35 protein-coding genes and 1 tRNA gene are annotated in these 44,496 nt (G+C 65.9%); 17 read left to right on the top strand and 19 right to left on the bottom strand.

Annotated elements, in window-relative coordinates; all coding sequences use genetic code 11:
- Positions 1-174: 174 nt before the first annotated feature.
- Positions 175-624 (bottom strand): MaoC family dehydratase, encoded by a 450-nt coding sequence (locus B447_RS17860; protein WP_002927682.1) that lies wholly within the window; start codon positions 622-624, stop codon positions 175-177.
- A gap of 257 nt (positions 625-881) precedes the next feature.
- Here B447_RS17860 and B447_RS17855 point away from each other — a divergent pair, with 257 nt between their 5' ends.
- The 6 genes from B447_RS17855 to B447_RS17830 all read left to right on the top strand — a co-directional run bounded on the left by B447_RS17855 (position 882) and on the right by B447_RS17830 (position 10,437).
- The gene (locus tag B447_RS17855) at positions 882-2,264 is read left to right on the top strand and encodes a TIGR03013 family XrtA/PEP-CTERM system glycosyltransferase (protein ID WP_002927680.1); all 1,383 of its coding nucleotides are present in this window, start codon (positions 882-884) and stop codon (positions 2,262-2,264) included.
- 46 nt (positions 2,265-2,310) lie between these two features.
- Positions 2,311-4,353: an XrtA/PEP-CTERM system histidine kinase PrsK gene (gene prsK / locus B447_RS17850; RefSeq protein ID WP_002943716.1), complete on the top strand. Its 2,043-nt coding sequence runs from the start codon at positions 2,311-2,313 to the stop codon at positions 4,351-4,353.
- 33 nt (positions 4,354-4,386) lie between these two features.
- Positions 4,387-5,751 carry a PEP-CTERM-box response regulator transcription factor gene (gene prsR, locus B447_RS17845; protein WP_002927670.1) on the top strand — a complete coding sequence of 455 codons (1,365 nt, stop codon included), beginning with the start codon at positions 4,387-4,389 and terminating at the stop codon, positions 5,749-5,751.
- Entirely contained in the window at positions 5,748-8,552 is a 2,805-nt protein-coding gene (gene prsT / locus B447_RS17840; protein ID WP_002943713.1) for an XrtA/PEP-CTERM system TPR-repeat protein PrsT, read from the top strand. Before prsR ends, prsT (B447_RS17840) begins: the two co-directional genes overlap by 4 nt.
- Before the next feature lie 176 nt (positions 8,553-8,728).
- Positions 8,729-9,631: a transglycosylase SLT domain-containing protein gene (locus tag B447_RS17835; RefSeq protein WP_002927668.1), complete on the top strand. Its 903-nt coding sequence runs from the start codon at positions 8,729-8,731 to the stop codon at positions 9,629-9,631.
- Positions 9,628-10,437, top strand: coding sequence for a S1 family peptidase (locus B447_RS17830; RefSeq protein ID WP_002943710.1), 810 nt, complete (start codon positions 9,628-9,630; stop codon positions 10,435-10,437). The genes B447_RS17835 and B447_RS17830 overlap by 4 nt, the downstream gene beginning before the upstream one ends.
- Before the next feature lie 15 nt (positions 10,438-10,452).
- Here the strand turns inward: B447_RS17830 and B447_RS17825 are convergent, their stop codons facing one another.
- The 3 genes from B447_RS17825 to B447_RS17815 form a co-directional block, all read right to left on the bottom strand.
- Positions 10,453-11,112, bottom strand: coding sequence for an HAD family hydrolase (locus B447_RS17825; protein ID WP_002943707.1), 660 nt, complete (start codon positions 11,110-11,112; stop codon positions 10,453-10,455).
- A gap of 72 nt (positions 11,113-11,184) precedes the next feature.
- A tRNA-Arg gene (locus tag B447_RS17820) sits at positions 11,185-11,259 on the bottom strand.
- Between the two features lie 17 nt (positions 11,260-11,276).
- Complete coding sequence (locus tag B447_RS17815) at positions 11,277-13,304, bottom strand: site-specific recombinase (protein WP_002943704.1); 2,028 nt, start codon at positions 13,302-13,304, stop codon at positions 11,277-11,279.
- Positions 13,305-13,491: 187 nt separating this feature from the next.
- On the opposite strand from B447_RS17815, the gene B447_RS17810 reads away from it, so the two are divergent.
- A complete protein-coding gene (locus tag B447_RS17810; RefSeq protein ID WP_002943702.1) occupies positions 13,492-15,417 on the top strand; it encodes an ATP-binding cassette domain-containing protein in 1,926 nt (641 codons plus the stop codon).
- A 42-nt stretch (positions 15,418-15,459) separates the two neighbouring features.
- Here the strand turns inward: B447_RS17810 and B447_RS17805 are convergent, their stop codons facing one another.
- The 3 genes from B447_RS17805 to B447_RS17795 all read right to left on the bottom strand — a co-directional run bounded on the left by B447_RS17805 (position 15,460) and on the right by B447_RS17795 (position 17,978).
- Positions 15,460-16,362, bottom strand: a complete 903-nt coding sequence (locus B447_RS17805; RefSeq protein WP_002943700.1) for a hypothetical protein — start codon at positions 16,360-16,362, stop codon at positions 15,460-15,462.
- 64 nt (positions 16,363-16,426) lie between these two features.
- Complete coding sequence (locus B447_RS17800) at positions 16,427-17,002, bottom strand: LemA family protein (protein WP_002927652.1); 576 nt, start codon at positions 17,000-17,002, stop codon at positions 16,427-16,429.
- Positions 17,003-17,108: 106 nt separating this feature from the next.
- Complete coding sequence (locus B447_RS17795) at positions 17,109-17,978, bottom strand: HDOD domain-containing protein (protein WP_002943697.1); 870 nt, start codon at positions 17,976-17,978, stop codon at positions 17,109-17,111.
- Positions 17,979-18,151: 173 nt separating this feature from the next.
- Here B447_RS17795 and B447_RS17790 point away from each other — a divergent pair, with 173 nt between their 5' ends.
- The 3 genes from B447_RS17790 to B447_RS17780 all read left to right on the top strand — a co-directional run bounded on the left by B447_RS17790 (position 18,152) and on the right by B447_RS17780 (position 22,363).
- On the top strand, positions 18,152-19,147 hold the full coding sequence (locus B447_RS17790; RefSeq protein ID WP_002943695.1) for an oxidoreductase: 996 nt from the start codon (positions 18,152-18,154) through the stop codon (positions 19,145-19,147).
- Positions 19,148-19,173: 26 nt separating this feature from the next.
- Positions 19,174-20,373: a GGDEF domain-containing response regulator gene (locus B447_RS17785; protein WP_002927646.1), complete on the top strand. Its 1,200-nt coding sequence runs from the start codon at positions 19,174-19,176 to the stop codon at positions 20,371-20,373.
- Between the two features lie 97 nt (positions 20,374-20,470).
- Positions 20,471-22,363, top strand: a complete 1,893-nt coding sequence (locus B447_RS17780) for a propionate--CoA ligase (RefSeq protein WP_002943693.1) — start codon at positions 20,471-20,473, stop codon at positions 22,361-22,363.
- Between the two features lie 62 nt (positions 22,364-22,425).
- On the opposite strand, the gene B447_RS17775 is transcribed toward B447_RS17780, so the two are convergent.
- Genes B447_RS17775 through B447_RS17765 form a run of 3 tightly spaced genes read right to left on the bottom strand, consistent with a single transcriptional unit; the run spans position 22,426 to position 25,664 of the window.
- The gene (locus B447_RS17775) at positions 22,426-23,199 is read right to left on the bottom strand and encodes a PEP-CTERM/exosortase system-associated acyltransferase (RefSeq protein WP_002943692.1); all 774 of its coding nucleotides are present in this window, start codon (positions 23,197-23,199) and stop codon (positions 22,426-22,428) included.
- A gap of 2 nt (positions 23,200-23,201) precedes the next feature.
- Complete coding sequence (locus B447_RS17770) at positions 23,202-24,416, bottom strand: ABC transporter permease (protein ID WP_002927630.1); 1,215 nt, start codon at positions 24,414-24,416, stop codon at positions 23,202-23,204.
- Positions 24,417-24,422: 6 nt separating this feature from the next.
- The gene (locus B447_RS17765) at positions 24,423-25,664 is read right to left on the bottom strand and encodes an ABC transporter permease (protein WP_002943690.1); all 1,242 of its coding nucleotides are present in this window, start codon (positions 25,662-25,664) and stop codon (positions 24,423-24,425) included.
- Positions 25,665-25,732: 68 nt separating this feature from the next.
- On the opposite strand from B447_RS17765, the gene B447_RS17760 reads away from it, so the two are divergent.
- From B447_RS17760 to B447_RS17750, 3 genes are all read left to right on the top strand, one after another.
- On the top strand, positions 25,733-26,626 hold the full coding sequence (locus B447_RS17760) for a ThiF family adenylyltransferase (protein ID WP_002943685.1): 894 nt from the start codon (positions 25,733-25,735) through the stop codon (positions 26,624-26,626).
- The gene (locus B447_RS17755; RefSeq protein WP_002943682.1) at positions 26,613-27,704 is read left to right on the top strand and encodes a nitroreductase family protein; all 1,092 of its coding nucleotides are present in this window, start codon (positions 26,613-26,615) and stop codon (positions 27,702-27,704) included. The genes B447_RS17760 and B447_RS17755 overlap by 14 nt, the downstream gene beginning before the upstream one ends.
- Before the next feature lie 231 nt (positions 27,705-27,935).
- A complete protein-coding gene (locus B447_RS17750) occupies positions 27,936-28,940 on the top strand; it encodes an EDSAP-1 family PEP-CTERM protein (protein WP_232431671.1) in 1,005 nt (334 codons plus the stop codon).
- Positions 28,941-29,096: 156 nt separating this feature from the next.
- Here B447_RS17750 and B447_RS17745 read toward each other — a convergent pair whose 3' ends face one another.
- The 9 genes from B447_RS17745 to B447_RS17705 all read right to left on the bottom strand — a co-directional run bounded on the left by B447_RS17745 (position 29,097) and on the right by B447_RS17705 (position 40,099).
- Positions 29,097-29,690, bottom strand: a complete 594-nt coding sequence (locus B447_RS17745) for a hypothetical protein (RefSeq protein WP_232431670.1) — start codon at positions 29,688-29,690, stop codon at positions 29,097-29,099.
- A gap of 11 nt (positions 29,691-29,701) precedes the next feature.
- Positions 29,702-30,952, bottom strand: a complete 1,251-nt coding sequence (locus B447_RS17740; protein WP_232431669.1) for a sulfotransferase family protein — start codon at positions 30,950-30,952, stop codon at positions 29,702-29,704.
- 62 nt (positions 30,953-31,014) lie between these two features.
- Positions 31,015-33,789, bottom strand: a complete 2,775-nt coding sequence (prsT, locus tag B447_RS17735; protein ID WP_002943674.1) for an XrtA/PEP-CTERM system TPR-repeat protein PrsT — start codon at positions 33,787-33,789, stop codon at positions 31,015-31,017.
- Positions 33,790-33,954: 165 nt separating this feature from the next.
- On the bottom strand, positions 33,955-35,181 hold the full coding sequence (locus tag B447_RS17730; RefSeq protein ID WP_002943672.1) for a glycosyltransferase: 1,227 nt from the start codon (positions 35,179-35,181) through the stop codon (positions 33,955-33,957).
- Between the two features lie 83 nt (positions 35,182-35,264).
- Positions 35,265-36,374, bottom strand: coding sequence for a glutamate 5-kinase (proB, locus tag B447_RS17725; protein WP_002943669.1), 1,110 nt, complete (start codon positions 36,372-36,374; stop codon positions 35,265-35,267).
- Positions 36,375-36,411: 37 nt separating this feature from the next.
- A complete protein-coding gene (cgtA, locus tag B447_RS17720) occupies positions 36,412-37,608 on the bottom strand; it encodes an Obg family GTPase CgtA (RefSeq protein ID WP_002943659.1) in 1,197 nt (398 codons plus the stop codon).
- Positions 37,609-37,716: 108 nt separating this feature from the next.
- Positions 37,717-37,980 carry a 50S ribosomal protein L27 gene (gene rpmA, locus B447_RS17715; protein WP_002927597.1) on the bottom strand — a complete coding sequence of 88 codons (264 nt, stop codon included), beginning with the start codon at positions 37,978-37,980 and terminating at the stop codon, positions 37,717-37,719.
- Between the two features lie 20 nt (positions 37,981-38,000).
- On the bottom strand, positions 38,001-38,312 hold the full coding sequence (rplU, locus tag B447_RS17710; protein WP_002927594.1) for a 50S ribosomal protein L21: 312 nt from the start codon (positions 38,310-38,312) through the stop codon (positions 38,001-38,003).
- Positions 38,313-38,407: 95 nt separating this feature from the next.
- Entirely contained in the window at positions 38,408-40,099 is a 1,692-nt protein-coding gene (locus B447_RS17705; RefSeq protein WP_002943645.1) for a SulP family inorganic anion transporter, read from the bottom strand.
- A gap of 173 nt (positions 40,100-40,272) precedes the next feature.
- Here B447_RS17705 and B447_RS17700 point away from each other — a divergent pair, with 173 nt between their 5' ends.
- From B447_RS17700 to B447_RS17685, 4 genes are all read left to right on the top strand, one after another.
- On the top strand, positions 40,273-41,154 hold the full coding sequence (locus B447_RS17700) for a LysR substrate-binding domain-containing protein (protein ID WP_002927590.1): 882 nt from the start codon (positions 40,273-40,275) through the stop codon (positions 41,152-41,154).
- A 160-nt stretch (positions 41,155-41,314) separates the two neighbouring features.
- Positions 41,315-42,826 carry an FAD-linked oxidase C-terminal domain-containing protein gene (locus B447_RS17695; RefSeq protein WP_002943643.1) on the top strand — a complete coding sequence of 504 codons (1,512 nt, stop codon included), beginning with the start codon at positions 41,315-41,317 and terminating at the stop codon, positions 42,824-42,826.
- A gap of 65 nt (positions 42,827-42,891) precedes the next feature.
- Entirely contained in the window at positions 42,892-43,962 is a 1,071-nt protein-coding gene (glcE, locus tag B447_RS17690; protein ID WP_002943641.1) for a glycolate oxidase subunit GlcE, read from the top strand.
- A gap of 3 nt (positions 43,963-43,965) precedes the next feature.
- A partial coding sequence (locus B447_RS17685) for a 4Fe-4S dicluster domain-containing protein (RefSeq protein ID WP_002943639.1) occupies positions 43,966-44,496 on the top strand: 531 nt, incomplete at its 3' end.

The raw sequence follows: 44,496 nt of genomic DNA, 5'->3' as shown, positions 1-44,496 counted from the left end.
TCCGCCCTCGTGAAAGTAGGTCATCGTCAGACTAACCCACAAAACAAAGCCCTGCTCTCAAAAGAAAGCAGGGCTTTGTTACGTCAACGCGTCGAAAAAACATGAACGCCGCCCACAACGCACTCGAAAACGCGGCAAGGCTGACGTTCGGTCGGGCGCGTAGTGGGGGATGAGTCAGTCGCGTGCTGGTACGAGCAGCTCGGCTTCGCCGTCGAGAACGACTGCCCCTCGCACAGTGCAAACCGTCGAGAAAACGGCGCGGCGTTTTTCGACTTTCAGCTCCTTCACCGTAACACGCGCAACGACCGTATCACCGACCTTGACCGGTGCCTTGAACTTGAGGTTCTGGGAAAGGTAGATGCAGCCGGGACCGGGCAGGCGGGTTCCGAAGACGGCGGAGATCAAGCCTGCGGAGAGCATGCCGTGCGCGATACGTCCGCCAAACATCGTGCTGGCAGCGAACTCTTCGTCCAGGTGTACTGGGTTGGTGTCACCCGAAACGCCAGCGAACAGCAGGATGTCCGCTTCGCTGACGGTGCGTGAGACTGCGGCGTTCATGCCAACGGTGAGGTCTTCGAATCGATATCCATAAACTTCAGCGAAATCGCGGGCCGTGCTGCTCATGCTTTTCTCCTGGGGTGGGTGAGGGGTCTAGCCTCGGAAAGCTACCGTCTCCACATGCTAAAATCAATGCTCGCGGGATGTGTCGATCTGCGGTTTTGCTCGAATCTGTTGTTTCGACTGATTTTTTAACTTCGACTCTTGGTCGATGAGCGTGATCGATTTAATAGGCGTGCATGGGTCGATCAGCTATCTTGGTGGCGACCTGGCAGACCGGAAGGTCTAGCCGACGAACACGACCACGGACGCAGAGGTTCTCCATGCTGAAGATCTTCAGCCATTACCTACCAACGCATACGCTGCATCAGGTCTTGTTCGATGCTGCGCTGTTGTTCATCGTGGTGCTGGGGGCTGTTGCCTTCCAGGCTGCGCCCGGCGCCCTTGACTGGGCGGCGTGGGTGCCTGCCGCGCTGGTGTTCGCGGCATCCATGATCGGTCTCAATGCCGCGATGGGCTTGTACCGGCCTGTGTATCAGCGTTGCCGCAGGCAGGCGTTTGCGCGCGTGGCACTCTCCCTCGTCGTCAGTGTGCCGGTGGCGTACGTGACGTTTGGCCTGATGCCCTGGCCGGAGATCGCGCCGCACCCGATGCAGGTGAGCATCCTTGTCTTGTTGTGCTCGCTGCTGATGCTCAGGGTGGTGGTCAATCAGCGCCAGGCTGCAGGTTTCTTCGTGCCCCGTGTCCTGATCGTGGGGACCGGACGGGATGCCCTAGCTGTGTACAGGGATCTGACGCGGCCTTTGCAGCGCAGCGTGGATGTCGTGGGGTTCCTTCCTGTGGGTGGGCAGGAGCGTGTCGAGGTCGAGCCACGTCAGGTTTTGCCTCCGGGTAGCCTGCTTGACGTTGCTGGCAAGCTCCGTGTAGACGAGGTGATCGTCGCTGTGCGCGAGCGGCGAGGTGGGGTTCTATCCCTGCGCGAACTGCTCGATTGCAAGCTTGGTGGTATCCGGATCCTGGATCTGTCCACTTTCTTCGAGCGCTCGCTCGGTCAGATTCGGCTGGATTCGCTGCGTGCGAGTTGGCTGATCTACGGTGATGGCTTTCGTCAGGGGTGGGCGCGGACCTTCATCAAGCGGGTGTTCGACCTTGTGGTTGGTTCGCTTCTCCTGATTCTGGCCCTGCCAGTGATGATCATCACTGCGATATTGATCCTGCTTGAGGATGGTGCGCCAGTGTTCTATGGCCAGGAGCGCGTGGGGCTGGGCGGAAAGCCATTCCGTGTGATCAAGTTCCGTAGCATGCGCCGCGATGCGGAGCGTGATGGCAAGCCTCGTTGGGCGAGTTCGAACGATGATCGCGTGACCCGCGTGGGTCGGGTGATCCGCAAGCTTCGCATCGACGAGTTGCCGCAGCTCTTCAATGTGCTTGTCGGTGACATGAGTCTGGTGGGGCCGCGCCCCGAGCGTCCCTACTTCGTTGATCAGCTTACTCAGCAGATTCCGTTCTACGCGGTTCGGCATTGCGTCAAGCCGGGCGTGACCGGTTGGGCGCAGGTGCGCTATCAGTATGGTGCGTCCGTTGATGACTCGGCCGAAAAGCTGCAGTACGACCTGTACTACGTGAAGAATCACACGCTCATCCTCGACACCTTGGTGTTGTTCGAGACCGTGCGCGTCGTGCTGACGGGCGAGGGTGCGCACTGAGTGCAGCCGTTCAGCGCCGGCCCGGGGCAGGTGAGGAGGCCTGATCTTGGGTGAGATCGCGACGTGGGGCTACGGAATTGCCGGTGCCGCCTATCTGCTTTTCGCGCTGTATATCTTCGTCGCTTGGCGGGGAGGGTTGCCTGGCGGTGTATTGCTCGCCGCGGTCGTGCTGTCCAGTGCTTGGGCGATCGCGTCGTCGTTCAATGTTGCCGGCGAGGGCGTGGCGGGCTTGCTCGCGGCTGCATTGCTCGACGTGCTGCGTGGTGGTGCCTGGTTTGCATTCCTGATCATTCTTTCCCTGCCATTGTGGGGGCGGCGTCTGCGCTGGCCGGCGCTGCTCGCGCTTGCCGTGCTGCTGGCCCAGTTCGCCGCGCTCGCGACCGAGGCTGTGGTCGATCGCGCAGCGTTGCCCGTACAGCCGGCCTTGGTGGCCTGGCTCGCGCACGCGGTTATTGGTCTAATGCTGGTCGAGCAGCTGTACCGGGGGCTTCCGGCCAACTCGCGGTGGGGTATCAAGCCGCTTTGTCTGGCATTGGCGGCAGGGTACATCTTTGACCTTTATCTTTTCGCCGACGCGTTCCTGTTCTCGCGAATCGATTTCGACGTCTGGGCGGTTCGCGGTCTCGTACATGCCTTGCTCATTCCGCTGATCGTGCTTGCGGGTATCCGCAGTCCGTCGTGGACGCTCAGGATGTCCGTTTCGCGCGAGGTGGTCTTCCACTCGACAGCGCTGGCTGGAGCCGGGGTCTATCTGCTGGTCATCGCGGGGGCAGCGTACTACGTGCGCTACTTCGGCGGTGATTGGGGCCGGGCGCTGCAGATGACCCTGCTGTTCGCCGGCATGGTCCTGCTTGGCGCTCTGTTGTTCTCGGGCAGCTTGCGAGCACGCTTGCGCGTCCTGATCAGCAAGCACCTGTTCTCGTACCGCTACGACTACCGCAATGAGTGGCTGCGTTTCACCCAGGCGCTGTCATCGAGCGACTCGGGGCTCGACCTTGGACAATCGGTGGTCAAGGCGCTGTGTGACCTCGTCGAGAGTCCGGGAGGGGGGCTTTGGTTGCGCGACGCGTTTGGCAACTTTGCAATGCATTCGCGCCTCAATCAGCCCGCGTCCGACTGGGTCGAGGCGCAGGATTCCGTTTTTGTCCGCTTCCTGGATGAGCGCGAATGGGTCATCAACCTGGCGGAGTTCCGTGCGCGGCCGGGGCACTACGAGGGCCTGGTGCTGCCCTCTGGCTTGTCCGATCTTGGTGACGCGTGGCTGGTGATTCCCCTCAAGGCTTCGGACAAGCTCATCGGCTTCGTCGTGCTTGGCTCGCCGCGCACGCCGTTCGAGATCGACTGGGAGGTGCTGGACCTGCTGAAGACCGCACAGCGACAAGCTGCGGGCTATCTCGAGCGGATGCTCGCCGCCGAGGCGCTACTGGAGGCGCGCAAGTTCGATTCCTTCAATCGCATGTCGGCCTTTGTCGTGCACGATCTGAAGAACCTCGTTGCGCAGCTCTCGCTGATGTTGCGCAACGCCGAGCGGCATCGAGACAACCCGGAGTTCCAGCAGGACATGCTCGAAACCGTTGCCCATGTTGAGGCGCGCATGCGCGGGCTGATGACACAACTCCAGGAGAAGCGCTCGATCGATCCCCCGCGGCCAGTCGAGCTTGTCACGCTCCTCGAGGCGGTCTGTCATTCGAGGCGGGCACTGCGGCCAGCGGTCGAACTGCGGCTCGAAGCGGCAGCGCCGCTCGAGGTCAACGCGCATCCGCAGCGGCTGGAGCGAATCATTGGGCATGTCGTGCAAAATGCACTGGATGCCACGGATGAGGATGGTAAGGTGGCCGTGACCGTAACCGAGGCCGGCGATGCGCTGCAGGTTGTGGTAGAGGACAGCGGTTGTGGCATGACCGCGGACTTTCTTCGCGAGCGATTGTCGCGACCCTTTCAGACGACCAAGACGAGCGGCATGGGGATCGGTGTGTTCGAGACACGCCAGTATCTCGGTGAGATTGGTGGTCAAGTCCGTTTCGATAGCGAAGTGGGCAAGGGGACGCGTGTGACGATAACCCTGCCGCGCAATCAGCGCGGCCAGTGATCCCGGTATCGGGGGCAGGAGTAACGGAATCCCATGTCAGACAAGCAGCGAACGCTTTTGATCGTCGAGGACGACCCGGCGCTGCAGAAACAGATGCGCTGGGCGCTCGACGCTTGTGACACGGTTGTGGCCGGTGATCGTGAGAGTGCGATTGCGCAACTGCGCAAGCATGAGCCTGCGGTCGTCACGATGGACCTTGGCCTGCCGCCCGCGCCCGATGATGTCACTGAAGGCTTCAGGCTGTTGCGAGAGATCCTCACGCTTGCGCCCGATACCAAAGTCATCGTGCTCACCGGCCAGCATGACCGTGAGAATGCGGTGAAGGCGGTAGGAATGGGGGCCTACGATTTCTTTGCGAAGCCCTTCGAGCCCGAACTGCTGATCCTCACCATCGATCGCGCTTTCCGCATGCACGACCTGCAGATGGAAAATGCGCGCCTGTCTGCGCTGCAGGCGGGGCCCCTGTCCGGTCTGCTTACGCGCGACCCGGCGATGCTCAAGATCTGCCGAACGATCGAGAAGCTGGCCTCGGCCTCGGTGACGGTGGCCCTGCTTGGAGAAAGCGGGACGGGCAAGGAGATCCTTGCGCGCGGCCTGCATGCACTGTCGCCGCGCGCCAACGAGCGTTTCGTGGCGATCAACTGTGCCGCCATCCCCGACGCTCTGCTCGAGAGCGAGCTTTTCGGTTACGAGAAGGGGGCCTTCACCGGTGCGGTCAAGCAGACCCAGGGCAAGATCGAGACCGCTCACCGTGGCACGCTCTTCCTCGACGAGATCGGCGATCTGCCGCTTCCTCTGCAGGCCAAGCTGCTGCGCTTCCTGCAGGAGCGCTGCATCGAGCGCATCGGTGGGCGCGAGGAGATACCGGTCGACGTGCGCATCGTATGTGCAACGCACCGTGACCTGAAGGCGCAGATCCACGCCGGTGTATTCCGCGAGGATCTCTACTACAGGTTGGCCGAGATCGTCGTGGAGATTCCCGCGTTGCGTGAGCGCGAGGGTGACGCGACCTTGCTTGCGCACGCATTCGCGCAACGTTTTGCGCGTGATAATGCACGGCGTTCGCTCGTACTTGCCGATGATGCGTTGTCGGCGATCGAGGCGCATCGCTGGCCCGGCAACGTGCGCGAGCTCGAGAACTGCATGAAGCGCGCCGTCATCATGGCCGAGGGCGACTGCATCACCGCAGCCGACCTCGGACTGCAGACGCCCGACGATAGTCTCGAGCACCTCAACCTGCGCCAGGTTCGCGATGAGGCCGAGCGCGGTGCCGTGCTCAAGGTGATGGCACGTACGAACGGCAATGTTGCCCGCGCAGCCGAGATACTCGGCGTGAGCCGGCCCTCGCTCTATGATCTGCTGGGCCGCTTCGGCCTCAAGAAGGAGAATGGTTCGTGAGTCAAGAAAACCACTCGATGCCTCGTAGCAGCTGGTCCCGTGCTGCGGGTGGGCTGGCGGTGACCGCGCTGGTGTCCGCCCTGTTGACGGGCTGCGGCGCTAGTACCGAGGAGATGCTCGGGTCGGCCAAGGACTACATCGCAAAGAACGACCTCACCGCGGCCAGCATCCAGCTCAAGAATGCGCTGCAGGAAGATGGCAGCCTGACCGAGGCGCGTTTCCTGCTGGGCAAGATCAATCTCCAGCAGGGCGAGATTCCAGGTGCCGTCAAGGAGTTGCGCCGTGCCAGCGAGCTGGGGCATGCGCGCGAGGAGGTCATTCCGCTATTGCTTCAGGCGATGGTCCGCGCCGGCGAGTTCGACGCGGTGCTCAAGGAGTTCGAAGGCACCCGCCTGCCCGACGCAAGAGCGCAGGCTGTAGTGTTTGGCGCGCTTGGCGACGCCCACTTTGGCAAGGGTGATGTCGACAAGGCGCTCAAGGCCTACCGCGATGCGATCGCGGCCGATCCGGCCCAGGCCGATGCCCGCGTCGGGCTGGCTCGTGCCCTGTTGGTAAAGGGCGAACTCGATGCTGCGGAGGCTCAGGCCAGGGATGCGATCGCCCGTGCCGAGGCGCATGCAGAGGCACATGCAGTGCTGAGCGACATTCTCGTCAGCAAGGGAGACCTTGATGCGGCGGTGCAGGCGCTGCAGGCTGCACTCAAGGCCTCGCCCGGGACCGTCCACTATCACTTCAATCACGTCTCTCTGCTGATGCGCAAGGGACAGTTCGAAGAAGCCGAGCGGGCACTGGCCGCCATGCAATCGGTTGCGGCTGCCCATCCGACCACGCGCTACCTGCGTGCCTTCATGGATTACCGCGCCGAGCGCCTGAGCGAAGCGCGCGATGGCCTGATGCAGGTCCTCAAGCAGGCGCCGAACTATCTTCCCGCTGAGCTCCTCGCCGGCACGGTGATGGTGCGCATGAACGAGCATGTGCTCGGGCGCACGCATCTCGGGCGAGTGCTGGAGCGCGCGCCCGGGCAGTTGATGGCGAGGCAGATGCTCATCGCGTCGCATCTCGCCACCGGCGACGCGACGCGCGCGCTCGAATTGCTCCAGCCCATGCTGCAGATGCCCGATCCGAGCCCCCGCGTACTGGCGCTGGCCGGGCAGGTGTTCATTGCCAACAACGACTACCAGCGTGCCGAGGAGTATTTCGCCAAGGCGGCCGAGGCTGCCCCGGAGGATGCCCGCGCGCGCTTGCGCCTGGGGGTGGCACGCATGGCCAGCGGCGATGCCGATGCCGCGTTTGCCGACCTGGAGTCCGCCGCACAGATGGATCAGGCCGCGATTCAGGCCGACCTTGCCCTTGTCGTGGCGCATCTGCGCAGGGGGGAGGCGGACAAGGCCCTCGAGGCGCAGCTGCAACTCGAGCAGAAGCAGCCCGACAACCCGCTGGTGCACAACCTGCGCGGTGGCCTGATGCTCGCGAAGCGCGACGTTCCCGCGGCACGTGCCGCGTTCGAAAAGGCGCTCGCGCTGCAGCCGGGTTATCTTGCCGCAGCGGTCAACCTTGCGCGTCTGGATCTCGCAGAGCGTCAGCCGGAGGGCGCTTTGGCACGGATCAGGGCGGTCATCCAGCGCGATCCGCGAAACGTGGAAGCACACCTTGCCTTGGCCGAACTGCAGCGCGCCACCGGCGCAGCTGCTGCGGAAGTACTTGCCACCCTGGAGCGCGCCGACGGTGCCGCACCGGGCGGTGTAGCGGCCAATCTCGCCCTGGTGTCACATCACCTGCAGCAGCGCGAATTCCCGCGTGCGCTGCAGGTTGCGCAGAAGCTGGCCGCCGCGCACCCTGACGAGGTGCGTGCGGTCGAAGCCCTTGCCCGGGCGCAGGTCGCTGCGGGTGACAGCCAGCAGGGTATCTCCTCGCTCAACCGGCTAGCGGGTCTGATGCCGCGTTCGCCGCAGCCGCACTTGTTCCTTGCCGAGGTCTACACCATGCTGGGCGACAAGACGGCGGCGGAGCAGTCGTTGCGCCGCGCACTCTCCATCGCGCCCGCCGCGGTTGACATCCAGCAGCGTCTGATCGCCGCTGTGATGGCGCGCGGCGACGCCGCTGAGGCGCTGCGTATTGCCCGTGACATCCAGGCTGGTCAGCCCGATGCACCCATCGGGTACTTCTTCGAAGCCGAAATCCATGGTGTCGGGCGCGACTGGAAGGCCGCGGAGGCCGCTTTCCGCAAGGCGCTGGAGCGCAACGGCGGCGCCCAGGTGGTCAGCAGGCTACATACCGTGTTGTTGCTTGCCGAGCGCAAGGCCGAGGCTGACCGCCTGGCGGCAGACTGGTTGCAGAAGAACCCCACCGACATCGCCGTGCGCGGATACCTTGCCGAGCGGGCGCTCGTCGATGGCAGGCATCGTGACGCCCACGACCTCTTCGCGCGCATGCACGAGATGGCGCCGCAGAACGCGCTCATCCTCAACAACCTCGCGTGGACTGCCAGCCAGGTCAAGGATCCGAAGGCGTTCGAGTACGCCGAGCAGGCTTTGCGCCTGGCGCCGGACAACCCTGCGATCATCGACACCGTGGGCATGATCCAGGTCGAGCGCGGAGACTTCGATGCCGGGGTGACCAATCTCGAGCGCGCGGTGAAGCTGGGGCCGGATCTGCTGCCGCTGCATCTCAACCTTGCCCGCGCCTACGTCAAGGCCGGGCGTGCGAATGATGCGCGCAGCCAGCTCGATGCCCTCCTGCCACGCCTCAAGGATGGGACGCCGATTCACGCTGAGGCCAGCGAGCTGCGGAAGTCGCTGTGAGCGCAGGTACGGGGTTGTGGGCGCGGCGAGCGTGCGCTTCGCCAGACGTGCGTATCCGGCTGGCGTCGATGACAGAGATCTGCCATACATGAATCATGGTCGATAGCGCATTCGGTCTCACACGCAGGTCCTCCACATGCCGCAGTGACGGTGAGTGGCGCGCACGCCTGCACCGTATGCTTGTGGGGGTTTGCCTCGCCGGTGTCGGTACGGCGCCTGTTGGCGCGGTGAGCAGCGATGTCGTCGCGGCGGCGTTCGCGCAGCAGGCGCGCTACCTCGCCGAGGAGGCGCTGGGTTACGAGCATGGCGAGGGCGTGCCCCGCGATCAGGTCTATGCAGCGCGGCTGTACTGCGAGTCGGCTCGACTCGGTGATGCCGAAGGTATGTACGCCCTTGGCTGGATGTACGCCAACGGGCGCGGCGTGGAGCGCAACGACGCCTATGCGAGCACCCTGTTCGCAATGGCTGCCAAGCTCGGACATGCGCACGCCGAGCGCATGTTGCGCTTCACCGGTGAGGCGGCGGGCGATGTGCCGAGCTGCCTGCATACGCCGGCCGAGATCATGCCGCCGCGCTGGCCGGTCGAGGCGCTCGTGGCGCGCCTGCCTGCGGAGCGGCAGGAGGTTGCCCGCCTGCTCATTACACTGGCGCCCAGCTACGGCATTCAGCCGCAACTGGCGCTTGCGATCGCGCTCACCGAGTCGGCACTGAACCCGCAAGCCCTGTCACCCAAGAACGCCATGGGGGTCATGCAACTCATCCCGGAGACGGCAGCGCGCTTCAAGGTCACCAAGCCCTATGATCCCGAGCAGAACATTCGCGGGGGACTTGCCTACCTGCGCTGGTTGCTCGCCTACTTCGAGGGCGATGTTGCACTGGCTGCGGCCGGCTACAACGCGGGCGAGGGAGCGGTGGACCGTTTTCGCGGCGTGCCGCCGTACCGGGAAACGCAGGCCTATGTCGAGCGTATCCTGCGCCATGTCGGGCAGGGGCGGCATCCGTACGACAGTCGCGTGGTTGCGCCCAGTCCGCGCCTCAAGACCCTGCGCCTGGCGAGCCAGGAGGATCACGACTCATGAGCGCGCGCCGCCCGTCACCGCGGTACGATCCGACCCGTCGCCGCCTGCTGGCGGCCGCGCTAGCCCTGCCTGGGGCGCTGTTCCTGCCGACGGGCGCACGTGCCGATCTCGTCGCCACGGTGCCGCGTATCAAGCCCTCGATCGTGGCGGTGGGCACCTACCAGCGTACCCGCAGCCCGGCTTTCCAGTTTCGCGGCACGGGTTTCGTCGTTGGCGATGGGCAGCTCGTCGCCACCAATGCGCACGTCCTGCCCGAGCGTCTCGATACGGCCAACATGGAGGCCCTCGTCATCGTGCTGCCGGGGGACGGGCAGACCGGCACCGTGCGCACGGCCAGCGTCGCCGCGACCGATCGCGGTCGTGACCTTGCCGTACTCAAGCTCGGCGCAGGGCCGGCCTTACCCGCTCTGCGCCTGGCTGCCAGTGGCGGCGTACGCGAAGGGCAGGAAATCGCCTTTACCGGCTTTCCGATCGGCAACGTGCTCGGCATGACGCCGGTCACGCACCGTGGCATCGTCTCCGCGATCACGCCGATCGGCATTCCGCAGGCCAATGCCCGCGACCTCAATCCCGCCCTGGTTCGCCGCCTGGCAAACGACGTCTTTCGTGTCTACCAGCTCGACGCCACCGCCTATCCAGGCAACAGCGGCAGCCCCCTGTACGATCCGGCAAGCGGCGCCGTGCTGGGCGTGCTCAACATGGTGTTCGTCAAGGGTACGAAGGAGAGCGTGTTGTCCGACCCCTCGGGCATCAGTTACGCGATTCCCGTCGAGCATCTGCACCGCCTGCTCGGCGAGGTGAGGTAGGCGGAAGCCTGGCGTTCAGGCCGGTGCGAGGATGTCCTCGGCCAGCGCCGCAGGGGTGGACACTGCACGCCAGTGCGGCGCCATCTCGCCGGCCTCCAGGCTGCCGTAGCCCCAGGTGGCGGCCAGGAAGGGCAGGCCATTGGCGTCTGCAGACTCGCCGTCCTCGCTGCGGTCGCCCACGTAGACCGCCTGGTCGCGGGGAATCGCACGGTCCTGCATCAGGCGCGCGATCATGGCGGCCTTGTTTGGCAGGCGTGGCTCGAATGCGTCCAGGGCATACACGGCAGCGAAATGACGGCTCCAGCCCAGGTGGTCGAGAATCAGCCGTGTCGGGTGCAGGCGCTTGTTGGTGGCGATCGACAGCGTACAGCCTGCCGCCGTCAGGCGCTCGAGCATTTCCGTCACCCCGCCGTAGGCCGCCGTCTGGCGGTATCCCGTGTTGTCGTAGCTGGCCTTGAAGTGCCCGGCGAGGGTGTCGAGCAGTGCGCTGTCCTTGCTGCCCGTCAGCATCTGCAGGGTCTCGAGCAGCGGCGGACCGACGATGCCGGCGTCGATCGGCATCACGGGCTCGCAAGCCGCAGCCACAAACGCTTCGCGGTAGCTGGCGAGGATGGCAGGGGCTGAATCGATCAGGGTGCCGTCGAGGTCGAACAGCACGTGCGGGTAACGGAGCATGCAGGCCGGGGACCAATGTGCCGCGCACGGCGTGCCGCAGCCGTGCAGCGCGGAGGGGTTGAATTGTCGAATTGGTCCCGTCACCAGGAATCGAACCTGGATCTGGCGCTTAGGAGGCGCCCGTTCTATCCATTGAACTATGACGAGGACTCAGGGCGCGCATTCTAGCCGTTTGGTGGCGCCTGACCAAGTGCGGCGTCGCCCGGGCGCGGGGGGAGCAGGAAGGCGCGCGGCGCACGCAGCAGGCGGCGAAGCAACAGGCCGCCGAGGCTGCGGCCTTGCTCGAAGGTGATGCGGCGCGCGCGCATCGCCACGCTCAGCGTCAGCGTGAAGCTGACCAGCAGATTCACCAGCCCGATCAGGAGTACGCCCGAGAATGCGATGGCCACCGTGGTCAGCGGCACGGCGAAATCGAGTGCGACCGATGCATAGCCCAGATAGGCCGATGAGAAGGCGATGTGGCGGATGTCGATGGGCAGGCCGAAAAGCACGCCGATGGCGGTCGCACCGCCGAGCAGAAAGCCGAAGAAGACGTTGCCGGCCAGCGCGCCAAGGTTGTTCTCGATATAGCTCACGAGTCGTTCGGCACGCGCTGCACCCAGCAGTCGCTTGGGCCAGCGCAACTGGCGCAGGCGTTGCGGTACTCGGTTGTAGGCCGACAGGTTGTCGTAGAAGGCGGCGATCAGCCCCGACATGAACAGGCATACCCCGGCAATGGCCGCAAAGAACAGCGCTCCGCCACGCGGATCGATCTCGTCGAGCAGGTGGTGGGCTTTCTCGGGCGACACGAAGTGGCTGCCAGTGGCGAAGTGGATGATCAGGCCCACCACCAGCGCGATCGGGATGGCCACGCCGATGTTGCCCGCGATCGCTGCGGCCTGGCTGCGGATGGTGCGTACGATGAGGTCGGCAAGCTCCTCGAGGTCGCGCCCCTTGCCCTTGGCCTCGCCGATGGAGGCGGCAATGGCGTTGGCCGTCATTGCCGGCTGCTTGGTCGCCACCGTGCCGCCCAGCATGTGGATGAGGGCGAAGCCCAGGCCATAGTTGAGGCAGAACGACAGCAACTCGTTGAGTGGTGCCCAGCCCTGGCTGCCGAGCACGATCTTGTTGGCCGCCATGAAGGCGATGATGAGGCCACCGAGTGCAGCCGAGGCGAGCATGCCGAAGTACTCGCCGCGTGAATTGGTGATGTACTTCTCGCCCGTCTTGCTGGCGCTCTCGGTCATGCGCAGCGACAGCAGCTCGACGTTCTTGCCCCAGTAGTCGGAGAGGATGTTCTTGCGGCACTCGGCGCGTACCAGGGTCTTGAACAGGCGCACGATGCGCGGCGCGGCGTCTTCGACCACGCGCCGGGTGCGCAGCTCACCGAGCAGGGCCACCAGCTCGTTGATGCGCTCCAGGTGCTGGCGCAGGCGTTCGAGCTTGAAGGTGAGGGTAAGGCTGGTGCCGATGCGGGTGGCACGCTTGCGCACCCGCTGTAGGATCTCGTCGCACTGATGCAGCATCACCATCAGGTGCTTGTCATCGGCAATCAGTGCGCCTGGCGTCGTCCACCAGTCGCTGTAATGCTGGATGTAGCTCAGCAGTTCGGCGTTCTGGGCAAGGAAGGGCGACTCATGCTCCTCCAGGTTGGGGTCGATGCGCACCAGTTCGCGGTCCAGGCCGATCGCCGAGACATGAAAGGACAGCACCCGCAACGCCTCGAGTACCTCGCGCACGGCCTGGGGCAGGGCGTTGGCATCTTCTTCGAACATCGGCGACTGGTGGCCGACGAGCAGACCCAGGAACGCCACCCAGTCGTCGTCCGGGATGGCATTGACCCACTGCTCGTCATCCACGCGGTGAAAGATCGCCGACAGGAAATCCTTCAGGTGCGTGGTGTCCACCACCTCCGGCAGCAGCCGGTTGCCGATGCGGTGAGAGGTCTCGGAGAAGAAGCCCGTCGAAGGCAGCAGGCCCGACGAGACGTACATCGTGACCTGCTTGCGCTCGTTGAAAAGGCGCAGGCATGCGGCGCGCAGGTTTGCGAGCAGGTCCGCCCGCCGTGACAGCAGACGTTGCAGCGCGCGCAGGTTCTCGATGGCTTCGTCGGCCTGGTCGGCCCTGGCCGGACGCAACTTCCCCACCAGGCTTGCCCACAACGCGACCTGATCCTCGTCGTGGTCGCCGAAGCGTTCGAGCAATCGTTCCATATGTCTTTTCCTGATGCTGTTCCGTGTTGCCGTCGGGCGTGCCACGATGAGCTTGCCACGCCCGCGAAATTGCCGCCTTGGGCGGATTTGTGCACTGCATTATGCGGTAATCCGCCCTGAGCGCCCGCAGCCGGCTAAAATCGACGCCCCTCTCCCGAACCCGCGGCCGATTGCCGCAACCGCGCAGATGCCTCTTCTTTCAGTCGATAACGCTTGTCTCGCCTTCGGTCATGTCGACCTGCTCGATCGCGTCGGTTTCCAGCTCGATGCAGGCGAGCGTGTCGCCTTGATCGGACGCAACGGCTCGGGCAAATCCAGCTTGCTGCGGGTGCTCGCCGGCCAGGCCGCGCTCGATGATGGCACAGTCTGGCGGCAGGCCGAGATGGTCACGGCCTATGTGCCTCAAGAGCCCGACTTCGGCCTCGAGCGCGACGTCTTCGAGACCATCGCCGACGGACTCGGTGGCGCCGCGAAGCTGCTGGTCGATTATCACGCGGCCATGCTTGCTGTCGCCGAGCATGCCACGCCCGAGGCGCTGGCACGGCTCGATGCCCTGCAGCATGCGGTCGAAGCCGCCGCCGCTTGGCGCCTGAACCAGCGCGTCGAGCAGGTCGTCGCCCGCCTCGGACTCGATCCCGCGGCAAAGGTTTCCAGTCTGTCGGGGGGCGGCGTCAAGCGCGTCGCGCTGGCGCGTGCGCTGGTGGCCGAGCCCGATCTGCTGCTGCTCGATGAGCCCACCAACCACCTCGACCTCGATGGCATCCTGTGGCTCGAAGAGCTGATCCGCGACTTTCGCGGTGCGGTCATCGTCATCACCCACGATCGCGTCTTTCTCGACCACGTCGCGACCCGCATCATCGAGCTCGACCGCGGCCGTCTGGCGAGCTACCCCGGGCGCTTTTCCGACTACCAGCGCCGCAAGGCGGAGGAACTCGACGCCGAGGACAAGGCCGCGGCACGCTTCGACAAGTTCCTCGCCCAGGAAGAGGTGTGGATTCGCAAGGGCGTGGAGGCCCGCCGTACCCGCAATGAGGGCCGTGTGCGCCGCCTCGAAGCCTTGCGCCGAGCGCGCGCGGCGCGCCGCGACCGCCTGGGCAGCGTCAGCCTGGCGGTCGATACGGGAGACAAGAGCGGGCAGATGGTTGCCGAACTCACCCACGTATCCAAGCGCTATGGCGACAAGCTGGTGGTACGCGACTTCTCGACCCGCATCATGCGTGGTGACCGTATCGGCCTCATCGGCCCCAACGGTGCGGGCAAGACCACCTTGCTGAAGCTCATCCTCGGCGACGTGGAGCCCGATCAGGGCTCGGTACGCCGCGGCACCCGCCAGAGCGTGGCTTACTTCGACCAGCTGCGCGAGCAACTCGATCCCGAGCTGCCGCTCACCGAGGTCATCAGCCCGGGGTCGGACTATGTCGACATCGGGGGCGACAGGAAGCACGTCATCGGTTACCTAGGCGACTTCCTGTTCGCCCCCCAGCGAGCGCGCTCGCCGGTCAAGTCGCTCTCGGGGGGCGAACGCAACCGCCTGCTGCTGGCACGTCTGTTCGCACGCCCGGCAAACGTGCTGGTGCTGGACGAGCCGACCAACGACCTCGATATCGAGACCCTCGACCTGCTCGAGGAGCTGCTTGCCGGTTACGACGGCACGCTGTTCCTGGTCAGCCATGACCGTGCTTTCCTGGACAACGTGGTGACCCAGGTGATTGCGGCCGAAGGCGATGGGCTCTGGGGGGAGTATGCCGGCGGCTACGGCGACTGGCAGCGCGTACAGGCCATGCGTGCCGAGGTGCAGTCCGCCGCCCAGCAACAAGCTCGCCGTGCCACGGCGCCAGTCGACAAGCCGCGCGCGGCCGAAGCGAAGCCGGCCGCCAATCGCCCGACCAAGCTCTCCTTCAACGAGAAGCGCGAGCTCGACGCCTTGCCCGACCGCATCGCCGCCCTGGAGGACGAGCAGACGCGCCTGCACGCGCGCATGGCAGACCCCGCGCTGTATCAGGACGCACCGCAGGAGGTTGCGCAGGTCAAGGCGCGGCTCGAGGCGATCGAAGGCGAGATCGAGGCGGCGATGCTGCGCTGGGAGGCGCTGGAGTCGCGCGCCGCAGGTTGAGCATGCCTGGCCTGCCGTCGGCGGCCAGCTCGCGATGCGAGCTCAGAACACCCCGATCTGGGCGAACCAGGCCGTGGCTGCCGCTGCAGCAATGACCACTGCGGCATGGAAGATCGCCAGCGCGCGATACCTGCGCGCGATCCGGGCGGGGTCGTGATCGGAGATGAGGTAAAGGCGCCGGCCTGTCGGCCGACGCATCACATGGACCTCGGGCGCTGCCATCACTTCCTCGTGTAGCCTGCGTACCTCGCGTCGAGCCTGGGAACGCGCGAGCTCCCATTCGCGTACATCGATCTCGCCATTGCCATCGAGGTCGAAGCGCGCCAGCAGGCCGGGGTGGTCGGCCTTCCAGCTGGCCAGCAGCTCGCGCACCTGGGCCGAGAAATCGAAGTCGGTATTGACGCTGCCCAAGGTGGCGAAATCGCCCAGCACATAGATGCGATCGTGGCGGATCAGCGACCACTGGGTATAGCGCATGTCGCCACGGCGTACGACGTCGCAGCGTTTGACCATCATGTCCGCGCCCTCGGGGTCGACCACGCACTGCCCGCTTGCATCCTCGAGCAGGAAGGAGGCATCGCTCTCGTCGGCGGTCTCCCGTTTCCACTTGCCGTCGCGTTGGCGTTGCTCGATCAGCACGCGGTACCAGAGCACGGGCAAGCCGTTGATCGGCGAGCGCAGCGGCGTACCGTCGAGCGGCTGGCCGCGTCCTCGCAGCTCGGTGTAGCCCTGGGCCGCCGAGGCGATGCGCGAGGTCGGTGTGTCGGCGATCAGGCGTGCGTGGCGCAGCGCGCGCTTCCAGCCGATCAGTCCGGTGGCCAGCAGCACACCCAATCCGGTCACCGCACCCGGCCCTTCGCCTGCGCTGAGGGCGAGCACGACGGCGCCAAACTGCACGAAGGGCAGGATGACGTCCGTCGGTCGATGACGAAGCTGGACCAGCATCAGGCGGTCGTGGTGTTGCGGGCGGGGGGCGAAAGCCTAGCGCGCGCTGCGCGTCGGCCGCGTCTCAGGCATTGAAGAGCGCCTTGAGGTCGACGTCGGCCTTTTCCGCCGTGCTGAACTGCAGCAACGGCTGGGCAACATAGTTGAACAGGCGCGCAATGATCAGGTCCGGAAACTGCTCGATGCGTACGTTGTGCACGTTGACCGATTCGTTGTACCACTCGCGGCGGTCTGCGATGCCGTTTTCCAGCGCGGTGATGCGTGTCTGCAGCTGCATGAAGTGCTCGTTGGCCTTGAGCTCCGGATAGGCTTCGGCAACCGCGAAGATCTGCCCCAGGCCCGCGCGCAGCAGATTCTCGGCAGCGCCCAGTGCGGGCACGTCGTGGGCTTCGCGCGCCCTGGCGACACGTGCGCGCGCCTCGGTGACGCGGGCCAGCGTTTCCTGCTCGAACTGCTTGTACTGGCGGCAGACCTCCACCAGCTTCGGCAGTTCGTCGTGGCGTTGCTTGAGGAGGACGTCGATGTTCGCCCAGGCCTTGGCGATGTTGTGCTTGAGTTGTACCAGGCCGTTGTAGACCACCACGCTCCAGACCAGCGCAAGGACGATCAGGGCGAGGAAGACCGCATTGCCAATGCTCATTGGACGACTCCTGTGTTATTCGTGCCATTGTAGATCGCTGGCATGAACAATCCTGTTACACATGACACGCCTGCCGCGCAACGGCGCGGGCACGGTGGCGTATGCGTCAGGCAGGCTCCGCGGGCTCTGGAGGTAGCAGGCGTGCGCGCGCCTCCTCAGGTGCACCGAGGCGCAGGAGCAGGGGTTCGCGGCCGAGGTGCAGCAGGGCTTCGATGGCGGCCAGGTCGTCGGGCAGGGCAGGGTCGTCCCAGCCACGGGCAAGGTGCCGGGCAAGATCGGCGGCGAGCTTGATCGTGCGTACCCTGGGGTTGTCCTGCTGGCTGTCGTCGAGCAGCTGGACAAGGAGTTGCGGCAGGCGCCAGGCACGGATCAAGCCGAGCTGGATCTGTGCGGCGGTGGCGCCCAGCACATCGCGCTGGGCTTCTGCGCTACGCAGACCGCGAGATGCCACCAGCTGTTCCTGAACCCTCAGGGCGAGAGCCGGAGCGTGGATCCAGCAAACGATCTCGGTCGCTTCGTGCAGCAGGGCGGCGACGGTGATCTCCTGTACGTCGAGATCGCGGCGCTGAATGGCGAAATCGCGTGCGTAGTCGGCGACCCGGCGCGCGCGCCCGATCACCTTGAGCACTCCAACCAGGGCCTTGGGCTGGCTTGCCAGTGTTGTCTCGACAGTCGGCAGGTCGCCGAAGGTGCTGAAGAAAGGCTCGATGCCGAGCATCATCACCGCGCGTTCGATGGTGGTGATGTCGTGGTTCTGCGATTCGCGCCGGTTGCGTTCGATGTGGGTGAGCAGTCGCATCGTCAGCAGCGGGTCGGAGAGCACCACGCTGGCGAGCTGCTTGGCACCGACAGACTCCCCGCTGTCACGCAGCGCGGCAAGGTCGAGCATCGTCCGCCGCAGCACCGGCAGGGGCTGGGCCGAGAAATGATCGACATAGGCCTGCACGGATGGCAGGGCCTGTGACAGCGAAGACATGCGGACCTCTGCAGAAGGCGTGTGTTGTGCTGCATTATCGGCCTCCGGCGGGCGGAACTGAAGGGCTGCCTGAGGGCATGCGGCAGGCCAATGGCCCGCCCGTCGCTTGGAGCTATAATTACGGCGTCGAAATGGCCTCACGGCCACGCTACGAACACACAGGAGACGTCCGCATGACCCCCTTCAAGGCCTTCGTGATCGACCAGGACGAGAACCGCAAGGTTGTCAGCCGCATGGGTGCGCTTGCGCCCGAGCAGCTCGACGCTGGTGAGGTGACCATCCGCGTCCATTACTCCAGCATCAACTACAAGGATGCGCTGGCGGCTACCGGGGCGGGCAAGATCATCCGGCGCTTTCCCTGCGTGGGCGGCATCGACCTGTGCGGCGAGGTTGTGGACAGCGCCGATGCGCGCTTCAAGGCCGGTGACAAGGTCATCGCCACCAGCTTCGACATCGGTGTCGCGCATCACGGCGGCTATGCGGAATATGCGCGCGTGCCCGCGGGCTGGGTCGTGCCCCTGCCGGCAGGGCTGGACCTGTTCGAAGCCATGGCCCTTGGCACGGCGGGCTTCACCGCCGCGCTCGGCGTGGTGCGCATGGAGGACAACGGCCTCGCGCCTGCCAACGGCCCGGTCATCGTCACCGGGGCCACCGGTGGCGTCGGCGGGTTGGCGATCGACATGCTGGCCAACCTCGGGTACCACGTGGTCGCACTCACCGGCAAGGAGGCCGAGGCCGACTACCTGAAGATGCTCGGTGCGGCGGAGATCAAGCTGCGATCGGAGATCGATCTCGACAAGGTGCGCCCGCTCGAAGCCGCGCAGTGGGCGGGGGCGGTGGACAACGTCGGCGGTCCGGTGCTGCACTGGGTGCTGGCGACCATGAAGCAGGCGGGCACGGTGGCGAGCATCGGCAATGCGGCCAGCTTCAAGCTCGACACCACGGTGTTCCCTTTCATCCTGCGCGGCGTCAGCCTGCTCGGCATCGATTCGGGCTACATGGGTTTTCCGACCCGCCAGCGCGTGTGGGACCGCCTCGCAACCGACCTCAAGCCGCGTCATCTCGCGGCAGTCACACGCACGATCGACTTCGATGCCTTGCCAGCGGCTTTCGACGATTTCATCCAGGGCCGCGTCAAGGGCCGCACTGTCGTCCGCATCGGCGCCTGAGCGGGCACAGGTAAAACGGGGGCGAGGTGGTGACGAGCGAAGACGACAAGCTGCCACGCATCCTCGTGGTTGACGACTCGCGCATGGTGCGGGCGACGATCGTCAAGCTCATTCGCGGCCGCTTCGAAGTGCGCGAGGAGCCCGACGGCGAAGCCGGATGGGAGACATTGCTGGTCGATCCGGGCATCGATCTCGTGCTCACCGACATCGGAATGCCGCGCCTGGATGGCTACGGCCTGCTCGAGCGCATCCGGGCATCGAAGGTGGCGCGGGTGCGCGAGCTGCCGGTGGTCATCATTTCCGGCGACGAGGACGAATCTGCCCGTGAGCGGGCGCTCACCCTGGGTGCCAACGGCTTCGTCACCAAAGGGGCGGGCAGTGTCGAGCTCCTCGCCACCCTGACCTCGCTGGTGCGCCTGTCGAAGGCCCAGCTCGAGCTCGAACGCAGCCGTGCCGCGCTCGCCCGCCAGAGTCCGGTTGACCCGGAAACCGGGCTCGCAAGCGAGGGCTACCTGCAGCATCGTGCCAGTCAGGTGGAGGCCGAGTCGCTGCGCCGCCAGACCGACATTGCCGCTCTGGTCATCGAGCTGGACCAGTTCGACGAGCTTGTCGATCGCTACGGCGCGCACGTCGTGCAACTCATCGTGCGCAAGTTGTCGAAGATGCTCACCGGGCGCATTCGCGCCGAGGATACGCTGTCGCAGCACTCGGCCTCGCAGTTCGCACTGCTGTCGCCCGGCATCGATCGCGTTTCGAGCTGTGCCTTTGCGCTGCGCCTGCGCAGCAGCGTCGAGAAGCTGGTGATGGGCTACCGCGAGGAGCGCATCCGCATCACGCTCAGCATAGGCGTTGCCAACGCCGTGGTGGACGGGCGCAGTGCGGTCAGCGAGTTATTGGGCCTGGCGCTCGAGCGTACCGCGGCCGCGCGCGCCGCGGGGGGCAATCGCGTGGTCGCCGATGCCGGCGAGGTGGATGCCGACTCCATCGAGCGTGCGCTCGGCCGCCTCGTCAGCATCGATGGCGCGCTCAGGCAGGTGCGCGCGGGTGCGCGCGACGAGGTCGAGCGCCAGTTGCCCGAGATCATCGCGGCGCTGATGCCGCTGCTCGAATTGATAGAATCAAAGACTCACTGCGGACTGCCGCTCAGGCATCTCGATGCCCTCAAGAACAGAAGCGCAGCCGATGGTGATGATGATGACGGGGAGTCCACCCGGACCTCCATCTGAAGCAAGAGTGGTCGCAGGTTTCGCTGCGCTGTCCCGGCGCTGCGGTGCAGGCAACACGTCATTTGCAATACAGGGAAAATAGAAGGGAGAGGAAGCAATGACCGATTACCAGCAATTCCACCGCCGTTCCATCGAAGACCGCGACGGGTTCTGGGCCGAGCAGGCCCAGCTCGTGCACTGGAACAAGCCCGCCGAGCAGATCTGCGACTTTTCGAAGCCGCCTTTCGTGAAGTGGTTCAAGGGCGGTGAGACCAACCTCTGCTTCAACGCAGTGGACCGCCACGCCGCCACGCGCCCCAACGACCGCGCGCTGGTGTACATCTCGACCGAGACCAACGAAGAGAAGGTGTATTCCTTCGCCGAGCTGCAGCGCGAGGTCGAGCGCATGGCGGCGATCTACCAGGACCTCGGGGTCAAGCGCGGCGACCGCGTGCTGATCTACATGCCGATGATCGCCGAGGCGGCGTTCGCGATGCTCGCCTGCGCGCGCATCGGCGCCATCCACTCGGTGGTGTTCGGCGGTTTCGCCGCCGGCTCGCTCGCCACTCGTATCGATGACGCCAAGCCGGTGCTGATGGTCAGCTCGGACGCCGGCATGCGCAACGGCAAGCCGGTGCCTTACAAGCACCTCGTGGACGAGGCCTGCAAGCTGGCCGAATTCCCGCCGGCCAAGGTGCTGATCGTCGACCGCGGCCTGGATAAGGGCTTCCCGCGCGTCGAGGGCCGTGACGTCGATTACGCCGAACTGCGCGCCCGGCACATGGATGCCCAGGTGCCGGTCGTGTGGCTGGAATCCTCCGAGCCGAGCTACATCCTGTACACCTCCGGCACCACCGGCAAGCCCAAGGGTGTGCAGCGCGACACCGGCGGTTACCTGGTCGCGCTCGCCTCGACCATGCCGCACATCTTCACCGGCGAAGCCGGCGAGACCATGTTCGCGACCTCCGACATCGGCTGGGTGGTCGGTCACAGCTACATCATCTATGGCCCGCTCATCGGCGGCATGGCCACGATCATGTACGAAGGCACGCCGCTGCGTCCGGACGCGGGCATCTGGTGGCAGATCGTCGAGAAGTACAAGGTCAGCGTCATGTTCTCGGCGCCCACCGCGGTGCGCGTGCTCAAGAAGCAGGACCCGGCCTTCCTCAAGAAGTACGACCTGTCCTCGCTCAAGCACCTGTTCCTGGCCGGCGAGCCGCTCGACGAGACCTCGCACGAGTGGATCATGCGTGAGCTCGGCATCCCGGTCATCGACAACTACTGGCAGACCGAGACCGGCTGGCCGATGCTCGCCATCTGCCGCGGTGTGGAAGACAGCCCGATCAAGCTCGGCTCGCCCGCCTTCCCGGTGTATGGCTACGATCTGCGCATCTTCCGCGAGGATGGCAGCGAGTGCGGCGCCAACGAGAAGGGCATCGTCGGCATCGTGCCGCCGCTGCCTCCGGGCTGCCTGTCCACCGTGTGGGGCCAGGACGAACGTTTTGTGTCGACCTACTTCTCCACCTTCCAGGACCCGATCGTCTACTCTTCTTCCGACTGGGGTATTCGCGACGACAAGGGCTACTACACCATCCTCGGCCGCATGGACGACGTCATCAACGTCGCCGGCCATCGCCTCGGCACCCGCGAGATCGAGGAGGCGGTGCAGACCCACCCGGCGATCGCCGAGGTTGCCGTGGTCGGTGTGCACGACGAGCTCAAGGGCCAGATGCCGATGGCTTTCGCGGTGGTGAAGGACGCCAGCACGGTCGACACCGCCGAGAAGCGCGCTGCGCTCGAGAAGGAGGTGATGAAGAAGGTGGACGAGAGCCTCGGTGCCATCGCCCGTCCAGCCCGAGTGCACTTCATCAACGGCCTGCCCAAGACGCGCTCGGGCAAGATGCTGCGCCGCTCCATTCAGGCGCTGGCCGAAGGTCGCGACGCGGGCGACCTGACCACCATCGACGACCCGAGCACGCTCGAGCAGATCAAGGTAGCGCTGAAGGGCTGAGTTCGTTTCAGTCAGCGTTGAATGGGGCGCTTCGGCGCCCCATTTGTCTTCGTGCGGGGGGTTCAGGCCCGGGCTTGGTGCTCGCCTGATCGGGCGCGCTCGAGACCGGCATCGACTTCCTGCTGCACGACACGCCAGATCGGGCGAAGGATGAAACGCATGTTCTTGATCACGCTATTGACGTCGAGTACCGAGGGGACGCGTGCACCACGATGTTCGACCGCGTCGCCAATGCGGCGGATGTCCACGCCCAGCTTGGCGAAGTGGCTGGCCAGGCGCGGTTCGGTGAGTACGAACAAGGTGTCGATGTCGTGACGGTGCGCCAGCGCGATGGCGCTCATGTACAGGCTGATCGGGATGTAGGGGAAGCGCGGCTGTTCGCGCGAACCGAAGTCGTCGTCGTTGATCGGCGCTGCCTCGCGGTCTTCGCCGCGCCGGCGGCGATACCGCGAGCGCACGGCGAGACGGGAAACCTCGGCAATGCGGCCGCGGGGCAGGGCGGCCGGGTCGATGATGCGGCGATCGAGCACCTCCGCGCAGGTGTGCTCGAATGGCAGGGGCTTGGCGGGATCGTCCGGGTCGGTGAGCACGATGCGTACGCAGCCCACGGGTTCGTGCGGTTCGTCCCTGGTGCGCAGCAGGCAGTGAAGGCTGTGCGCGTCGTAGGTGTCGATCTCCCGCTTGTCCGGGCGCTCGGGCTCGAAGTGCAGGTCGGAGCAGTAGACCTCGTGCCGGATGCCGAACACGAGATCGCGCGTCGCCTGGTCGGTCGCCGGGATCAGCTCGAAGTACTTCTTGAAGCCGTGACCCAGGTTGAAGCGGTCAAGGAGAGACATGTTCAGTTTCCTTGTCTGAGGAGGTCGACGATCGGCGTGGCGCCGACGCGTCGTGCCGGGAAGAGTGCGGCGAGAGTGGTGGCGACCAGGCCGACGAGGCATGCGCCCAGCACGACGGAGGGCACGACGCGGATCATGGCGGTGTAGCCGACATTGGCATTCGGCGGCGGCGGCATCGGGATGCCGATTGCCGAGATGGTCACCGCCAGGAAGATGCCGATCAGCGCGCCGAGCACGGCGCCGGCCAGCCCCAGAACCGTGTTCTCCACGACCAGCAGGCGGAAGATGTCGCGCCTGCGGTTGCCGAGCGCCTGCATGGTGCCGAATTCGGCCTGGCGCTCGAATGCGGCCATATTGACGCTGTTGGCGACCGACAGCAGCACCATCACCAGGATGATGCCCTGCAGGACACCGAACTGGCGCTCGTAGAGCCCGAGCGTCTTCTCGTAGAAGTCCGACAGCATCTTCCAGTCGAAGACCTCGAACTGGGCTGGGTCGACCAGCGCGGCTACTGCCGCGTAGGCGCGTGCGGTGTCCTCGGTGCGGTGCAGGGTCGTCACCAGCATGTTGGCGCCGTCGGTGTAGAGCAGCTCGCGCGCGGCGGCGAGCGGAACGCGCACGGCGCGCGAATCGAACTCCTTCGAGAAGCTCTGGAAGATGCCGACCACCTCGAAGTCGAGCGTGTTGACCGCGCCTTCGGCCGTGTTGAGCACGAGCACGATGGAGTCGCCCACCTCCAGGCTCATGGCGTGCGCCACCCCCTGGCCGATGACTGCGCCGAACAGGTCGTCATCCCGCAGCTGGCGGCCAGCGAGGATCTCCAGCGCGGTACCCAGGCGTGCTTCCTTGTCGGGTTCGATGCCTTCGCCAACGATGCCCAGGTCTCGCCGGCCATTGTTGAGCACACCGGCAAAACTCAGCCGCATCGAGACCTCCTTGACCTCGGGCAACGCAGTGATGCGTGCGGCCAGGGCCTCGGGGTCCGGGATGAGGTAGTTCTCCGGCTGGCGGGTACCCTTCTCGCGGAAGTCCTTGCGGAACACCTGTACGTGCCCGGTCTGCGAGTGGATGATCGATTCGCCCAGCTGCACGAAGATGTCCTGCACGAAGCCGCCGGACACGATCAGGCCGGATACGCCGAAGATGATCGCGGCCAGCGTCATCGCGGTACGGATCTTCTGGCGCAGCAGGTTGCGGATGGCGAGCCGGATCAGCATGCGGCCTTACCTCTGGTGGCGGAGTGCGTCGACGATGTTCATCCGCGATGCCTTCCAGGCTGGCAGGATGCTCGCGAGCAGGGTGGTCGCAAAGGCGAGCTGGAAGGCCTCCCATGCCAGCGTCGGGGGAACTGAGATACGACCGGTGAAACCGGTCTCCATGCCCGGCGGGGGGGGCATCGGGATGCCCACTGCCGAAATCGCGGTAGCGAGCAGAAAGCCGAGACCGACCCCGACTGCGCCGCCGATCACTCCGAGTAGCGCCCCCTCGGTCAGGAACATGCGCAGGATGCCCGCACGGCGCACGCCCAGCGCCATTGCCGTGCCGATTTCTCCCGTGCGCTCGACAACCGCCATCGACAAGGTGTTGGAAATGCTCAGCACCACGATCAGCGCGATCAGGATGCGCACTACACCGACCTGGCGGGTGAACAGCTCCGCGGTCTTGTTGTAGAAGTCAGCCAGGTCGTACCAGGGAATCGGTTCGAACTCGTTGGCGGGGAGCCGCGCCTTCAGTGATGCGAGTGCAGCGTCCGTGTCGGCCGTGCGTTCGAGCAGCACGACCCAGCTCGTCGCTCCCTCGACTCGCATGAGCTTGCGTGCAGTCTCGATCGGCACGCGCAGCGCTGCGTCGTCGTAGGCCTTGACGGTGGTGCCGAACAGGCCCGCCACCGTCAGTTCGACGGCGTTGAGTCCGCCCTCGGCTGTGGTCGCCAGCAGCACCACGGTGTCGCCGGGCTGGACGCCGACGTTGGCAGCCAGCCCGCGCCCCACGAGCACGGTGTTGTCATCCGTGCCGTCCAGGTTGCTGCCGGCGACGATGCGGATGGAGCGCCCCACCAATGCCTCGCGCTCGGGGTCGATGCCCTCGCCCATGAATGAAATGGTGTTGTCGCCGCTGCTGAGCAAACCGTTGAAGGACAAGCGTGGCGTGATCGTGACCATGCCCTGCGGCGGCTGCGCGCTCACCGCTTCCGTGCCCGACGGCAGCAGGTAGCTGTAGGGGTCGCCCAGCCCCTTCTTGAAATAGCCCGGACGGATGACCTGGATGTGGCCGAGCTGCGAATGGATGGTCGACTCGCGCATGTTGTCGAGCAGCCAGTGGATGAATCCGCCCGCCAGCACGAAGGTGACCACCCCACCGCAGATGATGAGCATTGCGAGCAATGCCCGCCGCCGCTGCCGGAACAGGTTGCGCGCTGCGACCAGCGTCGCACGCGCGGCGCGATTTGCGGCTTCGTTGAGCATGCTCGTTCGTGTGGTCGAAAAGTAAGTCTATGATAGCCTCTCGGCGGACTTGGAACGAGGGGGCCGAGATGCGGCCAGAATTCGACTACAGCGCGGCATTCTCGCGCAACATCGGCTGGGTGACCGAGGCCGAGCAGCAGACCTTGCGCTCGCGGCGCATCGCCATTGCTGGCATGGGGGGGGTTGGTGGCGTTCATCTGCTCACCCTCGCGCGCTTTGGCATCGGTGCATTCAGCATCGCCGACTTTGACCGTTTCGACATCGTCAACTTCAATCGCCAGGCCGGCGCAATGATGAGCACGCTGGGCGAGCCCAAGGTCGAGGCCCTGGCGCGCATGGCGCGCGACATCAATCCCCTTGTCGATCTGCGCTGCTTTCCCGAGGGAGTCGGCGAGGATAGCCTCGATGCCTTCCTGGAGGACGTCGACCTCTACGTCGATGGTCTGGATTTCTTTGCCTTTGCCGCTCGGCGAGCCGTTTTCGCCGCCTGTCATCGTCGCGGCATTCCAGCGGTGACGGCAGCCCCGCTCGGCATGGGGGCTGCCGTGCTCGTGTTTGCGCCCGACAGCATGTCGTTCGAGGACTATTTTGGTCTCGAGGGCTGCGATGAGGATGAGATGGCGCTGCGATTCCTGCTTGGCCTGTCGCCGGGCATGCTCCAGCGCGCCTACCTGGCCGATCCGTCGCGGGTTGACCTGGCCGCGCGCAAGGGGCCTTCGACCATCGCCGCATGCCAGCTGTGCGCCGGTATCACCGCAGTCGAGGCTTTGAAACTGTTGCTCGGCCGCGGCAAGGTCTTCAAGGCGCCCTGGGGGTATCAGTTCGATGCCTACCAGAACCGTCTCAAGCGCACCTGGCGCCCGGGTGGGCATCGCAATCCGCTGCAGCGCATCGGCCTCTGGCTTGGTCGCATGCAGCTACAACGCATGAAGCAGGAGGCGCTCAAGCATGGCAAGTCATGAACAGCTGCACCGCATCCTCGAGCGCGCGCGCTGGGCGCCCAGTGGCGACAACACCCAACCGTGGCGCTTCGAGATCCCGGCCGAGGGCCATGTGGTGGTGCGTGGGTTCGATACCCGCGACCACGTCCTCTATGATTTCGATGGTCGTGCCAGCCAGATTGCCCATGGCGCGCTGCTCGAGACCCTGCGCCTGGCGGCCAGCTGCGAAGGGTTGCGCACCGAATGGTCCGTCCGGCCCGGTTGCGCGGACGATGCCCCCGTTTACGATGTGCGCTTCTTCGCCGATGCCAGCGTGGAGCCCGATCCGCTCGCGCGCTACATCGAAACCCGAGTCGTTCAGCGCCGGCCGATGCGCACCACGCCGCTCACCGACGCTCAGCGTGCTGCCTTGGTCGATGCCGTTGGCCCGGCCTTCAGGCTGCGCCTGTTCGAGCGCTTCGCCGAGCGTCTGGCCGTCGGCAGGTTGCTGTGGGCCAACGCTCATATCAGGCTGACCACGCCCGAGGCCTTCGAGGTTCATCGCAGCATCATTGAATGGAACGCCCGGTACAGCGACGATCGCATCCCCGATCAGGCGGTCGGCGTTGATCCCGCCACCGCCAAGCTGATGCGCTGGGTGATGCAGAGCTGGCAACGGGTGGATTTCTTCAACCGCTATCTGTTTGGCACCGTGGCGCCGCGCATCCAGCTTGACCTGCTGCCTGCGCTCGGCTGCGCTGCCCATATCCTCTTGCTGCCGCCGCGCTCGCCCCAAGGTATCGAGGACTACCTCGCCGCCGGCGTGGCGATGCAGCGGCTGTGGCTGGCGGCGGAGGCGCAGGGGCTGCACCTGCAGCCTGAGATGACGCCGGTCATCTTTCGCTGGTACGCGCGTGCCGGACGTTCGTTTTCCGCCCACCCTGGCATCGATGCTGCGGCTGCACGACTCGCCGAGCGGTTCGAGCAACTGGTCCCGGCTGCGTCCGACGATGCCTTCATGTTCTTTTGCCGCGTGGGCCGCTCGGCAACGCCGCATGCGCGCTCGCTTCGCTTGCCCCTGGCACGCCTGCTTGGCGAGCGCCCGGAGGCTCCGGGCTAGGTCCACCATGCCTTCAGGCTGGTCGAGTGAGTGTCGGGAATTTTTACACTCATCATGCCTGGAGGGTTTGGTTGAGTAATGTCGCTTCCTCAAGTGGATGAAAGAAAAGGGGTTTGTAAATCTGGCATGCTGATTGCTTTATGTTGTCCGAGCGGTTCGGCAGTGCTGGCAAGGTAGCTTTGATCGCGAGCGCTCGATACCTGCGGTACTACTTGAATAACGGAGGACATTATGAAACTTAAGAAAACATCGCTCGCGACGGCGTTGGTGGCAGCCCTGGCAATGGGTGCGGCTGGCCAGGCCTCGGCGAGTGTCTACGCTGGTTCGTCGCTGGATGTCAGCAACCTGGTGATCGGTTTTGTGAACCAGAATACTGGCGCTGTCATCACCAACCTGAGCCCGAACTTCACCTTCAACGTGGAAGATTCCGCCACGCTGAACGGTTCGACCCAGGCCTTTGCCGCATCCTGCAGCAGCCTGCTGGGCAACTGCAGCGCGGTGCCGCCGGTGCTGGCAGTCAATGCCGCCAACGCGCCGGGCAGCAGCCTCACGCGCGCCAACAACGACTACACGCTGCTCGGTCAGGGTAACGGCACCTACGCCAACTCGAACGCCGAGATCACCACCGCCCAACTGGTGAATGGCTTCCCGTCGGAAAGCCAGCAGGTTGCCGAGGCCGAGCTTCTGGTTTCGGGTGCAGGTCAGGCATCGTCCAACATCCAGTCGAACACCACCTGGACGTTCGATTTCGTGATCGACACCAACACGGCGCTGATGAGCCTGAGCTTCGTCGCCAATCCGGAAATGAAGGCTGATGTCTCGCTCATCCCGCCTTACACCTCGGGTCTGGCCCAAGCCAACCTGACGACGAACTTCACGCTGTCGCGTGAAGGTGTCCCGCTCATCGTCTGGAGCCCGAATGGCGCCGGTACCGGCCTGCTGTGCGGCTTTGGCCTGACTTGCAACGCTGCTGAGGGCGAGTCGCTGAACATCACCCTTGGCGTTGGTCCTGAGAGCGAAAGCGCTCAGCACAGCCTGGGCACGGCTGGCACCAACTTCTCGCTGATCGCACAGGGGCTGACCGAAGGTCGCTACTCGCTCACGCTGGCGGCGCTGACCAGTGTCAACGTCACCCAGGTGCCGGAACCCGGTACGCTGGTGCTGCTCGGCGGCGCGCTCGCTGCGCTGGGTGTGGGTGGCCTGCGTCGTCGTCGCGAAGAGAAAGTGGCCGCCTGATCCTGTGATCGGTGCTGGCTTGGCAGCCTGAAGCAAGGCCGCCAGGTGGAAGAAGCCGCGAGTTCCTCAGGGAGCCGCGGCTTCTTTGCGTTCGCGGTGCGTGCGCAGTTGTTCGTACGTCCTTGTGCCCCGTTCGGCCCGGCCCACTTGTTTCGTTCATCGCCCCAGATCGCGATCGATACGGGCAACGGCCAGGCCGGTAAGGGCGAGGTGAATGATCAGGTAGATCGACAGGACACGCGCGACGAAGCTGCTGATCGCGTTGGCGTCGACGAGCTGCCCAACGACTGCGAGCGTGGTGGTGGTGATCAGCATGGCGCTGTTGCCGCGTCTAAAGATGACGTAGAGCGGGCGCTTGAACGCCTGTTCCAGTGCAAGCCAGGTGCGCCGCCCCGAGTAGAAGAACAGCGCGAATCCGACGATCCATGCTGGGTCCGGTGCCGGGGTTGTTCCCGTGCTCAAGTGCGCAAACGCGAATCCCACTGGGACGACGTGAGTGATGATGTGGGCTTTGACCCAGCGGACGTCTGATCCGGTGCGCTGGCAAGCCAGCTCCGGGGCGCGTCGCCAGGCGTGCGCCAGCAGCGTGCAGATGCACAGGCTGGCCAGACCCGCCGTCGGCATGACGGCGCTTTCGAGGGGGGCTGCAGCCAGTGCCAGCCCGGTGCTCAGCAGTATGGTGCAGGGTGTGAGTACCGCCAGCCGGTCGAGGGCTTTTGGGGGCAGGGCCATGCGAGTCCAGCGTCTCATGCGACGAAGCCTCAACCAGAGCTGGCTGGCTTGCCCGGCCCCAGGTCGAAGGTGCTCATGTAGTCCGCAAATCGCTCCCGAATCGACTCGCCCGACAAGCCGAAGTCCTCGGGCGTGTAGCGATGGCTGCGCGGTTTTTCGCGGTCCTTGGCGAGAAAATCGCTGAGCTGCGAACGTGCGCTGCCTCCGAATTCAAGCCCGAAGTGACCGTAGATGGCGGACACCGAGCCCATCGGGTCTGCGATGAGGCGCTTGTAGGGGATATCGAGAACGCCGTGTTCTGGCCGGCGTCGGCGTGCAGCCAGATATGCGTCCATGTCCGTCGCAAGGCGCTGCAGCACCTGCTGGCCGAGCTCCGTGTTGTCGATGCGTGACGCGCATATGCCGCGGAATGCGGCATTGAGGCTGGCCCAGGAGGCAACCGACTGAACCGGGTCACGGTGCAGATGAACCAGGCAGGCGTCCGGATAGGTGTCAAGCAGGCAGTCGAGGGCGGCCAGATGGTCGGGCGACTTCAGCAACCAGCGCTTGGCGGGGTACGTGGCTTGCAGTACCTGCAGCGCGCCTCTGTGATGCAGGTAGGTTGGCCGGTGGTCCACATGGTCGAGCCATGTGGAGTATCCGGGCACGTTGAACATGCCCGCAAGTGCCTGCGTTGCGAAGCTCTGCATCAGGATCGGGGTGCATTCCTCGGGGCCGTCGAGGTAGAACTCGTGGATGTGTTCCAGCTGTGGTGCGAGATAGCGCTGGAACGCCATCAGAAAGCGTCCGGTTCGGCGCCGAGGGTCGTGCTCCCTGGCTGTTGCTTGCCTGGGCGGCATCTGGGAAACGGTTGTCTCCCAGTTGCTGAGATAGCGGTGCTCAGGGTCGCATGCGAGCAGGTTGAAGAGGAAAGAGGTTCCCGATCGCGGCAGGCCCAGGATGATGAGCGGGCGGCTTACCGGAGCGTTGATGACCTCCGGGTGTGCGGCCTGGTAGGTCAACAGCTTGAGGTGGTTGCTCAGCAAGCCGACGAGCAGCTCGGATACGTAGTAGCGACCGAACGGATGGAGGTCCGCTGACTCGTTCAATGCGCCCACCAGATGCTCCAGCCCTGTTGCGGCATCCGCGGGCAAGGACACTTTGCTGCCGCTCTTCTCCATCGCCGAGGCAATGAGTGCTGCGGAAGACAGCGGTTGGCTTGCCGATCGCCCGAGGGTGCTCGACAGCAGGTTCCAGGTCCTGACCAGCAAGCTTTGCTGAGGGGGTGTGTTCGATGGCACGGTCGGTTCTCCTTGCTCTTGCCCTCAGGCGGCTGGATGCTGCGCTTGGAAAGCCGTAGCGCTCAGCGCTGTGATCCAATCTCCGCAAGCTGCGCCCGCGCCTCGGCCTCGAAGCGGGTGCCGACGCCGTCTATGATGAGCTTCTCGAGTGTTGCCCGCGCGCCCGCAGCATCACCCTGGGCGGCCTGCACCTGGGCGACATGCAGCCGAACCTGGCCGCTCTCCGGGTTGAACTTGAGTGCCTGGTCCAGCAACCAGCGTGCTTGGGTCAGGTCGCCGCGCTCGAAGTGGATCATGGCCAGGGTGTCGAGGACGTGCGGGTCTTCGGGAGCAAGCTCGTTGGCCCGGCGCGCCGATCGCAAGGCATCGTCGGGTGCGCTCTTGCGGCTTAGCCAGGCGACGTTGTTCAGCGACGGGACATGGTCGGGATGCCGTTCGAGCAACTTCCGGTAAGCGCTGATGGCCTCCGTCGTCTGGTCCAGTTCCAGGTGGGCACCGGCAAGATGGAGCAGCATGCCGGTATCGTCCGGATGGTCGGTGAGCCAGCGCTTCATGAACTGGAAGGCGTCGTCATGCTTCTTCTGCCCCCATAGGCTGCGGGCGAACTGCTGGGCAAGTTCTGAGCGGGGCGAATGTTCGAGTGCCTTGCCAAGAAGGTCCTCGGCCTTTGCGAAGTCGCTGGTCACCAAGGCGTGCCAACCGGTGGCCGCGAGAACCTCGGGCAGCTCACCGAAATCCGCCGCAAGTTTCGAGGCGGCGCTGGCCGCTTTCTCGAGTTGGGTGGACTGGGTCAGGAAGCGCAACTCGGCGATACGCGCCGGAAGGTGGCGCGGATTGAGGCGGAGTGCCTCGGCCAGCTCGCGTTGGGCGCCACGGAAATCCCGCTGCTGCAGGAGTGCTTCGGCGAGCAGAACGCGTGCATAAGCCGCATCCGGGGCGATCCGGCTGAGGTGCATGAAGGCGGTGCGTGCCGCTTCGGCATCGCCCTTGGCCAGGTAGGCAGTGCCCTGTAGTTCCAGGAAGATTGGGGTGGTCTCGATCTGCTTGGGGCTGAGTTCGCCCAGCACCGCGAGGGCCTTGTCCGGCGTGCCAGCATTCAGGTGGCGGCGCGCCAGCAGGCTGCGAGCGGTGATCGCGCGCGGGTTCTGTTGCAGCAGGCGCTCGAGGATCCGGTTTGCCTCCGCTTGCTTGTCCTGGCCGTGTGCGGCCGCGACCAGCAGAAGTGCGACCACTTCGTCGTTCGGGCGCTGGTCGGCCAAGGGGCGGATGAGCGTGTCGATGCGCGCGAAGTCGCGGTCGTTGAGGGCGAGTCTGGCCAGGTTGATACGCGCACTCGCATTGGCGGGGTCACGTTGCAGAACCTGCTCGAGGATGCCGCGGGCGCTTTCCCATTGACCGGTCGCAAGGTCGATGGCGGCAGAGAGGCCGAGTGGTCCCAGCTGGTCGGGGTGGCTGGCACGCAGGGCCGCGATGCGCGTGCGCGCCTCGTCATAGCGCTGATCCCTGAAGGATTGCAGAGCGAGCAGGAAGGAGGTCCTGTAGGCGTCCTCGCTGTCGGCGCCGAGTTCGGGAAGCTGCTGTCCGGCCATCAGTTGAGCCAGCATCAGCAGGTTGAGCGATTCGCGAGAATCAGGGGCAAGCCTGGCAAGCCGCTCCGCATGCAGCAGGGCACGAGGGGCGTCGCCCTCCTGAAGTGCCGTCCATGCGACCATCTGCAACGCCAGGGTGTCGTCGGGATTGGCCTTGAGTGCCGCTTCGAGAGGTGCCTTTGCAAGGGCGAAGTCCGAGCGACCCGCCTGGGCCGCGCCGACGAGGATGTTCGCCGATCGCGACTGCGGCGCACGGGAGCGGATGAAGTCGGCGTGGACGAGCGCTTGTTCAGGCTGGTTCAACAGCAGGCGCGTCGTGGCCAGGAAGTAGCGGTTGGGGATGAAGTTGGGGTCGTCATTGAGGCTGACCTCGAACTCGTTGGCCGCCTCCACAAGCTTCTGTTGCTGGAAATGGGCCAGGCCCCGCACGTAGGCGACATAGGACGTGCGCGCAACCTTTGACAGCGGCGCGAGGTCGGCGAACGCCTCTTCGACCTTGTTCTGCAACAGTTTTGCATGGGCTCGCTTGGCGCGGTCGAGCGTGAGATAGGCGCGGTTGGCGACAGCCTTGTCGTAAGCGGCTTCCGCGGCCTCGTAATTGCCCTGTTCGAGCTCGAGATCGCCGAGCAAGGCCCACGCGTCTGCACTGTCGGGGTGGCGTTCGACAGCCGCACGCAAGCTCGCCTTGGCGTCGTCCAGCCGCCCGCGTGTGGCGAGTACGAAGGCGGCGCCGATGCTCGCATCCACGTTGCCGATGTCGATCTCCTGCGCGCGCGCGAACTGCTCGTCCGCCTTTTCGGTTTCCCCTTGAAGCAGCAGCGCCTTGCCGCGCAGGGCGAGCAGCGTTGCCTGGACCTCCGGCGAGGCGTCCTGCGGCAGGATCGAGGTCTCCGTGAGCAGGCGCGCGGGGTCCTGCTGCAACAGGAGGGCGCGTGCAAGAACCGGAAGTACTTCCGTGCGCGCAATGCCGAGTTCGATGGCACGTCGGGCGTCGCGCTCAGCCTTGTCGCCGTCGCCGAGCTCGAGTGCGACTTGCGCCATCAGCCAGCGTGCCTCCAGATTCTGGGGGGCCTGCTGCAAGGCGTTGTTGAGCTCGATCGAGGCCGCGTTGAAGGCTTTCTGGTCGATATGGCCCGCAGCCTTGCGGATGTAGTCGTCCGGGGAGAGGTCCTTGCCGCAGCCGCCGAGGGCGAGCAGGCTTGCAAGGGCAATGATCCGGAGCGACTTGCTTGGGCGGCGGTGCGGCATACGGCATCCTCGGTGGGCTTGGGGTGTGTCGGGGTGGGCGCGTGTCGAGGTTGCGCCCGGCGGTCACAGTCAAAAAGCATTGTAGCAAAGCGGGCGCACGCCATAGGGTGACGCAATGCCGCGGTGACGGTGTCCGTTCGTCGTGAACTCGTCAGACGGTATGGCCTAGCCGGTAGCGCCGGTGAGGCTCGTGAGGTGGCCGACAAGGCTGTCTGCGGCACCTGCTGTGATGCCCTGTTCCGTATCGCGGAGGTCGCGTGCACGTTGCGTGAAGCCCGGATGTGTCAGCAATGCCCTGAGTGTAGTGGCCGCCAGCACAGGCGATACGCGGTCCGCGCGCATCAGCAGTCCGGCGCCGAAGTCTTCAATCGCCCGCATGTTCAGGAACTGATCCATATTGCGTGCGATACCCAGCACTGGTACGCCGTGACTCAGGGCCTGGTTGGTGGTGGGGCTGCCGCCGTTGCAGATCACCAGGCTGGCCTGGGCGCACACACGGTCGCCGGGCAGGTAGTCGAAGATGCGTGCACGGCCGGTGTCGAGGCCCATCGGCAGTGGCTTGCCTGCGGTGGTGAGCACGATGTCGCAGTCGAAGCGCTCGAGCGCGGGCAGCAGGGCGGCGAGGACCGCCGGGGAGCCCGAACTGCCCATGGTCACGTACACAAGAGGGCGGCCGTCCTGCTTAAGTGCGGTCAGTTCGCCCTCACCTGCAGGGGACCACGCCAGGGGGCCGATGAAGGCGGCGCCCGCATGTTCGTGCACCTTTGGAAACAAGGCGCGCGGGTTGGCGAACAGGCGCAGGTCGGCGTCGGTGTAGCACAGGCGCAGGTCGTGGCCGAGACTGCCCAGGCCATGGCGACGGCGCAGGCGCTCCATCGGACGGGCGTGGATGCGGAAGGCGAGCGGTGCGACGCGTTGAAACACGGCCTGTGCCAGCTGGATGGGGGCGAAGCGCGTCCACGGAAAGACCGGAAGTGCTGGTTCGAGCGGTGCTTCCGGACTCCAGTAGGCATCGCACAACGTGGCGTAGGGGATGCCCTCCAGGCGCGCACTCACCGAAAGCGAAAGGCGGAAGTCGCCGACCACGACATCGGGGCGGAGGCCGCTCAACAATGCGCGGTCGGCCGTGACATAGGCTTCAAGGGTCTCGAGGTCGTACAGCGGCTGGCCCGCATCCAGACGGCGGGCGAATTCGGCGGGGGGCTGGGTGTGCAGGTCGACGACGGTGAAAGGCTCGTCCCGGGTCATCCACGAATAGGCAGGTGGGCGCGCGAGCGTGACCCGGATGCCGTGGCTGTGGAGCAGGCGCGCGACGAGCAGGGGGCGGCCAACGTGCGCCAGCGTCGAGCCTTCCGCGAGCAGCAGGACGGATTGCAGCGTATGGTCGGGCATGGGCGCATCCGGTTGCGGGAATAAGGATGCCGCGCGCTGCGGCTGGCTTCATTATCCCCGCGTTGCCGGTACCGCGCCTAGCGTCACACCATGTTGTCGCGGTGGATGAGCTCGGGTTCGTCGATGTAGCCGAGCAGCTTCTCGATCTCTGCCGTCGGCTTGCGCGCGATCCGCCTGCACTCGGATGCCGAGTAGTTGACCAGTCCGCGTGCTACCTCCTCGCCAGCGGATGTGCGGCAGGCCACGGCTGCGCCGCGCTTGAAGTCGCCGCGCACCTCGATCACACCCACCGGCAGCAGGCTCTTGCCACCCTTGAGGGCAGCGACGGCACCGTCATCGATGACGAGGTCGCCGGCGAGCTGGAGGTGGTCTGCGATCCACTGCTTGCGTGCCTGCAGCGGCGTGCTGGTGGCGTAGAGCAGGGTGCCGAGCGCATCGCCTGCGGCAAGGCGCAGCAGCGGGTCGGCTTCGCGCCCGCTGGCGATGCAGGTGTGGGCGCCGCTGCGGGCAGCGCGCTGGGCGGCGCGGATCTTGGTGATCATGCCGCCACGGCTGATGCCGGTGCCGGCGCCGCCGGCCATGGCCTCGTACTGGCGGTCTTCGGCGCGGCCTTCGCTGATCAGTGTCGCAGTGGGGTCGCGGCGCGGGTCTGCGGTATACAGGCCTTGCTGGTCGGTGAGGATGATCAGCGCCTCAGCCTCGATCAGGTTGGCGACCAGCGCACCCAGGGTGTCGTTGTCGCCGAACTTGATCTCGTCGGTGACCACGGTGTCGTTCTCGTTGATGATCGGCACCACACCGAGCTCGAGCAGGGTGGTCAGCGTGCTGCGGGCGTTGAGGTAGCGTGTGCGGTCGGAGAGGTCCTCGTGCGTGAGCAGGATCTGCGCGGTGTGCAGGCCATGGCGCGAGAAGGCTTTCTCGTAGGCCTCGACCAGGCCCATCTGGCCGACTGCGGCTGCGGCTTGCAGCTTGTGCATCTCATGCGGGCGCTTCGCCCAACCCAGGCGCTGCATGCCGGCGGCGATGGCACCCGAGGACACCAGCGCTACCTCGCGGCCTTCGGCGCGCAATGCGGCGATCTGGCGCGCCCAGGCGTCGAGTGCGTCCTTGTCGAGGCCGGCGCCGTTGTTGGTGACGAGTGCGCTGCCGACCTTGACCACGAGGCGGCGGGCGTTGCGGATCTTGGTTCTCATTTCGATGCGTGTGCGCGGTTGAATGGGCTTCTGTCGGTCAGGGTTGGCTCGGCGCCTCGCTCCCGGCGTCGGGCGTGCCATCGTCTTCGGGCAGGGCGTCCTCGTCTTCGCCCAGCGCCTCTTCCTCGAAAGCCGCGTCGGCTGCCGCACGTGCCGCTTCCAGTGCCGCCAGCCGTGCGACTTCGGCAGCCTGGCGTTCTGCGCGCTCGGCCTCGATGCGGGCGCGCTCGGCGTCGAGGAAGTCCTGGATGGCGAAGATCAGCCCCTGGGTGCCTTCGCCCTTGATGGCGGAAATCTCGAAGTGGCGCTCGACCGGGCCGTAGGCGTCGAGGAAGGCCTTGACGCGCGCTTCGCGCTCATCCTCGGGGATGAGGTCGAGCTTGTTGAGCGCCAGCCAGCGTGGCTTGTTGTAAAGATCCTCGTCGTACTTGCGCAACTCCTCGACGATCGCCTTGGCGTCCGCGACCGGGTCTGCCTCGGGGTCGAATGGTGCGAGGTCGACCAGGTGCAGCAGCACATGGGTGCGCTGCAGGTGGCGCAGGAACTGATGGCCGAGGCCCGCACCCTCGGCTGCGCCTTCGATCAGGCCGGGAATGTCGGCGATCACGAAGCTGCGTGCCTCGGTGGTGCGTACCACACCGAGGTTGGGGGCGAGGGTGGTGAAGGGGTAGTCGGCGACCTTGGGCTTGGCGGCCGAGACGCTGCGGATGAAGGTGGACTTGCCGGCGTTGGGCATGCCGAGCAGGCCGACGTCGGCCAGCACCTTCAGTTCCAAGTGCAGGTTGCGGTACTCGCCTTCCTGACCCATCGTCTTCTTGCGCGGTGCACGGTTGGTGCTCGACTTGAAGTGGATGTTGCCGAGACCGCCGCGGCCGCCGCGGGCGATCAGCACGGTCTTGCCGTCCTCGTCGAGATCGGCGACGAGGTCCCCGCTCTCGAGGTCCTTGATCACCGTCCCGACCGGGAAGCGCAGCGTGATGTCGTCGCCGCCCTTGCCGTAGCAATCGCGGCTGCCGCCGTTCTCGCCGCGCTCTGCGCGGAAGCTGCGCGTGTAGCGATAGTCGATCAGGGTGTTGAGGTTGCGGTCGGCCACTGCGTAAACGCTGCCGCCGCGCCCGCCGTCACCGCCGCTGGGGCCGCCCTTGGGAATGAACTTCTCGCGGCGGAAGGTGGCCGCGCCGTTGCCGCCGTCGCCGGCGTAGACCTCGATGCGGGCTTCGTCAAAAAACTTCATGCCTGATCAACCTCTTAGCGGAACACGCAGCAGTGCGCGCCCTGGAAACAAAAAAGCCCTACCACGTGGATAGGGCTTTTGGACTGCGATGCGATCGAACGCGTGCGATCAGGCCGCTTCCGGCACGATGATCACGGTGCGGCGACGCAGGGCGCCCTTGACAGCGAACTTGACGACACCGTCCTTGAGTGCAAACAGGGTGTGGTCCTTGCCGATGCCGACGTTGTCGCCCGGGTGGTACTCGGTACCGCGCTGGCGAACGATGATGTTGCCGGCGAGCACGAACTGACCGCCATAACGCTTCACGCCGAGGCGTTTCGATTCCGAGTCGCGGCCGTTACGCGAACTACCGCCAGCTTTTTTGTGTGCCATGTCGGATTACCCCCTGCGCCTTAGGCCGAGATCGCTTCGATGCGAAGCTCGGTGTAGTTCTGACGATGCCCCTGGTGCTTCTGGTAGTGCTTGCGGCGGCGCATCTTGAAAATCTTGACCTTGTCGTGACGGCCGTGGGAAACCACGGTCGCCTTGACGGTAGCTCCGGCAACCACCGGCGTGCCGATCTTGACGGCCTCGCCTTCACCGACCATGAAGACCTGGTCGATGGTGATTTCGGAACCCACGTCGGCCGGTATCTGTTCTACCTTGATCTTTTCGCCAGCGGCAACGCGATACTGCTTGCCACCGGTTTTTATCACCGCGTACATGGTGTTACTCCAGTTGATGGGTCTGCAAAGAATCGCGCACGATAACTGAGCTGGCGCGCGAAGTCAATGCAAATTGCGCTGCAATGCGTGCTTGCTCAGTCACTTGCCGCCAGTCCGGGCAGCAAGGCGGCGAGCGCCTGGTGTTCGGTGCGGTAGCTGGCCTGGGCGGCGATGCGCGGCCATAGGCCATCGCGCTCCATGGCATCGATAACCTGCTTCTTCAGTCCGCAGAAGGCGATGGCCTGGCCCTGGGCATGGAAGCGCTCGATGAGACCGGCCAGGGTGTGCAGGCCGGTGGCGTCAATGTCGTTCATGCCGGTCGCCGACACGAGCACCGTGCGTACCTTGTCCTGCGCACGCGCGGCTGCAAGCATGGCGTCCTCGAAGGTGGCTGCAGTGACGAAGGTGAGTGGGCTGTCAAAGCGCAGGATGACGAGCTGTGGGTGGGGGTGAGGCAAGCCGAAGCGCTCGCGGTCGCGGTAGGTGCCGTCCTCATGCAGGCCGAGCAGGGCTGCGCGCGGGCGCATGCCGCGATACACCATCAGCCCGAGCGACAGGATGAGGCCGGTGAAGATGCCGTTCTGTATGTTGGGGGCGAACGCAAGCGTGCCGAGGAAGGTGACGGCGGCTGCCGCACCGTCGTCCTTGCTCGCGCGCCAGGCGCGTCGCAGCACCCCGGTGTCGATCAGGCCGGCCACGGCCTGCAGGATCACCGCGGCCAGCACCGGCTTGGGCAGGTGCCACAGCAGCGGGGTCAGGTAGAGCAGCGTAAGTACCAGCAGAGCGGCAGTGACGAGCGAGGACAGGCCGGTGCGGGCTCCGTTTACATAATTGAGCGCCGAGCGCGAGAACGATGCGCTCACGGGCATGCCGGACGTGAAGGCGGCGGATATCTTTGCCAGCCCTTGTCCGATGAGTTCCTGGTCCTGTCGCCAAGGCTGCCGGGTACGGCCGCAGATGAGCTTGGCGCTGGAGGCGGCTTCCATGAAGCTGACCATCGCCACCACGAAGGCGGCCGGCAGGATTGCCGCAACCAGGTCCGGGCTCGGCGGTGGCAGGCTGGGCAGGGGCAGGCCGCGCGGGATGTCGCCGACCACCTCGCCGCCGCTGGTGGCAAAACCGGACCACGCCGACAGTGCGGTGGCGGTGGCGACTACCAGGGGGACGCCGGGCAGGCGCGGCCACAGGCGCTTGAGCGCGACCAGTGCGGCCAGGCTACCCAGGCCGAAGCCCATCGACGGCCAGTGAGGGGCAGTGAGGCCGCCAAGGGCCTGGGTGAAGTCCAGCACCAGGTGCTGCGAATGGGGCATCGACAACCCAAGCAGGGGCGGAACCTGGGTAAGGCAGATGATCAGCGCGGCAGCATTGACGAAGCCCATCAGCACTGGCACCGAAAGCAGGTTCAGCAACCAGCCCAGCCGCATCAGCCCGAGCCCGAGCTGAATGAGCCCGGACAGCAGCGCGAGCAGGAGGGCGAGTCCGAGCAGGTCGCCGCCGGCAAGCCCGGCCAGGGGCACGATGCTGGCCGCGACGAGCAGGCTGGTGAGTGCCACCGGTCCGGTGGACAGCTGCCCGCAGGAGCCGAACAGTGCCGCCACCACGGCGGGGAGGAGGGCCGCGTACAGCCCGACCTGTGGCGGCAGGCCGGCGAGCTTTGCATAGGCCAGCGCTTGCGGGATCAATACCAGCGCCACCGTGATCCCGGCCACAAGATCGCCGCGCACGCCGTGCGCCCGCCATTGCGCTGGCCAGGACAGAAAGGGGAGAAAACGCACGGAAGGCGGCATGGGGGCTGTGCGGCAGCGGTGACTGCGAGCGGGCAGGCGTGTCGTGAGTGCGAAGCGGGGCGGGAGCTCACATTTTAAGGACAAACCCCGGCGCTGGCGCTCTCCAGTGGGAGCGGCGCGAGCCGCGAGGGCATAATGCAGGCCTCCCCCGACGTGTCCGGAGCCCCGTGCAGATGGCGATCAGCCGCATTCCCCCGATCCAGTGCCTGCTCACCTTCGAGGCGGTGGCGCGCCTGCGTAGTGCGAGCCGTGCTGCGGAAGAGCTGTGCGTGACGGTGAGTGCGGTCAGCCATCGACTGCGCCAGCTCGAGACACACATGGGCGTGCGATTGTTCTGCCGTGGCGACTTTGCCCTCACGGCCGAGGGTGCGGCCTACCTGCAGCATGTCGCTACCGCGCTCGCCGCGCTGCAGCAGATGCCCGGCGAGCGCGCCGCGGTGGGGCCGCGCCGCCTGCGTGTCGCGGTGACGCCATCCTTTTGCCGCCAGTTCGTGATGCCCAAGCTCGAGCTGTTCCGGCGCAGCTATCCCGACATCGAGCTCACGCTGCAGGTATCGATCCCGCTGCGCGACGTGACCGCCGAGGCGGCCGACCTGGAGGTGCGCTACGGCCTGGGCGGTTACGCCGATGTCGAGCACAGGCTGATCCTGAGTGACGTGGTGACGCCGGCGTGCAGCCCGGCCTTCCTGGACGAGTTCGGCCCCTTCGACGGTTTTGAGCACGAGGCCGAATGTACGCGCGTGCGCCTGGTTCGCAGCCCGCTCGAGCCCTGGGCGCATTGGTACGCGCATTGCGGACTCCCGCTCGCAGAACCGGCCAGCGGCGCGCAGTTCAACGACCTCGGCTTGGTCTACGATGCAGCGGCGAGCGGGTTCGGCGTGGCGCTGGTGCGCCACAAGCTCGGTGCCGCGTGGTTCGACAGCGGCCGCCTGCTCAGCTTGTCGGCACGACCGATGAACTCGCCCTTCGGGCATTACATTTGCTGGACGCCAGGCGCGCTCGAGCGCTGGGAGTGCGCTGCGTTTGCAGACTGGCTGCAAAGCGTGCTGCCCTGAGTGGAGGGGTGCAGGGCGCAAGCCCGGCTTGCCGGCGTGAAGTTTTTTCAAGGGTGTGGCGAAATTGCTTCAAGCCGGTTGCGCCGAGCGCCGCCTATACTTTGAGCCTGCGGCGGCAGGGGCGGGCCCTGGCGGACGCTTGTCGCGAGGACTCTCGATGATGAACCCAGAAGCCGATGTGCTGCCGTTCGGAGAAGCCGAACGCGATTTCTCAAGCGTCGACAAGGCACGCGTCGTGGAAGCGCTGAGCCGCGTATTGCCTCCGGACACGCTGATGTACGAGACCGAGGACCTGCGTCCTTACGAATGCGACGGCCTGGCCGCGTATCGCGCGCTGCCGCTGGTGGTCGCGCTGCCGACGACCGAGGCGCAGGTGGTCGAGGTGCTGCGCATCTGCCATGAACTGGACGTGCCGGTGGTTGCGCGTGGCGCAGGCACCGGACTGTCGGGCGGTGCGCTGCCGCATACCCGGGGCGTGCTGCTGTCGCTGGCGCGCTTCAACCGCATCCTCGCTCTCGACCCGCTGGCACGCACTGCCGTCGTTCAGCCGGGGGTGCGCAATCTTGCCATCTCCGAGGCGGCTGCGCCGCACGGGCTGTATTACGCGCCCGACCCGTCGTCGCAGATCGCGTGCACCATCGGCGGCAACGTCGCCGAGAATGCGGGCGGAGTCCACTGCCTCAAGTATGGCCTCACGGTGCATAACCTGCTGCGTGTGCGCGGCGTGACGATCGAGGGCGAGATCGTCGAGATCGGCAGCCATGCGCCGGATTCTGCGGGTTACGACCTGCTCGCCCTGGCGACCGGCTCCGAGGGCATGCTGGTGGTGGTGACCGAGGTTACCGTCAAGCTGGTGCCCAAGCCTCAGCTTGCCCAGTGCGTGCTCGCGGCCTTCGACGATGTCGTGCGCGCGGGCGAGGCGGTCGCGCGCATCATCGCTGCCGGCATCATCCCGGCAGGCCTCGAGATGATGGACCAGCCCGCGACCGCCGCGGTCGAGGAATTCGTGCGTGCGGGTTATCCGCTCGACGCCAAGGCGATCCTGCTGTGCGAGGCCGACGGCACGCCGGAGGAAGTCGCAGAAGAGATCGAGCGCGTGCGCGCGGTGCTCGAGGGCAGTGGTGCCACCGAGATCCGCGTGTCGCGTGACGAGGCCGAGCGCCTGCGCTTCTGGGCCGGGCGCAAGGCGGCTTTTCCGGCGGCGGGGCGACTCTCGCCCGACTACTACTGCATGGACGGCACCATTCCGAGAAAGCGCCTGGGCGAGATGCTGACCGCGATCCAGGCGATGGAGGGGCGCTATGGCCTGCGCTGCATGAACGTGTTCCATGCCGGCGACGGCAACCTCCACCCGCTGATCCTGTTCGATGCCAACCAGGCGGACGAGTTCGAGCGCGCGGAAGCCTTCGGCGCCGAGATCCTCGAGCTGTCGGTGGCGCTGGGCGGCACCATCACCGGCGAGCATGGCGTCGGGCTGGAGAAGATCAACCAGATGTGCTCGCAGTTCACCACCGCCGAGGTGCGCCAGTTCTTTCGCGTCAAGGCGGCGTTTGACCCGCCCGGCCTGCTCAACCCCGGCAAGGCGATCCCGACCCTCAACCGCTGTGCCGAGTACGGCCGCATGCGGGTGAGCCGTGATCACGTGCCCTACCCGGATCTGCCGCGGTTCTGAGCCGGAGCAGGGGCGTGGTGGACGCAGGGCGACAATCAACGAGGGGGCGGCAGGACAAGATGGCAATGACGGCAATCGAAGCGCTGTGGCGCGAGCGCGTGCGGGCGGCGGCTGCGGCGGGCACGCCGCTGTGCCTGCGTGGCGGTGGCAGCAAGGATTTCTACGGACGCGAGGCAGGCGGCGACGTATTCGAGCTGCGCGCCAACACCGGCGTGGTGGCCTACGAGCCGACCGAACTGGTGGTTACCGTGCGCGGCGGTACGCCGCTGGCCGAGCTCGAGGCGCTGCTCGCGGCGCAGAACCAGTTCCTCGCCTTCGAGCCGCCCCACTTCGGTCCGGCCGCGACGGTCGCCGGCTGTGTGGCGGCGGGGCTGGCGGGGCCGCGGCGCATGAGCCAGGGCGCAGTGCGCGATTTCGTCCTCGGCGTGAAGATGCTCGATGGTCGTGGCGAACTGCTTTCGTTTGGCGGCCAGGTGATGAAGAACGTCGCCGGCTATGACGTGTCGCGGCTCGTTGCCGGCAGCCTCGGCACCCTCGGCATCGTGCTCGAGGTCTCGCTGAAGGTGCTGCCGCGGCCGGTAGCCGAGGCGACGCTGCGTTTCGAGATGGACGAGGCTGGGGCGATCGAGCGCATGAATGCGTGGGGCGGACAGCCCCTGCCGGTGTCGGCCACGCTCTGGCAGGCCGGTGTCCTGCACCTGCGCCTGTCGGGGGCGGATGCCGCCGTGCGCGCTGCCTGTGCGCGCCTGGGTGGCGAGCGCATCGACGATGCAACGGCCGCCGCGCTGTGGCAGTCGGTGCGCGAGCACGCCCACGACGCGTTCGCGTTGGCGCCGGGCGAGTCCTTGTGGCGCCTGGCCGTGCCGACCACGGCGCCCGCGCTCGGCCTGCCCGGGCGTCAGGTGATGGAGTGGGGTGGCGGTGTGCGCTGGCTGGCAGGGACGGCCGATGCCGCAGTCGTGCGCGCCCGTGCTGCGGCCGTGGGTGGCCATGCCACCTGTTTCCGCGGTGGCGATCGCCGCGGCGCGGTGTTTCATCCGCTCGCCGCGTCCGTCGCGACCTTGCACCATCGCCTCAAGAAGGCCTTCGATCCTGCCGGCATCCTCAACCCCGGCCGTCTTTACGCGGAGTTCTGAAGCATGCAGACCCAACTCGCCGATTTCGTGCGCGGCACCCCCGAGGGTGCCGAGGCCGAGGAGATCCTGCGCAAGTGTGTGCATTGCGGTTTCTGCACCGCGACCTGTCCGACCTATCAATTGCTCGGCGACGAGCTCGACGGACCGCGCGGGCGCATCTACCTGATCAAGCAGATGCTCGAAGGGGCTGAGGTCACGGAGAAGACCCGCCTGCACCTCGACCGCTGCCTCACTTGCCGATCCTGTGAGTCCACCTGTCCGTCGGGCGTGCATTACAGCCGCTTGCTCGACATCGGCCGCCACATGGTCAACGAGCGCGTGCCGCAGCGCGGCGGCGCGGCGATGACACGCTGGGTGCTGCGCGAGTTCGTGCCGCGTCCGCGTCTGTTCGGCGCGGCGATGAAGCTTGGCCAGGCGATGCGCGGGCTGCTGCCGGCCACGCTCAAGGCCAAGGTCATGGTGCCGCGCCCGGCGGGGGCATGGCCGGCGGCCCGCCACGCTCGGCGGGTGCTCGCGCTGGCGGGGTGTGCGCAG

This window comes from Thauera sp. 27 (assembly GCF_000310125.2).
Taxonomy (GTDB): Bacteria; Pseudomonadota; Gammaproteobacteria; order Burkholderiales; family Rhodocyclaceae; genus Thauera; species Thauera mechernichensis.
The sequence above is the reverse complement of the archived record's forward strand: the minus strand, read 5'-3'. Positions and strand labels throughout refer to the sequence as shown.

Bases quoted from the DNA above. Each gene is read 5' to 3' on its own strand.
- B447_RS17860 (WP_002927682.1), bottom strand. From the start codon at position 624: ATGAGCAGCACGGCCCGCGATTTCGCTGAAGTTTATGGATATCGATTC.
- B447_RS17855 (WP_002927680.1), top strand. From the start codon at position 882: ATGCTGAAGATCTTCAGCCATTACCTACCAACGCATACGCTGCATCAG.
- prsR (WP_002927670.1), top strand. From the start codon at position 4,387: ATGTCAGACAAGCAGCGAACGCTTTTGATCGTCGAGGACGACCCGGCG.
- B447_RS17835 (WP_002927668.1), top strand. From the start codon at position 8,729: ATGCTTGTGGGGGTTTGCCTCGCCGGTGTCGGTACGGCGCCTGTTGGC.
- B447_RS17830 (WP_002943710.1), top strand. From the start codon at position 9,628: ATGAGCGCGCGCCGCCCGTCACCGCGGTACGATCCGACCCGTCGCCGC.
- B447_RS17825 (WP_002943707.1), bottom strand. From the start codon at position 11,112: ATGCTCCGTTACCCGCACGTGCTGTTCGACCTCGACGGCACCCTGATC.
- B447_RS17815 (WP_002943704.1), bottom strand. From the start codon at position 13,304: ATGGAACGATTGCTCGAACGCTTCGGCGACCACGACGAGGATCAGGTC.
- B447_RS17810 (WP_002943702.1), top strand. From the start codon at position 13,492: ATGCCTCTTCTTTCAGTCGATAACGCTTGTCTCGCCTTCGGTCATGTC.
- B447_RS17805 (WP_002943700.1), bottom strand. From the start codon at position 16,362: ATGCTGGTCCAGCTTCGTCATCGACCGACGGACGTCATCCTGCCCTTC.
- B447_RS17800 (WP_002927652.1), bottom strand. From the start codon at position 17,002: ATGAGCATTGGCAATGCGGTCTTCCTCGCCCTGATCGTCCTTGCGCTG.
- B447_RS17795 (WP_002943697.1), bottom strand. From the start codon at position 17,978: ATGTCTTCGCTGTCACAGGCCCTGCCATCCGTGCAGGCCTATGTCGAT.
- B447_RS17790 (WP_002943695.1), top strand. From the start codon at position 18,152: ATGACCCCCTTCAAGGCCTTCGTGATCGACCAGGACGAGAACCGCAAG.
- B447_RS17780 (WP_002943693.1), top strand. From the start codon at position 20,471: ATGACCGATTACCAGCAATTCCACCGCCGTTCCATCGAAGACCGCGAC.
- B447_RS17775 (WP_002943692.1), bottom strand. From the start codon at position 23,199: ATGTCTCTCCTTGACCGCTTCAACCTGGGTCACGGCTTCAAGAAGTAC.
- B447_RS17770 (WP_002927630.1), bottom strand. From the start codon at position 24,416: ATGCTGATCCGGCTCGCCATCCGCAACCTGCTGCGCCAGAAGATCCGT.
- B447_RS17765 (WP_002943690.1), bottom strand. From the start codon at position 25,664: ATGCTCAACGAAGCCGCAAATCGCGCCGCGCGTGCGACGCTGGTCGCA.
- B447_RS17760 (WP_002943685.1), top strand. From the start codon at position 25,733: ATGCGGCCAGAATTCGACTACAGCGCGGCATTCTCGCGCAACATCGGC.
- B447_RS17755 (WP_002943682.1), top strand. From the start codon at position 26,613: ATGGCAAGTCATGAACAGCTGCACCGCATCCTCGAGCGCGCGCGCTGG.
- B447_RS17750 (WP_232431671.1), top strand. From the start codon at position 27,936: ATGAAACTTAAGAAAACATCGCTCGCGACGGCGTTGGTGGCAGCCCTG.
- B447_RS17745 (WP_232431670.1), bottom strand. From the start codon at position 29,690: ATGAGACGCTGGACTCGCATGGCCCTGCCCCCAAAAGCCCTCGACCGG.
- prsT (WP_002943674.1), bottom strand. From the start codon at position 33,789: ATGCCGCACCGCCGCCCAAGCAAGTCGCTCCGGATCATTGCCCTTGCA.
- B447_RS17730 (WP_002943672.1), bottom strand. From the start codon at position 35,181: ATGCCCGACCATACGCTGCAATCCGTCCTGCTGCTCGCGGAAGGCTCG.
- proB (WP_002943669.1), bottom strand. From the start codon at position 36,374: ATGAGAACCAAGATCCGCAACGCCCGCCGCCTCGTGGTCAAGGTCGGC.
- cgtA (WP_002943659.1), bottom strand. From the start codon at position 37,608: ATGAAGTTTTTTGACGAAGCCCGCATCGAGGTCTACGCCGGCGACGGC.
- rpmA (WP_002927597.1), bottom strand. From the start codon at position 37,980: ATGGCACACAAAAAAGCTGGCGGTAGTTCGCGTAACGGCCGCGACTCG.
- rplU (WP_002927594.1), bottom strand. From the start codon at position 38,312: ATGTACGCGGTGATAAAAACCGGTGGCAAGCAGTATCGCGTTGCCGCT.
- B447_RS17705 (WP_002943645.1), bottom strand. From the start codon at position 40,099: ATGCCGCCTTCCGTGCGTTTTCTCCCCTTTCTGTCCTGGCCAGCGCAA.
- B447_RS17700 (WP_002927590.1), top strand. From the start codon at position 40,273: ATGGCGATCAGCCGCATTCCCCCGATCCAGTGCCTGCTCACCTTCGAG.
- B447_RS17695 (WP_002943643.1), top strand. From the start codon at position 41,315: ATGAACCCAGAAGCCGATGTGCTGCCGTTCGGAGAAGCCGAACGCGAT.
- glcE (WP_002943641.1), top strand. From the start codon at position 42,892: ATGACGGCAATCGAAGCGCTGTGGCGCGAGCGCGTGCGGGCGGCGGCT.